Genomic DNA, 56,894 nt, shown 5'->3' with positions numbered 1-56,894 from the left:
GCGTTTCAGATTGAAAAACAGCAGCTGAGGAATGCTGCAGTTTGGAGTGACATCCAGTCACTCCAAACTGTGGGACAGCAGTGCCTTACGGCGCCTTGTTTACTGATCGCTATCAGGCCAGCATGGCTTCTACATCGATGCCATCCTCGCGCAGTTTCGCCATTTTATAGCGTAGAGTGCGGGGGCTGATTCCAAGCCGGTCTGCTGCCTCTTTACGGCTGGGTTCTTCCTTCAGAGCTTTGACAATCAACTCCACCTCACGGTGGCGCAGGTCATTACCCAGTTCACCTTCCGGCTGAACCGCAACAACAGGTTGTGCACTTTCAGGCAACTGACGGTTTTTGGGCACAGGAGTCAGAATAAAATCAGCAGCAAACAACTGTGGTCCTGTCTGAATAATCAGCGCACGCTGCATGGTGTTATCCAGCTCACGTACGTTACCCGGCCAGGAATGTGACAGCAGTTTCTGCTCAGCATCCGCCATTAATGCCGGTACCGGACGCTTCATTTTAGCGGCATGATGAGCCAGTAAACGACGTGCCAGCGGCAGAATATCGTCGCGACGTTCACGCAACGGCAGCCATTGCAGCGGGAAAACACTCAGACGGTAATACAGGTCTTCACGGAATTTTCCTTCGGCAACATAATCCGCCAACTCGCGGTTAGTGGTAGCAACGATACGGACATCAAGATCCAGAACTTTTTTACCCCCAAGGCGCTCAACCTGACGCTCCTGCAGCACCCGTAATAATTTTGCCTGCAGACCAAGATCCATTTCGGTAATTTCATCCAGCAGCAGAGTTCCCCCTTCTGCCTGTTCAAATTTACCCGGCATCGCATTATATGCACCGGTAAATGCGCCCTTCTCATAACCAAACAGCATGGCTTCCAGCATATTTTCCGGAATTGCTGCGCAGTTAATGGCGATAAATGGGCCATGACGGCGGTCAGAGTGCTGATGAACATAGCGTGCCAGTACTTCTTTACCCGTACCGCTTTCGCCACTGATCAGCACCGTAGAATCGGTTTGCGCGACACGCTGAGCAAGCTGAAAAAGCTGCTGCGTCGCCAGCGCTTCACACACAGGCTCTGAGTCATCCTCTACCGGCTGAACGCCACTGAACGACGCCAGAATGGCATCCAGTTCACGCAACTCAAACGGTTTCATCAGATAGTCATTAGCGCCGCGCTGCATGGCTTTAACGGCCTGCCCGACATCACCATAGGCAGTCATCAGCACCACCGGCAACCAGGGGTGTTCCGATTTAATGGTCTGCAGTAATTCGAGGCCATCCATACCCGGCATATTAATGTCAGACAGCACCAGATCGAGAGACTGAGCGCGCACAATCTCCATCCCGTCGATACCATTGGCGGCTTCACAGACCTCATGGCCTTTCAGCATCAGAGTGTCGACCATCGCCTCACGCAGTTTTGGATCGTCTTCAACTACCAGCAATTTCATATCATTCTCCCCGCTTACGGCAGAATTAATTCCGCCGATACACCACCAGTCGGACTGTCAGTTAATTGGAATTCAGCGCGATGTGCGCGTGCTACCGCTTGTACAACCGCAAGTCCAAGACCGGTGCCATTGGCCTTGGTGGTGTAAAACGGCTGCATAATTTTTTCTTTCTGCTGATCTGTCATGCCCGGCCCATCATCCATAATACGAATGACAATGCGGCCGTCACGATCAATAGCCTGCAGGTCAATATGCACCGGTGGCTCACCGGCCTCGAGCGCGTTATTCACCAGATTCATAATGGCGCTGATTAATGCATCGCGATTGCAGATAATGCGCCGCTCAGCCACGTCATTGCGCACACGACAGGTCGCACGTACATTTTGCAGGGGCACTTCCATGGCGGCACAGATACCAGCCACCAGTTCACTGATGCTGATATCGTCATTCAGCGGAGCTTCCCCACGAGCAAAAATCAGCATATCGCGCACTTGATTTTCCAGATGACGCAAGCGTTCCTGCAATTTTCCGGCAAAGCGAACGCGGTGATCATCAGTCAGAACATCACTGGCGAGATGCCCGGCATACAGGGTAGCGGCCGCCAGCGGTGTACGAATCTGATGTGCCAGAGAGGCGACCATTTTACCCATGGCTGACAAGCGCTCATGGCGGCTCAGCTGCGATTGCAGGGCGCGGGTTTCCGTCATATCGGTAAGCAGAATCAGCTGCCCAGGCTCATTAGCCATCGGTGCTGTGCGTAAATGCACACGGCGCCCATCCACCAGAGAAATCTCGTGACCATCGTCACGTCGAGGTTTAAAACAGCGACTGATCAGCGTGCGCCAGCGCTGGCCAACCAGCGTCTCAAGACCTGCATTACTGAGCAGCAGGTCATCCGCTGCCGGATTACTCTGACGTACATAGCCGTTCTGATCGATCAGCAATACGCCAGCTGGTAATAGCTGTAACAGGCTTTCAAGGCGGTCAGCCAGGCGCTCTTTCTCGGCCAGCTCGCGCATACGCTGAGCTGACACACTGGCTAACTCGCCACTGAGTTGTTCAACTTTGTTTTCCAGAAAGGTGTATGAGTCGGTCAGCTGTTGTGACATTTCGTTAAACATCACGAACGCCTGACGTAACTCCGCCTGGTCCATATGCATATGGGCCGGAGTGGAATTCTCTGCGGTATGACTCAACGCTGCATTTGCCATGCGCACCCCTTACGTTGCCGGATTTTCGGCAAAAATGACTATTCATCAGGGGTTGAGCAATTAGCGTGCCGACTTTTTAGCGGGAAAATTCGGAAAAAGCGTCAATAAAACTGACAATTTAATGGTGGGGTAAATAAAAACGGGGCCAGAAGCCCCGTTTTATATGCACTATGCGAAATCCTTTTCCTTGCGGCCAAGGTTGTACTTACGCATTTTCTCGACCAGTGTGGTACGGCGGATATTCAGCTTCTCGGCCGCCCTCGCGACCACACCATTGGCATCGTCCAGCGCCTGCTGAATCAGAGAGCACTCAAGGTCAGACAGGTATTCCCGCAGGTCCAGACCATTCACAGGCAACAACGCCGGCGAGTCGATACCTGCCAGACGTCCATCCTGCTGCTGGGTGACGTCAGCGATTACCGGTGGCACATTAGCTTCATCGGTATCGTCAATATGACGGAACTTCTTCGGTAATTCATTCACACCAATTACACCGTATGGGTGCAGAATCGCCAGGCGTTCAACCAGGTTAGCCAGTTCACGTACGTTGCCATGCCAGTCGTGACGACAAAGCGACATAATGGCTGCCGAGTTAAAACGAATCGAACCACGCTTCTCATTTTCCATCCGCGAGATCAGTTCGTTAAGCAATAACGGCAGGTCTTCTACGCGTTCGCGCAGTGAAGACATATCGATAGGGAATACATTCAGACGATAGTAAAGGTCTTCGCGGAACGTGCCTTCCTCAATCATCTTTTCGAGATTCTTATGGGTTGCAGAAATAATGCGAACGTTAGCGTTCAGCGTCTTATTGCTCCCCACTCGTTCAAAGGTGTGCTCCTGCAGAACACGCAGAATTTTAACCTGCATGTTCAATGGCATATCACCGATTTCATCGAGAAACAGGGTTCCACCCTCTGCCATTTCAAAGCGTCCCGGACGGCTGTTAATTGCACCGGTAAATGCGCCTTTTTCGTGGCCGAACAGTTCACTTTCCAGCAACTCAGCAGGAATAGCGCCGCAGTTAACCGGGACAAAAGGTTTATTACGACGATGGGAGTGGTAATGCAGGTTACGAGCAACCACTTCTTTACCAGTGCCGGACTCACCCTGAATCATCACACTGACGTCTTTATCGGCGACCTGCATGATCAGTTCGCGCACATGCTGAATATGGCGACTGGTACCGACCAGACTACGGAATAACTGTAATTCCCTGCGCTCACCACGACTGCGGTTATGCGTGTACTGTTCACGATAAACCTGACAGCGGTGCAGGCTATCCAGCATTTTGTTGTAGCTAGGCGGAATTTCCAGATTGGCGAGCACAGCCCGGCGTGCATGCTCAGAGATATCTTCCGGCAGCGATGAATCACCCATCATCAGGATCGGAATACCCTTATCCCAGCTGAGCAATGCCTCAACGACATCATCCAGCGACAGAGAGTGACTTTCACCCAGCAGCACAGCACTGACTTCAGTGCTGTCCTCTACCTTGCTTTCAATTTCCCGACGCCAATCCGTGGTACGGGCTACGATGGCTTCTTCACCAAGGAAGTCGAGAATGACCGTCATGTCATGGCAGCGCTGCTCATTGTCGTCGATCAGCAGGACTTTGATTTCTCTCCACATGGTCTTAGGCCTTTTCTTCCCGATATCGTGTCATTCTTATTTATTTGTGTCAGTTCATTGACTGAAGCCTACACAGTTAAGTATCTATTTTAACATCTGTCAAACTTCTGACGTTATTAATAAAATTCTTGTGAAGCGCAATAGCTCGCTGCCTTTATAGCCGAAGCTGTCGCGAAATGACAAGACACTCAATGCCGTAATATGCGCATGAGTGCCTTAAAAATATCGGGACCTGTCTGAAATTCAGACAGAAATATGACTTTCCAGGCGAGACTCCGGAGATGGTGCTACCGTGCTGCGTGAGATGCCAGAGGAAGCAAGAAACTCCTGGCGAATACCATCCCAGCCTTCTTTAACTTTCAGCAGAAGTCCCATCACTTCATCAATCATGTCCTGATCGTTCTGCGCAGTTGCTTCCAGCAAGCGCCGGTTCATGTAGTCATACAGACGATCAAGGTTGGCTGACACATCCCCACCTTTTTCATGATCGAGACTGCCCTGCAACGTGTGGATAATTTCCATAACACGCCCAAGTAAGTGCGCCTTGGATTCCATGTCTTTGCGCTCTATTGCGCCTTTGGCCTGAGACATACGCGTCAGAGCCGCTTCCATCAGAAGCTGAATCAACCGGTGAGGGTCTGCATCCAGAACTTCTGAGGTAACGTTTACCTGCTGATATTGCTTGGCACCCGTGTTGTACATACTCGTCTCCTGCAGAGTGTTTACCTGTTACTTCTTTGACGGCAAGCGGCAGACTTTCTTTAGCAGGAATCTGTGTAAATACGGCAATAATTTACCCGGGCGGCAATCAGCAAAGCGCAGACATTGCCGCCACAAATACCACATATTCCTTATAAAACAACAACTTATATAATGGCACGCTCTGTGCTAACTACCCCTCACATGTTCTAACTTGCCGGGGCTCAATATGGCCAGCGCACAACTCAGACCACTGTCTCATGCCGATTTGCAGGAAGACCATAAGCCGCTCTATGAGCAGGCCAGTACACTTTATAGTGTCGCTGTTGCCGAGCATGCGCCAGCGCTTCTTGATGATGCACTGGAAAAAGCGGAAGCCGCTTATGCCATTCGTCCCAGTTATCTCCCTGGCATCAACCTGCTTGCCCGTATTGAAATGCAGCGAGGGCGCTATACCAGTGCCGAACGCTGGGTAAATACCGGTTTACAGCTGAAGCCAGACAGCGCCAGCCTGCTCTACAGCGCAGGCCATATTGCTCTGGCGGAAAACAATCTGAAGAAAGCGGATGATTATTTCACCCGCTCCGCACGCATTTCTCGCGTGGCAACACGAGCGGTTAATTCCCTTGCCCATGTAAAGCTGTTGCAGGGCGACTACGTCGAAGCCTTTCGTCACTACCGGGAATTAATTAAAACCCAGTCACGTGATAAGCAAATCCGTAGCAAGTTATTTGAAGCTGCAAATTTCGTTTCTGCCGATTTCTATTCACGTGAACTCGAAGAAGATTTACTGCGCTATTTCGAATTCAATGACGTTGATTTTTCGCAGCTGCGCTCACTGGCAACCAGCTTACTGAAACACAAACTGCGCTTGTCAGAACAGGGCTGTCCTCTGGAAATGGAGCAAATCGTTTCCGACCCACTGCTATTGGCATGCCTGCAGAAATTCTATTTTTCCGATCCGTTAATGGAGCGCTTACTGATTACCGTGCGCCAGGCAGTACTTTTCTCCAGTAGCCGTAATTTGTCAGTCAGACAGGACGAATTGGCTCTGGTGGTGGCTCTGGCGCGTCAAACCCAATTGAACGAAGGCGTCTGGTATATCACTCCACAAGAGCGGGCACTCACTGATCAGCTCGGTGAAGTAGTCAGTAAAATGCTGCAGATGGAACCCCTATCCGGTACCGACCTGTTCCCGGCACTGATGCTGGTGCTGATGTATACCCCACTGCAGGAGTGTAGCTTCGCCAGTGAATTGGAAAGCCGAAAACTGAAGTGGCCTGCCAGCGGCGAAACGTTTCTTCGCCAGCTGCTTAGTGAAAGCCGGCAGCTCAAACAGGCCGCAAGCCGAATGCGTTGCCTCGACGATCATTCAGCAAACGACCAGGTGTCTGACCTGGTGCGTCAGCAATATGATCGCAACCCCTATCCGCGCTGGACCGACATTGGCTATAACCAGCCCAGCGCCTACCGTGCTGCACTGCAGCAGGCGTTTCCACAGGCAGACCTCAGTGCAATACCAGAAAGGGATACCGACGTCCTGGTGGCCGGCTGCGGTACCGGACGTCACGCCATTCGCCTGGCACACTACTTCCGCCCCTTAACCATTACAGCGATTGACCTGAGCATCAGCGCTCTGGCCTATGCCAGCATCCAGGCACGTAAACGCCAGACGGAGATTGATTTCGTACAGGGCAACCTGCTGAACTGTGCTGCGCTGCAGAAAAGCTTTGATGTGATTGAGTGTTCCGGTGTACTCCACCATATGCAGAACCCTCAGGCAGGTTTGCAGGCGCTCGCTGCCATATTGCGTCCTGGTGGGGTAATCAAGGTGGCACTGTACAGCGCCACGGCACGCCAGCAGATTACCCGGTTACGGGCAATGTGGCAGGGCAACCTGCCACGCGAACCACAGGACATTCGTCTTGTGCGGGAAGCTATTCTGCAGAAAACGCTTACCGGGCACTGGGAAGAAATATACAACTCACCGGACTTCTACAGCCTGAGTGCCTGCCGTGATCTTTTGTTCCATGAGCAGGAACATGTATTTGATGTTCTCGATCTTCCGGCCTTCGCCAGCGAAGCCGGGCTGAACTGGCTGGGAATGGTAAACCCGGGGAACCATGCAGAAATCGCTGCGACGGGTAAACCCGCGGGCTTACTGACACCCTCAGAATGGCATCAACTGGAACAGCAGAAACCCGGGTTGTTTAACGGAATGTATCAGTTTTATCTGCAGAAACCTGCGCAGTAGGCAGACTACAACTGCCAGTTAATCGGTGCCTGACCACGACTGGTCAGATACTGATTAATCTGTGAGAACTGGTGATTTCCAAAGAAACCCCGATGCGCTGACAATGGCGATGGATGCACAGATTTCAGCACCAGATGACGGCTGGTATCAATTACTGCCCCTTTCTTCTGGGCGTAACTACCCCATAAAACAAACACCAGCCCTTCACGCTGAGCATTCAGTTCGCGGATCGCTGCATCGGTAAATTGCTCCCAGCCCTTGCCCTGATGGGAGCCAGCATTGGCTTGCTCAACAGTCAGCGTGGCATTCAGCAACAATACGCCCTGATCTGCCCAGGGTGTTAAATCGCCACTACCACTCATCACCACGCCCAGATCGGATTCTATTTCCTTAAAAATATTAACCAGCGATGGTGGATTTTTTACTCCGGGCTGCACGGAAAAACTAAGACCATGAGCCTGACCCGGGCCGTGATACGGGTCCTGGCCGATAATCACCACCCGTACCTGATCAAATGGCGTGTGGTTGAAAGCGTTAAAAATCTGCGCTCCGGGCGGAAAAATCACCTTACCTGCAGCCTTTTCTGCCTGCAGAAAAGTTTTCAGGTTAGTCATATAAGGCTGCTCAAATTCCTGACCAATAACCGCCTGCCAGGATGGATGTAATTCACCGGATTTTGCCAAAATAATTTCTCCCCAGAGCAGAAGCTCACACTGCATCGGAAATTTATACATAAAAAAACGGGTAAGCGCAGTTTATAAAAATAAATGTGCATTACCCGTTTTCAGAAACTGCCTGCTAAAACGGCAGTATCACATTCAGTCAGCCAGAGGCTTCATGTGAGGGAACAGAATCACGTCTTTAATGGTGTGACTGTTGGTAAACAGCATAACCAGACGGTCGATACCAATACCTTCACCCGCCGTTGGCGGCAGACCGTATTCCAGAGCACGAACGTAATCATCATCGTAGTGCATCGCTTCGTCGTCACCAGCGTCTTTTTCTTCCACCTGCTTACGGAAGCGTGCAGCCTGATCTTCAGCGTCATTAAGCTCGGAGAAGCCATTAGCGAGTTCACGGCCACCAACGAAGAATTCGAAGCGGTCAGTGACGAATGGATTTTCATCATTACGACGTGCCAGTGGCGATACTTCCCACGGGTATTCTGTAATAAAAGTTGGCTGATCCAGTTTGCTTTCTGCGGTTTCTTCAAAGATTTCACAGATAAGCTTACCAGCGCCCCAGCCAGCTTCTTTCGGCCCCAGGTGAATACCAACGCTCTTCGCATATTCTTTCAGGGTTTCCAGATTGTTTTCTGCATCACGCAGAACCGCTTCATCCATACCAGTATTGTATTTCAGAATGGCTTCTACCATGGTCATACGCTGGAAGGTCGAACCGAAATCATAGGTAGATTCACCGTATTCGATGGTGGTTGCACCCAGAACCGTTTCAGCGATGAATTTCAGCATAGCTTCAGTGGTGTCCATCAGGTCGTGGTACGTAGCGTACGCCTGATAGAACTCGATCATGGTGAATTCCGGATTATGACGGGTACTGGTACCTTCGTTACGGAAGTTACGGTTAATTTCGAATACTTTATCGAAACCACCCACCACCAGACGCTTCAGGTACAGTTCCGGCGCAATACGCAGGAACATATCAATGCCCATGGCGTTGTGGTGCGTTTCAAACGGCTTAGCCGAAGCACCGCCCGGAATGGTCTGCAGCATCGGCGTTTCAACTTCAACGAAGCCACGCTGTGACAGGAAGAAGCGAATACCTTCAATGATTTTTGAACGCATCAGGAAGGTCTTGCGAGTTTCATCATTGATGATGAGATCCACGTAACGCTGACGGTATTTCATTTCCTGATCAGCCAGACCGTGATGCTTATCTGGCAGAGGACGCAGCGACTTGGTCAGAATAGTCAGGTTATCCAGCTGGTCGATATCAACATACAGCTCGCCTTTACCGGACTTGTGCAGCACACCTGAAACACCAACGATGTCACCAATATCCAGCAGCTGCCACGCGTCAGATTCTTTCTGCAGCGGCTTAGCCATGTAGAACTGGATAGAATCGCTTGAATCCTGAATACCCACAAACGGTCCACCGCGACGCATAACACGACCAGCAACCGATACACGGATACCTTCTGCCGCCAGTGCGTCTTTGTCTTTTTCACCGTGTTCTGCTTTCAGTTCGCCAGCCAGGTGCTCGCGGCGAAAATCATTCGGGTGACCATTGGCCGAGCAGTTTTCGCGCAGCTTCTCTAACTTGGCGCGACGCTCAGCAATCAGCTTGTTCTCTTCCTGAACTGTGTTTTCGTTCGTTGTATCAGTCATGTTAAAACCTTAAAAGTCTGTTCGTTCAGGTTAATCAGAGGCCTTTTTTCAGGCTGGCCTCGATAAACTGGTCAAGATCACCATCCAGCACGGCCTGCGTATTGCGGGTTTCAACGCTGGTACGCAAATCCTTAATGCGGGAGTCATCCAGTACATAGGAGCGAATCTGGCTGCCCCAGCCGATGTCGGACTTGGTATCTTCCAGCGCCTGCGCTTCGGCGCTGCGCTTCTGCATTTCCAGCTCATACAGCTTGGCTTTCAGCTGCTTCATCGCCTGGTCTTTGTTCTTGTGCTGCGAGCGGTCATTCTGACACTGGGTCACAATACCCGATGGCATGTGCGTAATACGCACCGCAGACTCTGTCCGGTTAACGTGCTGACCACCGGCACCCGAGGCGCGGTACACGTCGATACGCAGATCAGCAGGGTTGATTTCGATATCGATGTTGTCGTCCACCTCCGGAGAGATAAACACAGAAGAGAACGAGGTATGACGACGGTTACCGGAGTCAAACGGGCTCTTACGCACCAGACGGTGTACACCGGTTTCAGTACGCAGCCAGCCGTAGGCGTATTCACCTTCAACGCGAATCGTCGCACCTTTGATACCGGCTACCTCGCCTTCCGACACTTCCATCAGTTCGCCTTTGAAGCCTTTGGCTTCAATCCAGCGCAGATACATACGCAGCAGAATGTTGGCCCAATCCTGAGCTTCGGTACCACCAGAGCCAGCCTGAATTTCAACGTAGCAGTTGTTCGGGTCCAGTTCTCCGGAGAACATACGACGGAATTCCAGCGTTTCCAGCTCTGCCTGCAGGCCTGCCAGCTCTGAACGGATATCCTCTACCGCATTTTCATCATCTTCCTCGACTGCCATATCCAGCAGGTCCTGAGAATCAGCCAGGCCCGTATCAAGGGTGTCGATGGTTTTAACCACAGCTTCCAGAGAGGAACGCTCACGGCCAAGCTCCTGAGCACGTTCCGGGTTATCCCAGACATCGCCCTGCGACAGCTCGTGTTCTACTTCTTCTAAACGCTCAACTTTGTTGGCGTAGTCAAAGATACCCCCTAAGCACGTCAGTACGCGCTTTGAGGTCTTTGATGGTTTCGATAATAGGATTAATTTCCAAAACAATACCCTGCAGAAACGTCAGTTTGTCTCAAATAGCGAACAATAGGCCAGTAAGACGAACATAAACAAAAAAGACGCGACATTTTACAGAAAGCGGACTGAGGATGCGAGGGAGGCCGCGATTTATGCTGCGCGGCAGTGATATCAGAAGAATCTATCGGTGCGATAACTTTTTCCTTCAAAAGGTATTGCAAATCCTTCTCATTAATACTAAATTGCAAATCACACTGATTCTCATCCGGATTCGCGCCATGTACGTATGTCTCTGTAAAGCCGTTACTTCTCAGCAGATTGAAGATGCTGTGGTTCAGGGTGATAGCTACGCGCAGATTCGCCAGAAGTATGGCGTTGGAACCGACTGCGGCTGCTGCGGCCAGAGCGCCAAACAGCTGATCCGCCAGACAGTGGCAAACCTGCCAGCCTGTGAGTTCTCTGAAGCAAGTTGATCGCTCACCGGATAAGCGCCATAAAAAAAGAGCCGTAAGGCTCTTTTTTATTGTCTGTCAGCCAACCTTCCTTTGTGCCGGCACCATCAGCTGACGTTGTAACTCAGCAATATCCACCAGTGTATTCTGGCTCTTCACCTTCCCTCTGCGAACTTCCCAGGTTGAAATGCCAGTGAAACTCACGATCTTGCCATTTGGCTGCATACCGAACACCGGCTTTTCAAAACTACCAGAGAAGGTAGAAACGGAAATGACTTTATCGCCTTCCGCCATCAACTCTTCAATACTGACATCAATATCAGGAATCGCATGACGAATGTCTTTCAGATAATCACAGAAACCATCAAATTCCTTGAAGCCTTCTGCAAAGCTGGTGTGATACACGAAGTCATGAGTGACAAGGTGCTGAAGCAGATTATACCGGCCCGTATTCCAGGACAGCTGGATGAAGTGTTCTACGAGACGTTTGTTGTAATCAGACATAGCGATTCCCTGCCACAATGATTAAGACTCTCCTGAGCCTGTCTGGAATCATTGTGGTACAGATTGTCGCCGAAAGCCATTCTAAATTCTTGTAGGAAATATCCTACAAAATCACTAATTAATGACAGTTTTAATCATTAGACTTATTCAACGCTTCAAATTGCGCCTTAACAAAATCAAGCGTGCTGTTCAGAGTCTGAATAATGGCATCGTTGTACAGGAATGTGGATTTCAGCCGAGCTTCCTGAGCCTCCATACGTGCTTCCAGTTTGGCGCGCTCATCTTCAATTTCGTACAGATCGTCATCCAGCTTGGCCTGCTTAACCGATATCACACTGTCCTGACCATTCAGGAAGCTATCCATAATATCTTTCAGGCGGTCGCCGAAACCCGAAATATAGGTCACGCTACCCCGATCACCGATAGAACCACCCGTTACTTTCAGACGAATACCTGAAGCATCATCCATGGTACCTACCTGATCCTTACCAGCCTCACCATCACCCTTACCTTTAACAAAGCCGAATACCGATGCAGCTTCTGATGAGAAGTCGACAACCTCTACCGATGAATCACTGCCGGTAGATGCCGAGATGATGCCGAATTTGTTGTAGGCAAATGAGCTGGTGTCTGTGCTGAACTCAACTTTTACTGCGATATCTTCATCTTTAAATGCAGCGGTATTATTAATAGCCGTTTGCATCGCCGAAGCCAGCGCAGAACCGGTAATGTAAGTCGCCGGCTGAGCCAGCGTTACTTCAGCTTCAACGCCGTCAATTTTAACCGTGAAGGTATTATTGCTCGCATCAATCGACACCGGGGTGGAGAAATCTGCCGCTGTGGTCCCCAGATAATAACCATTGGTGGCTTTGGTATTGCCATCCTGAGCGCGCAGGAACTGGCCACTGCCCGATGCCTCTACACCATTGATTAACCCCGCCACATCTTTACCTGTAGCAGGTTCTGGTGAATAAACACTGACGTCCTGCAAACCGAGGAAGGCAATCGCTTCGCTGTCCAGCTGAGTGAACCCAACATTGGTTCCCTGGCCACCGATCGTGACGTTAAATGAACCAAGATCAGCGTCAGCATCATATACATAATCGACAACTGTATTCAGATCATAGCCGTAGTCACGCTCGCCGCTGGTCAGACCCAGACCGTCATAGCCCGATGTATGAACCCCTGCTGACAGACCCAGAGAGGACGCTGCGGTACCTCCCAGATTTTTAATTTCAAGGCTGGCTGATGCTCCGAAGGTCGCTGCGGTCTTCACGCCGTTTTTACTGACGGTTTCGAAATACAACTGACCACTACCGTCAACTGCCGCCACGACATCACCAGCAGAAAACTCGCCACTGGCGACCAGCGCTTCATTCAGGGCACTCTGAATAACGGTCAGATTTGACCCGGAATTATTGCCACCGGCGGTACCATCACCGTCGACATCAACCAGAATATCGGTGCCATCAAGGGTCAGAGTGAAGGTCGCGTTCTGGCCACCGGAGAAATCAATACCACTGGATAAATCTGCGAATGAAGACGTGTAAGTACCGCGGCCATCACTCACTACTTCGATATATTCTTCGTGACCAGTGGCCGTCGTTGTCAGCTTCAGACCGTTACCATCCAGCGAGGCTGTAACTGCACCACCATATACTGCATCGAGGGCCGTCTGAATATCAGCAAGGCTGTCGCCGGAATTGCCGCTGACAATAACTTCCTGTTCGTCGCCGGAAACATTCAGGCGGAAACCGGAAGCAGCCGCCGAGAAATCTATCGGCGCAGATATATCACGGCTACCAGTGCTGGTTTCGCCACCAACGACAACCCCAGCAAAATTAGCATCGCTATCCAGTGTCGCCTGCAGCTGAGTCTGAATTTCTGCCGCGAGATCGGCACCGGTCAGGTAAGTGCCGGCCGGTACCGATACTTTGGTCGCTGATTCAATGCCATCGACCTGAATATTAAATTCAACCGCACCACCGAAGGTAAGGCCCGGATCCTTACCATTGGTCTGCGCCCCCTGGGTAGCATCCAGCCCCAGCAGCACATCGCTTGTAGCCGAGCCAACAGCGGTGATTTCAATGGAAGAAGCCGTCGATTTCGACGCTGTTTCAAATATCAGATAACCATCATCATTAAATGATGCCGTCACCAGGCCGGCCAGCGCAGTAGCATCCACCGCGCTCTGAATAGCCTGCAGCGTATCCTTACGATCGCCAAATGAGCCATCACCGTTGAGATCCTGGCCCTGCGCATTCTGCGTTACCGTAACAGCAACCGGACCACTGCCATCAACATCCAGGGTAAACGTGGCATTACTGCTGGCGAAATTAATACCGGTCGATTCACTGACACTGGTCGAGCCAATTTGCGTGGTCGCACCCTTACCGGAAAATGCAGAAGCATTCAGCGTGGTCAGTGGTACACCATTGTAAGTGCCGTCTCCCAGCTTGCTGAAGCCCAGCGTGTTAGACACATTCGGATCGCCACTGACAATGTATACCTTGGATTCTGCACCGTACTTATTCGAAGTGATGGAAAAGTTTTTATTGTCGGCACTGTAGTCCACCGAAACACTGTAACCTGCACCATTAATGGTGTCGTTACTATTGATCTGCAAAGCAATCTGCTTGGCCAGATCATCACCGCTAAGATAACTGCCTTTGCTCAGTTCAATACTGGCCGACTTACCATTAACGTTAATCTGAAAGTTATTATTGCTGTCGTCGATAACAACCGGCGCAGAGAAATCCAGCAGCGCCAGTGATCCGCCCTGATAAATGGCCTGCGTCGCCAGCTGTGTAATTTCAATATCGTAGCTGCCAGGCTGGGTATTCAGCGAGTCGTTAACATAGGTAATCTGGCTGTCTGACGTCACACCGGATTTTGCCAGCAAGCCGACAATAGCCTGACGGTCAGCGCTGAGTGCCTTACTGAAGGTCGAGGTATCGAAATCCAGCATATATTCGTTATCGCGGTTGGTGTTTACTCCCAACTCGGTCAGGGAGCGATATTTCCCTGTCAGTCCGACAATGGGTTCACTGATCAGTGAACGAATCTGACTCATCATAGAGCGAATAGTTGAATCGCCCAGTAACAGGCCTGCCTGCTGGCTTTCAGCATTGTATGACGACAGATCATCAACAAAGGTTTTCAGATTGTTGTAGGAATCAACAAAGCTCTGAATGCTTTCGGTCAGCTTTTCGGTATCGGCCGCGACGGTAACAGTAACATTACTGCCGACGTCTGCATTTTTCAGATTCAGCGTCACACCTTTGATCACTTCATCCACACTGTTGGATGAGCGGGTGATGGTCAGACCGTTAACCTGTAGCTGGGCATCCTCACCCTTTGCCGTCTGCGTAATGGCCGTATCTGCCAGCTGATTCTCGTTATAAGCCAGAGTTGCCAGCCCTGTGGTCAGCAGGTTACCGGAGTCATCCAGCGCTTCGATGCGCATGGCATTTTCTTCCCCGGTTTCTTCCGACGTCATCAGCAATCGATAACCACTGCCATCGTTAATGATGCTGGCGGTTACGCCCATGTCGGCCTTATTAATGGCATCACGGATACCGCTTAAGGTACGGTTGGATTCATCAATGGTAATAGTCTTGGCGGCACGATCGGGATTGATATCCTGACCACTGATGTCGCCGGAGCCGTCGTAGCTTAGCTCACCAAAGGTAAATATCAGTTTTCCGCTACCAACAATCTCATCGAAACTGGTGTAGGTGGCGCTGGCCAGCGCATGTGCCTTGGCCGTATTCAGCACTTCAATATTGTAAGTGCCTGGCTCAGAGGTGGTGGAGGTGGTGGCGGTCAGAAGGTCTTCGTTGGATGAGGTTGCCGATGTTGAACTCATCAGGCTGGGACTGGAAAGACTGGACGCAGCCGACTGCACCTCAGACATCAGCGACTGAATCTCACCGTATGCGGTAATGCGGGCCTCAACCAGCTCCTGCTTGCTATCAATCCGCAGCTCGGAGGCTTCTTTTTCAGCGGAAATGATCTGTTCAACCAGATCACTTGTGAGTACACCCGATCCAAGACCCAGAGATTCTACAGAAGCCATGACCCATCACCCTCGCTGTCGCTGGTATCAACCAGTCTGACAGACAATAAAAAAACCCGATACTGGCTTTATCGGCCAGTAGCGGGTTTTCTGAAGGGTTGTTTACACAACCGGGCTGTCAGTCAGACCTGAGCGCTGAACAATAAAGTCGGTTCTTCATCATTCAATTTCTGCGCCAGCTCCAGTGCTAACTCGCTAGGAATCTGGCGAATCAGCTCTGACGATGCCTTGTCGTATACCCGGATAATGGTCTTGCCACTGTCTTCATCCAGTTGAAAGTCCAGAGTACGCTCAGATTTCTGCACATACTCGTTGATGCGGGAAACTGCTTCCTGAACCTGTTCCTTGCTCAGTTCTGCCGCTTTCTCTACACCCTGTGGCAATGTCTTGCCGCTTTCAACATTCGCTGTTGTGGTTACCTGAGGCTTGTTGCCATAAGCAGCCTTTACAACAGAAGGTGATACCTGTGGCTTGTCCACAACATTCAATTTCAGATCACTCATAAATCACCTCTCTGGTCATCAGTTAAGCAGCCTGGGGGAGGCTACCCTCCCCCGTCAGCCAGCTGTTATCCCAGGAGAGACAGGACCTGCTGACCAGCAGCATTCGCCTGAGCCAGTACCGAGATACCTGCCTGTTGCAGCACCTGAGTACGTGACATCTCAGCGGTTTCGGCTGCGAAGTCAGTGTCCCGAATACGGGAGTTTGCAGAGTTAAGGTTTTCTGAAGTGATCTTCAGGTTACTTACAGTGGATTCCATACGGTTCTGGATCGCACCGAGGTCAGCACGCTGACTGGCAACCTGTTCAATCGCATTATCCACAGCAGTAATCGCTGCCTGAGCACCTTCGAAGGTAGAGATGTCGATGTCCTTCAGGTAAGTACCATCTTCACCACCGCCGTAGGTGCCGGCTTGCAGACCCATTGCATCCAACTCATCAGCACCGTTCTCACCTGCACCGATCTCAATTGCCTTGGACGAGTTCAGAGTCACAGTTGAGTATGTAGTACCGGCAGTGTTGGCGTACTCTGCCGCAGTACCCGAGAGATCCGCTTCACCGATACCTGTGCCAGCAGCGCTCAGACCAATGGCATTACCGAAGTTGCTGGAATCACGGCCTGCTGCAGCGTTTTCAGCCAGATTGTTATCAATCGCCACAGAGATGTTACGACCGTCAGCCGCCGTCAGTGTGATCGACTCACCATTATCAGATGCAACCACACCAGTCTGACCAGAGATAGCGTTGATGACATCGATTGCAGCCTGGCGGTCACGACCTTCGTCACCAGTCAGAGTGATACCGTTAGTCGGAACGTTATTGATCATCAGGCTACCGGTGGAGTATGCATCCGCTTTGGCCGCCACATTACCATCACCACCGTTCAGTGTTGTTGCGTTCACAGTCGCTGTCACACCAGTCTCAGCAGATGACTTATTAATCGCTGCCGCAACGGCGATACCGGAACCGGCTGCATCACTGGACAGAGCAACAGTATCAGATGCAGTGTCATCTTTCGCATCAGCACCCTTGATGGAAGTACCGTTAATGGTCAGATCACCGGTTTCCAGTACGTTAGGCTCAACAACTGCCGTTACCAGAGCGCCATCAACAGCGCCGCCAGTAACCGCAAATGCACCTTCGGTTCCTGCTGTGCCGCCGTTTTTGATTTCCACAGTACCGGTAGAGTCATTTGTATCCGAGCTAAAAGTCAGTCGAGTCGGATCATCCGCCGCTACGGCCACAGAAGCACCAGCCATGCCAGTTGCGGCGTTAATCGCAGTTGCCAAATCTTCCAGAGTGGAGTAGCTGCCTGCAGCGATGGTGACGTTGGTATCTGCACCGCCATCCACAGCGATAGTGAAGGTATCGTTCACACCAGCCTCAATCACCATTGGTGAAGCCTGTGCACTGAATTCGGTACCGGCACCATCCGGATCTGCAGTCAGGAATGTTCCTGCGGCAAAACCATCAGTACCATCAGAAACACTGAATGCTCCAGTAGTTACAGAACCAGCAACACCTGTAGTTGTCAGATCAGCTGCTGCCGAAACAGCCGCATCACGACTAGCAGGATCACCGCCAACCGTTTCGTTTGCAGTATTTGCTGAGCCCAGAGCAATTGTGCCCCCGGCCGAATTTGATGAAATCACGACCTGATCACCAACAACAGAGGCTGTCAAACCGGAACCAGCCAAAGAGTTCGTGGCAACTACATTGATAGCTGCAGCCAGGGTAGTCGCATCGGTAATACCAGCCAAACCGCCAGTTGCAGTACTCAGGTCAAGATCCTGAAGACCAGCACCATCAACGTTTATCCCCACAGTATCAGCAGTGGCAGTAAAACCATTGATGAAACTGTTTACATCACTGATAACAACATCACCGTTTGCCAGAGTCTCTGTTGTTTCATTCAGCAGGCTGGTCTGAACAGTCGATGCCGCATCAAGAGAAATACCAGTAGTACCATTTACGCCGTCGGTTTTATCTGCTGTCGCAGTAAATACAACCTTCTTTCCATCATCAGATACGCCAGCGGTCAACTTACCTGCAAGCCCAGCACTAGCCGCCAGCTTTGTGTTGATATCGTCGGCCAAAGTCTGAGCACTGGTGAAAGGACCTGCGCCAAGAGTAATTGTTGAACCTGCACCAGCAGCTACAGCACCGGTACCGTTACCTGCCAGCGCAAAAACCAGGTTACCACCACCTGCCAGAGAATTAGTACCGTCAAATACGAAGTTCAATTCTGACTGAACGAAAGTACCTGCATCCACACCAGCCTCAGTAACTGTATCTGCAGGGATACTGAAGCTGCCTTCACCAGTACGAACAACTACAGCAGAATCTGCACCTTTTTCCGCTGTTGTAAATGTAATGGAACCATCAGCATTACCGTTAGCTGTAACCAGAACATTACCATCCGCATCCTGGAAGTTAGCGTCGTTCTCGATAGCATTGTTAATTTGTGCTGCCAGAGTATCTGCATCGTTGTACTGACCAGCAGTCAACGCTCCTGCACCATCGGCGTCAAAAGTTGCATCAAGAGTCAATGTCTGGAAGTCACCACCATTCAGTGAGATTTCGAACGTGTTATTGGTCGCATTGATCTGACGGGTACCCGTGATGGCCATATCACCGGTAGTGAAGGTCGACGCAGTCTCCGTATTGGCAATGCCAGCGCTGGTTGTCTTGCTGGCAACCGCTGCTTCACGACCGGAGTAGGTGCCTACTGACATACCCGCGTGGGAGATATCACCGGTACCAGTACCCTGACCACCTTCCACTTTAATATCAGAACCATCTTTCGAAATCAGGGTGTAACCAGCGTAGCTGGTGCCTTCACTCAGACCAGTAGACGCTTCAGTCAGAGTGTTAGCGCCGCCAGTCTGCAGATCAACAGTAATGTTACGACCGTCTTTGGCCTCAAGAATAACACCACTGCCGTCGCCACCATCACGGGCAACCACACCAGTCTGACCGGATTTGGCGTTAATGGCAGAGATTACAGAGTCACGGTCAGTTGCAGCATCCAGACCACCGGTAGAGATATCGATCTCAACATCGTTCAGCTTGATGGTACCGGTTGTTGCTGCTGCGGTCATTTCTGCACCAACAGAAACGTTGGTGTTCACCACGGCAGAGACGCCGGTTTCATCTGATTTGGCATTAATGGCTGCCACTTTGGAAATAGCAGATGCTTCGTTACCCGCTACAGAGAAGGTATCGGAAGACGCTTTGGAAGGATCAATCGCAGTGCCATTGATTACCAGGTCACCGTTCTGCAGGCCATTTTCGTTACCCAGAGCGCTGATACCATTCGCTTTACCCACACCCAGTTTGTCGGATGTCAGCTGAGCAATGGATACGTCCACAGTCTGACCAGCGTTAGCACCGATCTGGAAAGTGGCAGAGAAAGAACCGTCCAGCAGTTTACGGCCGTTGAAGTCGGTTTCTTCAGAGGTACGGGTGATTTCCGATACCAGCTGATCAACCTCAGCCTGCAGTGCTTCACGGTCAACGTCAGAGTTGGTGGCGTTAGCAGACTGAACTGCCAGCTCACGAATACGCTGTAAGTTTTCGTTAATGGAACCCAGAGCACCTTCAGCGGTTTGCGCCAGAGCGATACCGTCACCGGCGTTACGCACGGCTACGTTCAGACCTTTGATCTGAGAGGTGAAACGGGTGGAAATTGCCAGACCAGCTGCGTCGTCCTTCGCGCTGTTAATACGCAGACCAGAAGACAGACGCTGTAATGCGGTTTGGTTTGCGGACTGGGATTTGTCCAGGTTCCGCTGTGCGTTAATCGACGCAATGTTGGTATTAATAATTTGAGGCATGGTGTTTCTCCTGTACCTGCTTAAGGAACCGGCATCGCGATGATGCTCATCGGCTCCGCCTGACTTTGTCATACCTGTTAACGGCGACTTATCAGGGTTCTTTAGGGCTTAAACAGAAGTTTTTTAAATTTTTTCCAACGGCCACCGCCATGATTTCGACGGGTGCTAATTAGCAGTCGCAGCTTGCTGATTTATAAGGATTTTTATTTTTGACGCGTGAAAAGTCGGAGGTCGGAGGTCGGAGGTCGGAGGTCGGAGGTCGGAGGTCGGAGGTCGGAGGTCGGAGGTCGGAGGTCGGAGGTCGGAGGTCGAAAGCCGAAAGCCGGAAGTCGAAAGCCGGAAGTCGGACCCCACATATCCGACAAACATATGCATCCCTCGCTCTGCGTGGTAGCCGGTAGCGCAGCCTGTTATGATGCGGACATCAGGCTTGCAGAGGTATGAACCGTGATAAGGGCTTCCGTTGTTGTCCAGTTTTTGCAGCAGAATCTGCCAGGCTTGCTGGCCGTGTACGGTTTTGGCAGCAGGGTTCAGGGCGTTGCAGACGCACAAAGTGATCTGGATGTCGCAGTGCTGGTTGAGGGTTATGCCGATCCTTTGCAGCTATGGCAGCTGAGCAGCGATCTGGCCGATATTGCAGGATGCCCGGTCGATCTGCTGGATTTACGGGCTGCCAGCACGGTGATGCAGCATCAGATTGTCAGCACTGGCGAGCGTTGGTGGGCAAGTGACGTTCAGGCCGGGTTATTTGAGGCATTTATTCTCAGCGAGAAAATGGCGCTGGACGAACGCCGCGCATTGCAACTGCAGGATATCAGGCAAGCAGGAAGAGTTTATGGTGAATGATGTTATTGTTAACAAGGCAGCAACGATTGAACGCTGCGTAAAGCGCGCCCGTGAAGAATATGACAAAGGGCACGACACTTTTGCCAGCGACTTTACTCGTCAGGACGCGGCCATTCTGAATATTCAACGCGCTTGTGAAGCCGCCCTGGACGCCGGCCAACATCTGGTTCGCAGCCATAAACTGGGAGTTCCACAAAGCGCCCGCGATGTATTTTCACTGCTGACTGAGGCCGGTTTTATCCCTTCTGAGCTAGCTGATAATCTGAAAAAAATGATCGGCTTTCGCAATATTGCCGTGCATGAATATCAAACCCTGCAACTGCCGATTACCATCGCGGTTATCGAGCGCCACCTGCCGGATTTTCTGCACTTTACCCGCCTGTTGCTACAGCGGGATGAAGCTTGAAGCATCCGGCATCTGACGTCTGACGTCTGCCAAGCATCACATCTGATCAAACAGCGACATGCGGGAGATCGTCGTGTAACTCTGCTGCGCGGCTTCCAGCAGATAGCTCTGCAGCGACAAGCGACTGACAGCTTCGGCAAAATCCACATCCGACAGCTTAGACAACACATCCTGGTTCACAATCTTCACATCGGCAGCCAGATTGCCGGTATTTTCAATCACATTAAGACGTGCGCCCACTCGGCTGACCACTTCTGACACCGATGCCTGAGCATTGGCCAGGTTGGTCAGGGTATCCTCAATAAGAATATCCAGGGTGGCAGAATCAACTGGATTATCTTCCAGGGTATTCAGGCCATAAGTTAAGCGAAATACAGTGTCCGTGATGCTTTGCTTAGGCGATGATTTAACCAGCACCTCATCCCCCGGCTCCGGCTCACCGCTCATACCCAGCGAAATACCAGCGACCTCAATCTTGGCACCACTGGTATACCCCATATTAAACAAGCCATCGATCACGCGGTTATCCGATGCCCGGCGTACGGTGTAGTTTGTTGCGGGGGGGGAGACTGCTGATTCCGGATTGAAAGTAATAATAATATCGTCGGGATAAAACTCAGCGTAAGCCTCTTCATCAACAACAAAGCCCGGATTAACCTGCATATCACCGGTATTATTGGGATTGATTCCGGCAGTGAAGGTATTTTTTGCTGCTTCGACATCTACAAACAACTCTTTGCCGTTATCGCCGGTCGCCACTGTCGTACTGGCACCAATCGACAGGTAACGCTGGCCTTCGTCACCTTCATAGTCATAGCGACCGGTGGAATTCTGCACGAAAGGCATATCCGCGCCTTTAAAGCCGGCGAAAATATATTCTCCATTGGCATCACGGGTGTTGAATAAATCCACCAGTGCTTCCTGAATCTGATAAGCCTCGGCAGCAATAGCCTGGCGGTCGGTAATCGTCAGCGTACCGCCACCCGCCTGTACCGTCAGCTCCTTCAGACGCGTCAGGTTTTCGGTTACCGATGCAAGGGTCGCTTCTTCCAGGTTCAGCCGGTTTTCGGCAAAGGTCATGTTCTTCTGAAACTGATCGTTCAGTGCCAGATCCTGTTGTAGCTGCAGGATTTTCGTTGATGCAATCGGGTCATCCGCCGGCGTCAGTACGCGGCGACCGGTGGATACCTGCTGTTGGGTTTTATTCACTTCGGTCTGGTTATCCATAATGGAATTCAGACCCTTGGTGTACTGCTGAAGAGTGGATATACGCATCACCCAGCTCCTATCGGAAAGTTGAGATCAGAGTGTCAAAGATACTGCGTGCTACCTGAATTACCTGAGCACTGGCGTTATAGGCCAGTTCAAACTGAATCAGTGCAGCGGCTTCCTCATCCAGGTTTACCCCGGACAAACTGGAAACAGCATCTTCGGAATTGCGCAACAGCACTTCGCTGGAGTCGCGGTTAATCTGGGCTTTACTGGTGGTTGAACCGACTTCTTCAACCAAACGTGAGTAGGCTTCGGAAAAGCTGGTATTTCCCGCTACCGTGTCTTCGGTCTGTAATGCCGCCAGTGACACACCATTACGACTGTCGGAGGTGCCATCGCTATTAAAGTCGATCGTAAATTCGTCACCACTTTGTACCAGGCCGGATACTTCCACATCAAAGCCAAAATACACAGGCTCACCAACCGGATCCTGCTCGAACAGGTTGTTGCCTGGCGGCTCAACATTCAGGCTGTAGCCCGCGTCGGTAATGACTTTAATCTGGCCGCCCATGGTCATTTTTGATGATCCGTGAATACCTGTGGCATTCATTTCCACCCGCGGCTGGAAGCTGATGACACCGCGTTCATTGATGGCTACATCGAGGTTGCCATTAAACGCAAAGCCCGCATCTTCCAGTTGCGTGCGAATAGCATCGACCACTTCATCTCCGGTGGCGTAGCTGCCAGTCATTTCGATACTGAATGTTCCCTGCCCCGGAACATCAAATTCATAGCGATACGGACCACCTTCATCGAAGTTGTAGCCGTCATATTCTGTTAACGGAACAAATGGCGATTCTCCGGTTTCGCGCAGAACAATATCCTGACCATTACTGACCGAGAAGCCATCACCGTTATCACCACTGACCTCAAGATTAATGTCGTCACCGTTCAGGGCAATGATGGTTACTTTGGTACCATCACTGGTGGCGGTAATACCCAGCTCCTGCAAATCGCGACAGGCATTAATACGGTCGGCAACAAATTCCGGCGTAACAGGATCCGGCACTTCCTGCGGATAACCATCGTCATATTTGGCCTGATTCGGACCCAGGGTATCGGTCAGAACAATGCCGTTTACGCTCAGTGTCATTTCCTGAAACGGATTAGCATCGGCGGTAAAATCTGTCAGTTCCACCGTGGTGCGCGCCATAGCTTCCACACCCTCACGCTTACTCAGCTCTTCGGCAATCTCACGAGCCGATGCATTCGCTTTGGTAATTAACGTCGGCTGACTGGTAACCTGACCAGTACGCGGATCGGTATAGCTGATAACAATGCGTTCCGGGAAAAAGCCGTTCGTCGATTCCACCGTTGCCGCCGGAGCGGGGGCCTGATAGGTCGCGCGCACGGGTAATACACCACCAAAACTGGTGAACGAGGTTTTTCCCTCGTCGGCCGGCAACATGGAATTACTGATACCCGGCACATAGGTCTGATTCATCAACGGCGGGAACAACGGAATCGGATTACCCGGGTCTGAATTATCGAGCACGTCGTAGGTGGTCGGTGAAGTAAAACGAATCAGCAACGGTGGAGACAGCTCACCTTCAACATCGAAATAGGATGTGTCGGTATCATAAACACTACCCTGTGAAATCACACCGCTACCACGGTTACCAATAGCGGCATCGGTGGATATCGGGCTGGCAATCGCCACCTGTTCCGGCCGGGTTACATTCATCGCCAGTTTCTGCGATTCATTACGCGTAGGCATAATCAGGAAATCATCGCCGGCCTGAAACGAACCGGCCTCGAATACCAGTTCAAAACCGTCGACCTCGACAGAATCCGGAAAGCTACCACTTAACGCACCGGTTTCTACAATCTCACCGTCATCCAGGCGCTTAATACGGTAAACATAGTCGTCAGGCCCTGGAAACTCTAACTGATATTCACTGGTTGAAAGTGCCCCGGCATCGAGAATATTAACCGCAATAAGACGGTCATTCGGGCTGGCGTTATTACGGTCGCCGAGAATACGGTTATAGATTTTTTCCGGGGCATTAATGTCGGTGAAGTAGTTTTCACCCATCAGGCCATCGTAATCAATACCCAGCTTATGCTGTTCGTTGAAACTCTGGTTAATCACCAGCGCCAGACGTCCCAGACCATTCATCACCGGATCGAGCACTTCGTCGCGGAACTCCAGTGTGCCGCCCAACTGGCCACCGGTAATTTCGCGGGTTACGTTCTGAATTGAATCGCCCTTACGGAAGTAAATATCCAGTCGTGAAGGGTCCGAAGCGCCGGCATCGGTGAATAATTCGTTGGAGTCATTACCAACCACCAGCGCCTGGCCATTACCGATAAATACGTTCCAGACGGAACCGTCCTGCTCAACAATATTGACCTTTACCAGCTCGGACAGTTCTTTCACCAACTGGTCACGTTCGTCCAGCAGGTCATTTGGCTGAACGCCGTTAGCAGACGCCGTAGCGAACTGAATCTGCTCGTTCAATTCCGCAATGGCCGCACCAATAGTGGAAATCTGGCCAGCCATCACTTCCATCTGACCATTGATAATATCGTTCTGCGCAGTCAGACGATCGCTGATCGCGGTAAAACGATCAATCAGACCTTCCGACTCGCTGATCAGAACCGCACGCGCAGGCAGTGACGATGGATCATCAACCACCGCCTGCAGCGCACCGAACATATTTTCCAGACCTGGCTGAATACCGGTACCACTGTCGGCCAGCAGACTGTCAATTTGTTCTGCGTTATTCGACAGTGTGTCAAAGCCGTTAAAGGTTGCCGTATCGCGCCATAACTGTTCTGTCAGGAACTGATCATAGACACGGGTAACCGAATCGATACTGACGCCTGAGCCGATCCAGACACCGCCTTTATTTTGGGGCGATGTGGCACTCTGTGACAGAACCTGACGGGTATAACCTTCGGTGCCGGCATTGGTGATGTTATGGCCGGTAACGGTCAGTGCGGTCTGACTGGCTTTCAGACCAGATATACCAATTTCCAGAATATCAGCCATCGATACCCGCTCCCTGCAGAGCACTCTGCATAGTTTGCAGCGCGTCGTTCAGCGTGCTGCTTTCTGAAATACGGTGAATTTTTACGCCATACTGCGGATCGGTTGCATAGCCTGCTTTCTGCAATGCATGACCATAATGTTCGGCCGACAGGTCCTGACCTATCGCTTGCTGATAACGACTACCGGATTGCAGGAAGGCAGCGTAATCGCGCATACCCTCTTCAGCGGATGCGTAAGAACGGAATGCCGCCTGTTCTTTCAGCGCCACACCGCCACGGTATTCATGAGTCGTCACGGTCACGGCCTCGCCACTCCAGCGCTGATCGGCCTTAATACCGAAGAAATTGAAACTGCTGCGGCCCTGCTCATCGCTGATAACATATTTACCCCAGCCGGTTTCCAGCGCCGCCTGAGCAACAATGGCTTTCGGGTCAACGCCAATTTCGGCACCCACTTTTTCTGCCAACGGGTAAAGAGCGGCAACGAAGCTTTCCGCAGTGGCAAACTGTTGCCCTTTATCCCCATCGCCATTTGCCACACCCTGCTCACCTACGCTGACCGCATCCTCGCTATTGCCGGAGTCTGCTGCAGACGCCTGCAGCACAGAATCGACTTCATCAACAGCGTCCTGCAGTACTTTCGCTGACGGCAGCGACCAGGACATACGGCGGTCATTCATTGAACTCTGATCCAGTGCTTTTGGCTGCTGGGCCTGGTCACCGTAGTTAGACATCAGCTGGCGGTAGATAACGTCCGCCAGGCCCATGCCCTTCTGGCCTGCAAGCGACAGCGCCATCTGGTCGTCGTACATTTTTTCGTAAAAATCCATCTCCGGAGAGCTGAATAATGAGTCCTCTTCAAACACCTTATTCGCGTCCCGCATTGAGCCCAGCATCATGTTCAGAAACATGGACTCGAACTGGTTAGCGACTTCACGCAGCGCAGCATTTTTATCGGCTTTGCCAAGGTTACGAATACCCTGCAAACCGTTAATGTCGGTGAAGACCTGAGCGCTGTTAGCTTGTGTCTGAATCATAGAAATCTCCTCTGAAGAGGAAATTGCAAAATGTTTGCCAAGTTTTGGTCGGAGGTCGGAGGTCGGAGGTCGGAGGTCGGAGGTCGGAGGTCGGAGGTCGGAGGTCGGAGGTCGGAGGTCGGAGGTCGGAGGTCAGAGGTCGGAGGTCGGAGGTCGTGCGTCAGGCTTCAAGCTTCAAGCTTCAAGCTTCAAGCTTCAAGCTTCAAGCTTCAGGCTTCAGGCTTCAGGCTTCAGGCTTCAAGCTTCAGGCGTCTGGCGTCTGACGTCAGCACCGCAGGGGGCCACTCCCAACTCAATGAGGTGAGAGGCGAACCCTGCTGAATATGGGCATTCCGAATATTCAGCATTGCGGGAAATAATTGCCTAGTGCTGTTGGTACATACTGGCTTTTTTCTTATTGCGGGCAACCTGTGCCAGCCCGGACTGCTCCTGCTGCAGCTCAGCCACCAGTGCCTGCTCTTCACGCAGCAGATCTTCGAGGAATGTCTGCTGTTCGTTGGTCAGCTGAATCAGTTGCGTTATTCCCTGAAACCACTGCTCCAGTAGCGCGTTGCGGTGCTCAATGCGTTCTTCAACACCCTCCTTTACGCCTTGCTTAACCAGCGAACGGATTTCCAGCGATAACAGACGGATCTGCTCAAATAAATCTTCAGTCATAATACTTCCGCATTTCAGGTGATATCAGATCACGATTAATTCTGCTTTCAATGCTCCGGCCTGCTTCATCGCTTCGAGAATGGCCATCAGGTCACCCGGAGCAACGCCGACATCATTCACGGCCTTTACAATACTATCCAGCGATACGCCTGGTCCGAACTTGAACATACGATTATCACCGCCATCATCAATATTGATATTGGTTTGCGGCACCACCACGGTATCGCCTTCCGCCAGAGCATTCGGCTGAGATACCTGAAAATCTTCGGTAATGGTGACCACCAGATTACCGTGTGTAACAGCAACCGGCTCGATCAGCACATTCTGTCCCATCACGATGGTACCGGTACGCGAGTTAATAATGACTTTAGCCCGTTCAGTACCAGTTTCAATTTCCATATTTTCGATAATAGAAAGATAACTGACACGCTGACTGGTATCGCGCGGCGCACTGACACGAATGGAAGTGGCATCCAGCGCTTCCGCCGTTCCCGGCCCCATCAGATCGTTAATTTTCTTAACCATGGCGTGTGCGGTGGTGAAGTCCGGCTGATCAAGGTTGAACACCAGACTGTCACCGCGGGCAAAGTTGGTTGGTACCGTCTGTTCAACGGATGCGCCATTGGGAATACGACCGACACTGGGAACGTTCACTTTAATACTGGAGCCATCGTTGCCTTCGGCACCGAAACCACCCACGACCAGATTACCCTGAGCCACGGCATAGATGTTGCCATCGGCACCTTTCAGCGGCGTAAATAACAACTGGCCACCACGCAGGCTTTTGGCGTTACCCAGAGAAGCCACTGTCACATCAACACGCTGACCTGGCTTCGAAAATGGTGGTAGCTCCGCAGTTACAGATACCGCTGCGACATTTTTCAGTTTCGGGTCGGTGCCCGCCGGAACACTGATGCCGAACTGGCTCATCATGTTGCGGAAAGTCTGGGTGGTGAATGGTGCTTTGTCACCGGAACCATCCAGGCCAACCACCAGGCCATAGCCCACCAGCTGGTTGCTGCGCACACCGGCAATGCTGGTAATGTCTTTAATCCGTTCGGCCTGAACCTGAACGGATACCAGCAGCAACAAACAACTCACAGCCGTGAAAAATGTTTTCATAAAAAACGTCCTCAGAACGGCATCCAGGGTGAATTCATGATTCGGTCGAACCAACCCTGTTTAGTGGAGTTATTCAGACTGCCACGACCACCGAATGAAATACGCGCATCAGCCACTTTATTCGACGACACGGTATTGTCCGGTGAAATATCTGCCGGGCGAATCAGGCCACTGATACGGATATATTCATCACCTTCGCTCAGCGTCAGCCACTTTTCACCTCGAATTCGCAGAATACCGTTGGGCATAATTTCCGCGACCGATACTGAAATCTGACCGCTCAGGCTGTTCGAACGATCCGCCTCACCTTTGCCACTGAACTGACGATCGGCACTGGTATCAACTCCGAGGTTAAGGTTCTTCCAGCCCGGTACAGTGCCGAACATACTGCCGACAGAAGCTGAATTAGCCGACGATTTATCCGCTGATGTTTCTGCTGATTTCGACGATTGATACTGCTCTTCAAAAATCACGGTAATAATGTCACCGACACGGCGTGCCTGCTGGTCGGTATACAGGCCCATACCATAGCGCGCCTGAAACAGTGAGCCATTGACCACTGGCGGTGGCTGTAGTCCCTGAGCGGAAACCGGGGCAAAATCAGGGTCGTCCGGATAAACGTCTTTTTCCAGTGGCACTGAAGAGCATGCCACCATAAAAACCGTTGGAATAAGTGCTGTAAGGCGCCACATAACATAACCCTCCCTACAATTACGTATTCTGTGTCAGGAACTGCAGCATCTGATCTGCGGCTGACACCACTTTGGAATTCATTTCGTATGAACGCTGAACGGTGATCATTTTCACCAGCTCTTCCACCACTTCAACGTTGGAATTTTCCAGAGCACCCTGCTCGACTGAACCAAATCCATCCTCACCTGGCACACCACCCTGCGGAGCACCACTGGCAGCGGTTTCGAAGAAAATATTCCCCCCCATCGCCTGCAGACCTGCCGGGTTAATAAAATCCATAGTTTCAATCTGACCCAGTTCCTGCGGCGTCGGGTCACCAAACATGGTGGCCTGTACAATACCGTCCTTACTGATGGTCAGCTGGTTGGTCTGTTCGGGAATAGTAATCTGCGGCTCAAGTGGATAACCGTTAACGTTAACCACCACACCTTCACTGTTAATGTGAAAGGTACCATCGCGGGTATAACCAATGGTGCCGTCCGGCATCTGAATCTGGAAAAAACCACGACCATTAATCGCCAGATCGAGTGGCTGATCGGTTAATTGCAGAGACCCCGTGGTAAATACCTTTTGCGTACCCGCGGTACGAACACCGGTACCCAACTGCAAGCCCGATGGCAGACGCGTATCGGCGGATGAGTTAGCCCCCGGCTGACGCTGTACCTGATAGAGTAAATCTTCAAATACCGCGCGGTCTTTTTTAAAGCCGGTGGTCGATACGTTAGCCAGGTTATTGGAAACCGTGGTCAGCGCCAGATCCTGTGCTTCCAGTCCGGTTTTACTTACCCAGAGTGCTGATAACATAATTTATCTCCTTACTGACTGGACAGCAGTTGTGTGGTGGCCGATGCATTTTCGTCCACACGCTTCATCAGTTTTACCTGCATTTCATACTGACGATTCAGTGAAATCAGGCTGGTTAATTCGGTCACCGCATTCACGTTAGAGCCTTCGACAAAACCGTTCACCAGACTGATGGTCGGGTCGGCGACCGCCGGTGGTGTTGCCGGATCACGAAAACGGAACAGGCCGTCTTCGCCTTTTTCCAGCGCCTGCACATCCGGTTTCACCAGTTTCAGCTGTACCGGCTCAGCCACGGCAGCCGGGTTCTCTCCCAGCGGCTGAATGGTGACAATTCCGGCACGGCTGACTTCAATACTCTGATATTCAGGCAGAACCACAGGGCCACCATCGCCTATCAGTTGCAGACCAGACCCGTTCAGCAAACGGCCGGCCGGATCGACACTAAGATCACCGGCACGGGTGTAGGCTTCCTCGCCATCCGGACCGACCACCGCAAACCAGCCATCACCTTCAATGGTGACATCCAGGCTGCGACCGGTTTCGATCAGCGGTCCCTGACGGAAGTCACTGGCCGGACGCTCGGTCATAGCGTAAGCACGCGTTGGGAAGTGGTCACCGAATACGCCCATGGCGCGGCTCTGGGTATAGTCAGAGCGAAAGCCGGTGGTATTGGCGTTAGCCAGATTGTTGGCGTGCGCAGTCTGTCCCAGCGTGTTCTGCTTGGCCCCGGACATAGCGATAAAAAGTGCACGATCCATAGTCTTAACCCTGATTGATGCAGTCCCAAAGGCTGCGAAAATTCATCATCTGTAAGGGATTAAGCAGAGGCCGTGCCAAAGATGTAAATTCTATGTAATTCAAAGAGTTACATAAAAATGGCGTCACTTTTGTGACACCAGAGGGAGAATGGCGGCCGCCGCTTCAGCCAGAGGCGGAAGCGGCTTGCCGCTGCGGCAACCAGTCCTCAGATGTTGAGAATGGTCTGAGTTACCTGGTCGGTGGTTTCAATGGTTTTGGCGCTGGCCTGGAAGTTCCGCTGGGCAATAATCAGCCCCACCAGCTCCTCCGACAGGTCAACGTTAGAGTCTTCAAGTGCCGATGAGCGAATCTGACCAAAGGAAGCCGTTTGCGGAGAACCAATGGTTGGTACGCCGGATTCAAACGATTCACCCCAGGAGGTATCACCCAGTGGCGTCAGGCCTTCCGGATTGCGGAAGGTCGCCAGTGCCACCTGTCCCAGTGTCTGCGCCTGACCGTTGGTGAAGCGGGCAAAGATAATACCCTCATCATCCACTTCCAGGCCGGTCAGACGGCCGGTGGTGTAACCATTCTGGCTCACTTCGTTCACCGAGAATTCGCTGCCGAACTGAGTAGAGCCGGCCAGGTCAATCTGGAAGTTGGAGTTTACCGGTGGCTCGCTCAACGGTAGGCCGCCTTCCAGAACGTTCACCGAGCTCAGTGCACCGGTTGGATTGCCGTCAGCATCGACCGGGTCCCAGTTGGTGATGTAGATATCACCGGTTGCCACTGGGTCGAAACTGCCGTCCTGATTAAAGAACAACTCGTAACGGGCTCGGCTTGGCTCAAGGTTTTCCGGGAATGGCAAGGTGGCATCCGGGTCACCCACGTCATTGCCATCAATCAGCACGTACATAGCCCAGACGTTTTCCTCATTCGGACGGTTCGGGTCCAGAGGCTCCTTCACGAAGTACTGAGTCATCACATGGGAGTTACCCAGGCTGTCGTAAATCGTCATCGAGGTTGCGTGGTTGTAGGTATCCTGATCGGTCGGATCAAAGGCGTTCAGGGTGTAAGGCGTAAACTCATCTTCTGTCAGCGCGCCGAAAATGCCGGAAATCGCCGGAGATGGTTCGCTCAGCATGTAATCTTCATTCAGAATGAAGGTCACCACACCACCGACAGCAGCCGCTTCAGCCGCACTGGAGGAGCCGCCCAGAACCACAGGGCCAGTGTTCTCTGCCCCGACCACCACCAGCGAGTCACTGACTACCGGACTATCGATGGCGAGCTTAATGTCGCGACCGATTTCGTTGGTGATAATCAGGTCGCCACTTTCATTAATGCTGGCTTCGAAGCCAGGTAAAGTGGTGCTGCGGTACGAGTTAATCTCGTCAGCAATATCTTCCAGCGATGTCGACTCCAGCTCCTGACCATTCAGAGTCAGAACCATGTTATTTCCCGGGCTGTTATAGCTGGACAGTGGAATCGTCATGGTGGTCAGCGCCGAAGCAGTCACCCCCGGATACTGGTTAAACAACGCCACAATTTCGTTGGCTTCTGCCTGCTCAGGAATGGTGATTGTGCTCTCTTCACCATCCGGATCTGTCAGTACCACGGTGGTCTCAGGGTACTGGTTATTTACCCCTTCAATACCTGTGGTCAGCAGCGTGTTGTCATCCGGATTCACCTGTAGCAGAGCATAAAGATCCGATTCGCTGATATCCGGGCCGGAAGCCGTGATATTGGTAACGGTGATAATAGACGCTTCACCATCCTCGGTTGCACGCAGCTGTAACTGGTACTGTGGTGGTGTTGTTTTCGGCTCTACTTCCACTGCAGTCGCCTGCACACCGATATAGGCATCGGCATCCTGGCTGTTCAGCTGACGGTTAATGGCTGCGGCCAGCTGCTGCACCGAGCGGAATTCTTCATCCAGCGAGATCATTACCGAACCACTGCGGTTGTCTGAATCCGGTGCCGGAACAGTCAGGTTGATACGGAAACTGTTGGTACGATCAACTTCGTCTTCACCGGTTACCGTAAACAGGCTGTCAAAGCCCAGCGCTGCGACCGCCTGTGGCTCAGCAACGGTTGGCGTAATCGAGATACCCTCGCCAGAACCCACGTTGGTGTTGGTAAATACCAGCTGACCGCCCACTGCATCGACCGTTACTTTGCCCGACAGACCAGTAGCACCGATGTAGACATCAATCTGCTGCTGAATGGCCACCGCCAGATCGTCCAGAGAGGCGTAGTTCGCTGGCGGAATGGTCAGTGTGAACGGACCACCACCCAGACCTGTAGTACTGGTCACTTCCAGCTGGAATTCGTTGTTGGCCTGCACCGGCTCAACACCGTTGTCGAAACGGTTACCGGAATAGAAACCAAGGTTATCAAGGCTGTAGTTAACAGAGCTGACACTGTTGTTGGCGATTTGCAGGTAATCACCACGGTTGCCTGGCGCTTGCACCTGGAACTCAATAAAGCCAGCGTTATTCACCGCCAGTACTTCTTCGTTACCAGCACCCGCTGTTGCCGTAATCTGCGCATTAATCTGCGCAACCGCATCGGCCACGCTCAGCATTGCATAACCGGAGCCCGGAGACGCACCCAACCAGGCGGCTTCGCTCAGGTTAATCGGATAGGTGGCACCGGATTCGGTGGCAACAGTAAAGGCCAGCACATTACCGCCAACAGTGCTGACATCCAGTGCGCCATACAGGTTAGAGGCTGTCAGTGCAGCAAATTCACCCGGATCACTGGCAACGATGTTCAATGAAGGCGTAGCCGTGGTACGGGTTGTGGTAGAAGTACCCGGTACGCTGGTCATATCTGCCGTCAGGGCGTTAGAGCCAACAAACAACAGCGAGCCTGCGGTACCTGCGGTCACTGCACCCGCCGCCCCGAATAATGCATCCCAGGTCGCACTGTTCGTTAATGCGAAGCTGGAACCGTCGGTGGCGGAGTAGCCAGCACGTTCAATCACCAGTTCACCGGCGCCACCGACTGAAGCCGTAAGTTGCTGAGAACCCAGCTGGGCGTCGATAGACTGCTGAATAATGGTCAGCGCTTCGGCTTCGGTAGAGCCAGCAGGAATAGCCGTCAGAGTAATCGTCTGCACGCCGTTGCCATCACCAAGGTCAACATCAATGGTTTTTGTACCGACCGTACCAGCAGTACCTACATCCGCGACAGTTAAACCAGCACCGCCAGCAAAGGCCATTTGTGCAGGAATACCGGCGGTTGTCGGCTGACCGGCAGAAGCCAGAATGGTGGTGGTGGACTCCAGAATACCTGAGTCAGCGGTACCAATAGCCAGACCATTAGCCACCAGTTGCAGACCCTGCTCCTGCAATACCGATTCACTGGCATCCAGATTCAGAATCGCCGTCGCCAGATTGGTCAGACGCGGCGGCTGGTTAGCCACCTGAATACGGATATCATCAAGGACACCGTTAACCACGCCGTTAGCATTGGCCGCATAACCCTGCAGGCGAGAGCCATTATTGGCAACGACATAACCGTCTTTATCCAGAGAGAAAATACCGGAACGGGTGTAGCTGATGGAGCCACTGCCTTCGAGTACGAAAAAGCCGTTACCGTCGATGGCAAGATCGAGCGCGTTTTCGGTACCGCTGATATTACCCTGACTGAATTCCTGACGGACGTTATCGACCATCACACCGCTACCGACCGGTTTTACTCCGGTGCCCAGCAGTGTGGTGGTGTACACATCAGAAAACTCGGCGCGCGACTCTTTAAAGCCGGTGGTACTGGCGTTTGCGATGTTATTACCAGTAACCTCGAGATCGGTCGAGGCAGCGCGAATTCCACTTAAACCAATGTTAAAAGCCATAATCTTATCTCCGATGCCCGTCCGAACTACTCATCCAGAATCTGTTTAATCTGATCCATTGAAGCGGACTGTCCGCCTGCCAGGTTCAGAGTGACCGAACCGCCAGCGCTCATAGTGACGCTGTCGACGCGGGAGCTCATCTGCATACCGAAGTCTTCTGACTGACCGGCGACATTACCGCTGAGCTTGAATACATATTCACCTGCTGGGTATGGCACGCGGATTGGCTCGCCATAATCGTCCAGCACTACCTCACCCTCATCGTCGGTGTAAAACTCCTGACGATTGAGAGAATCGAGATCAATGTCCTGAATCTCACCATCGATCATCAGATTCTGACCATCCCAGCGAACAGACATAGGACCTTCGCTGCGAGTACCCAGTGAGAACTGCTCCAGCAGCTGACCGTTCTCATCTTCGATGGTCAGCATCATGTTGCTGGTTGAATCCGGAATATCGGCAAAGCCACTGACGATACCGCCGTTCAGCAGCAAACCGGTGTCATTACCTTCCACAATCACCGACTGGCCAACCAGGCTGGAAGCCTGCAATGCCGAAGTTGATGTGAAATTAGAGCTCATGGTCTCGGCTGTGGTATTCAGCTGGCCGATACCTTCAACTGTTGAAAACTGGGCCAGCTGAGCAACAAACGCCTGGTTGTCAGTAGGCTCCAGCGGATTCTGGTTATTCAGCTGTGCAACCATCAGCTCGAGGAATGCATCACGGCCGAGTTCATTGTCTTTGGTCTCGCTGGCACTGGAGTTGGTCTGATACTGACTCAGAACTTCAGAGTTTGAGGAAATACCGTCAATTGCCATGGCTAAGCTCCCCTTATTGTCCCAGTGTCAGCGTACGCTGAAGCATTTGTTTGGCCGTTTTCAGCACCTCGACGTTCATCTGGTAGCTGCGGGATGACGACATCATGTCGGTCATTTCTTCTACGATGTTCACGTTCGGGTAGTAAACGTAGCCGTCTTCGTTGGCCATAGGATGATCCGGTTGAAAGCGCTGCTGCAGTGGCGCGTCTTTTTCTACAATACCCATCACCTGTACACCGGAACCGATGCCACCTTCGATGGCCTCAAACTGATTCTCGGCGTTCACTTCGGTGAAAGTTTTCTGCATCACCGCAAACCACGGCTTGCGCGCACGGTAGGTTTCATCAACAGAGCTGGAAGCACTTTCCGCATTGGCGATGTTACTGGCGGTGGTGTTAATCCGGATGGATTGGGCATTCATGCCCGAGCCGGCGATATCAAATACGTTACTCAGTGACATAATTATTCTCCCCGGATCGCGCCTTTCATACCTTTGAACTTACTGCTCAGAAATTCAAAGCTGGCGTTGTAATTGAGAGCATTGCGGCTGTAGATCGCCTGCTCCATCTGCGAGTCCACGGTATTGCCATCAATGGATGGCTGAATCGGGTTACGGTACAGCAGATCTTCATCCGCACTGCCCTGAGCAGCGAGGTGACCAGAGTGCGTGCGATTCATGCCCAGGCTACGCTGACTGGCCACTTCACCGGCCAATACCGCCTGAAAGTTAATGTCACGCGCCTTGAATCCTGGGGTATCTGCGTTGGCCAGGTTGTTAGCCAGAATTTCCGCACGGGTGGCACGCAACTGCATCGCTGCAGGATGGACACCTAAGGCATTGCTGAAATTGATTGCACCCATAATCCGATACTCGCTTCATGACTATGGATTTGTATTAGCAACCCCTGTGCCAAAACTATTTTCCTATACATTTCAACAGGTTATGGATTTTCAGGGCGGTAATCAGCAGCGGCAACGGCAAGGCATTTCCTGCCGGCGGCAATCAGGGAAAGAAAAGGGAAAACGGGCGGTAATGGCTTACCGCGCGCGATAGACAATGCCAGGGTGGCATTGAATCATTTCGTAGTAATCACTCAGGTTATTCATCGCCTCGGAAGCACCCAGCATCAGGTAACCGCCCGGATTAAGGCAACTATGCATACGCTTCAGAATGTCGTACTTCAGATCCGCAGAAAAATAGATGAGTACATTACGACAGAAGATAATGTCGAATTTACCCAGCAAGCCAAAGCTCTGCTGCAGATTCTGCGAACGAAAGTCCACTCGCGCCCGAATCGGATCCTTTACGCGCCAGCGCTCGTTATCCAGCACATCAAAGTAAGTTTTCAGATGCTGATCATTCATACCGCGACGAATAGCCAGCTGCTGATACACCCCTTCCTTCGCTGCCGCTAAAGCACTTGGTGAAATATCAGTCGCCAGAATGCGCTCGCCCGTGACCAGCTGCCCCGGATTCTTACGCCGGAACTCTTCAATTTCGATACTCAGAGAGTACGGCTCCTGTCCGGTAGAACAGGCAGAGGACCAGATTTTCAGCGGCCGGCGATTTGCCGCCACTTCCGGCAACAGGCGGTCGCGGAAAATACGATACGGATGATCGTCACGGAACCACAGGGTTTCGTTGGTGGTCATGGCATCGACAACCTGCTCCAGCAGGCTGCGATTGCGCTCCATCGCACTGAGCAATGACGTCACTGAATCCAGCGCCTCGCGCTCCATCATCCGACGGAGGCGACTGGTAACGAGATACTCCTTACCTTCTCCCAGCATAATGCCGCTGTTTTTCTCCAGCACTGCCCGGAAACGGTTGTATTCGTCGACCGACATGTCTTTCATCATAGTAAGACCTGGTACCTCTATTGTGCACTGATCCGGCTGGCGACCCGTTCAGCCAGAATGTCCGGATCAAACTTGGCAATAAAGTCGTTGGCGCCGACCTTTTCCACCATCGCTTTGTTGAACACACCACTGAGCGATGAGTGCAATACGATAAAGAAATCAGACATTCGCGAATCGCTGCGTACCCTTGTAGTCAGGGTGTAGCCATCCATTTCCGGCATTTCAATATCTGAAATCATCATCATGTAATGATCGGTAACGCTTTCACCAGCATCGGCAATGCCCGCCAGATGCTCCCAGGCCTGCAGCCCGTCATTCAGCGCCACGACTTCAACACCGACATTCTGCAGACAGCGACTGACCTGCTTACGGGCAATTTTGGAGTCGTCCACAATAAGCACTTTTTTCTCACGTGCTTTGTTATGAACTTCCTCGGTCACCACACCTTCACTGATTTCTTCATTGATTGGCGATACCTCGGCGAGGATTTTTTCCACATCAATGATTTCCACCAGCTGCTTTTCAACTTCAGTGACTGCCGTCAGATAGTGCTCACGACCAGTGCCCTTTGGTGGTGGATGGATATCCCCCCAGTTCATATTAATGATGCGCTCGACACCCGCCACCAGAAATCCCTGGGTTTTCAGGTTGTACTCGGTAATGATCACGAAGGCATTTTCCAGATCCTTCAGTGGTGCATTACCAGTAGCCATGCTCATATCCATAATCGGGATGGTGCCGGAACGGATATGCGCGACACCACGTACCACCGGATTACTGCCCGGCAGGATCGTCAGACGCGGGCACTGCAGCACTTCTTTAACCTTAAAGACGTTAATGCCGTAGACCTGACGACCGTTCACCCTGAACAGCAATAGCTCCAGACGGTTCTGGCCAACCAACTGCGTGCGCTGGTTAACCGTGTCCAATACACCTGCCATAACAAGCTCCCAAAGTAATCCGGCACGACCTTTGCTGAACCCAGAGGAACAGAGGTAAGAGCGCCGGATTAATGACATTCTCAGTTACCTGCTTATGAGCATAGTAGACAACCAGAAAAAACGTCGGATATTTGCAGTTATTTTCCTGAGCGTGGCGGCCCGGCTGGCCTGCGCTGAAACGACACCTGACTGGCGTACGCTGGTAAGCGGGCATTTACTGGACCGCTGGCAACAGGTTGCCGGAACAGACAGCCAGGCGAGCGTCAGTTTTCCGGGCCTGCCAGGCACCTATCAGCTGGCACATTGTAATAGTGACCTGAACATCAACCCGGTAAAGGCATTGCAACCGGGACGGAATGGCATTGAAGTCAGCTGTGCTTCGCCCTACTGGAAGCAACACCTGGCAATACAGCTGCACGTTTATCGCGAGGTCGCAATTCTGACTCAGGCCGTCTCCTCTGATGCTGTAATCAGCGCTGACGATATCCGTTACGTCAGCCGCGATACCGGCGAGCTGCATCAGGGCTTTTTCACCGTGGATGATGGGCTCAACGGCATGATCATGCGTCGCAGCCAGCGTGCCGGCACCGTAGTCTCAGCTAACATGGTGGAAGCCCCACTGGTGATAGAGCGTGGCGATGAAGTGCTGATTCAGGTAATGCGTCCCGGCATCCGGGTCGAGATGAAAGGAACTGCACTGGAGTCAGCTCGTGCCGGGGAAAGGCTGCGGGTTCGTAACAATCAGTCAGATAAGACCGTCACCGCCAGAGCGGTCCGCGCGGGATTAGTACAGGTTAGATAAAAAGCCAAAAAAAAAGTTAAAGTTCGGTTTCAGGCGGCCGATAACAACTATGCAGGAGTGTATGATGCCAAATTGGCTGGGAGATTTATCTATGAATATCAATAAGTTAACCGGTGGATTGAACTCAGGTTCACAGACCCGGAACGAGCCTGTCAGTAAAGAACCGAACAGTGCTGCCAAAGCTCAGAGCAGTGCCACCTTTACTGATCAGGTAAAGCTGAGTGCCAGCACAAAGAGCATTCAACAGATTGAAGCTGAGATCAGGGACATGCCGGACGTGGATGACGCGACCGTAGAACGGATTCGTGGCGCGATAGAGCGCGGAGAGTACAAAATCGATTACGAGAAACTGGCAGGAAAAATGCTTGATTTTGAGGACGACCTCAACTGAAAGTGACATGCCATGAGCATCGATACTGAAAGCCTCGCCAGTCTGATGGCTGAGGAACTGACTCTTGCACAAACTATCTTTGACCTGCTGACCCGGGAAAAGACCGCCCTGAAGGACAACGATCTCCCTGCCCTTCAGGCACTGCGTCAGCAGAACGCCAGTCATCTGACTGAACTGAAGCGGGTTGCCGCTCAGCGCCTGCAATGGCTCAGACAACACGACCTCCCCCACTCTGCTGCCAGCCTGGAACATCCTCTACTCGCACAGGCGGCAAATGTTCACCGCCTGTGGCAGGCACTGGAAGCTCAGTACCGCAGCAATCAGACACTGTCACAGCAGCTGTCTGAAATCGTCCTCACTGCCCGCCAGAGAACACTGCAGAAGCTCAGAATCTTGCGTGGCCAGCAGAATGATCCACACTTATATGACGGAAACGGTAAAGCCAGCAGCCTGGGCAAAGGGCAAGGCTACATTCAGGCATAAAAGTAAGCATTGGACAGAGACACAATGACAACGGACAGTAATCAGGAATTCCTGCTTGATGCCCCGGAAGACATTTACGGCGCATTACGCAAAATCGTTCTGATGAGCACACCGGTTAAAGTGCGCGTGGATGGCAGTGACGAGGAATATACATCGGCGCTGACCAGCACCGACCTGAAAAGCCGCAGCTTCTTTCTTGATAAGGTTATTCCGCAGCAAGGGAATGACCTGATCCGCAGCGGCAAACGCTTTAACGTTGAGTGTGACAGCCAGGGCGTGCGCATCGAGTTTCGCATGTCAGGCCGCCTCAAGTATCAACCGCAAAACGAACAGTACCGCGCCGAGTTCCCGGAAAAAGTGCTGTACCTGCAGCGCCGCACCGCCTACCGCGTGATGGTGCCACCGGCGCATCAGATTCTGCTGAAGATCAAAATGAACGACGGAGAAGGCGATCTTGCCGGACAGCTTAAAGACCTGTCATCCAACGGTTTTAAAGCAGCATTCAGTGGCAACGTGAAAAAGCGCCTGGAAGAGCAGCGCACCTTCGATGTTGCACGCATTCGTTTTAACCGCGAGAACACGCTGGATTTAAGTCTGGAAGCGCATCATATCTTTATTGATGATAACGGCCATACCGTCTGCGGCTTCTCCATCTCCATGATCTCGCCGATGGGACAACGCTACATAGACAAGCTGATCACCGAGTTTCAGTGGGAAGAGCGTCAGAACCGCGAGCAACAGGAAGAATCGTTGGGCGATGCCTGAGCATCATCAGCCCCTCGGGGCTGACAATCCTGTCTGCAGCCGCTAGAATCCCCGCACCTCCTGACTCCCTATAGCTCAACAGGATAGAGCAGGCGCCTCCTAAGCGTCAGATCGGGGTTCGAGTCCCTGTGGGGAGGCCATGTCTTATTTGAAATAATTGCTAAATCGAATGGATTCGTTATATGGCATTTAAAACTTCGCACACGCTAACTAGCGATACTGAGCACCGTAGAAACGCACAACAGCGTTACGACGAATATCGAAAGTCCGCGCTGGTAGCAACCAATAGCAGTCTTTGTCCGCCTGGGGTAACCGCACCGAGATAACCTATGCTGCACTTGAGTATATGGATCTTTGGGATGGATATGATCATCGCGAAGCCTATTGGAACTGGCGAAAACTAAAGCGCGACCATAGCAGACTGTACCCGAAGCGATTCGAAATTGTCCTTTGGGAAAATGATCGTCCAATTGGAGCGGCTATTGGCCGCACTACCTATAGCGGCGCTAAAACGCGTCTGGATGTCGTTGAAGGCATACCGAAAGATATGGGAGATCGTTCCAACATAGTAGAAACAATCCTCGGAACCTTCGAAATTTATTCAATTCTGATCGGTGCGACTGAAGTACGGGTCAAGCATCCAGTAAATCCCAAAGTGCGTGAGTCTATGCCAGGCACGAGTATCGTTATTGTGAGGCAGGCGGCTACATGGTAAGCGAGGCAATGTAATGGCAAAAACCACAAACATCACCAAAGAAAAAGCTAAACGCGGGATGACTCAGGAAGATACTAATGCACTGGCTCGGATTATTCGTGCTCGTTTATCCAAGGCTGGGGAAGGATTTAAAGAGCCTGCGGAGATTAGTTCAGGTGATCCAGACAAGCGGCGAGAAAAAAATAGACCCAAAACAGACAACAAGGACAGTTCATGAACAATAAAGGCTTATCAAGTGCGAAGGTCAGCGCACTTTCAGAGACTCAGAAACAGTACTCTGAGCTTAAGGAAGAAACTCCGCCGGAACAAGTCAGAACGCAAGCATCACTCGCCGCTGCCAGAATCAAGTCAAAATTGGAAAATCGAAAACGATAAGTAAGTCAGTGCTCTACTCTATTCACAACGACCGCAAGCACTACGCAGCCCTGGCTTTCGACTGGAAACAAATAGTCGCACTCTTCGGCGACTCTATGGAAACCCGTATCGACGTTAATCCAGCGCCGAACCGCTACGCCGCCATCTGGAATCCGGAAATCACCGTTAGTTTTGACCACTGCGGAGGTCTGACAGGCTCACAAATACCAGACATCGCTGAATATCAGGGCCGGTTATTTCTGAATGCAAAAGCCTATGGCATTCTGCATCCCCTGCTCGAAAGCGATGGAGAATGGCTGCCAGTAACCACAGAACAAGGACAAGGCTACCTGTTCAACCCGTTACGACTTGCCGAAGACAGCAATGCATTGGATGAATCCCTGTGCGTACGCAACGAATGGGACGATGTAGAGAATGTAGCCTTCCACGAACAGCAACTGGCCGGCATTCAGGCTTTCCGCACCGCCTTTGATGATTACGCAACGCTCTACTGTAAAGAGGCGATCAAAAACGCTATTGAGGCAAATCAGCTAAGCGGAATCCACACAACAGCAAGCCTGGGGCAACCCGCCGGCCTTGCCAGCAATGGCCCCCACTGACCAGCAACAGCCAAAGACTTCCCCGTTCGGTGCTCATTCAGTACACTGCTGTTAACTGATTTCTCATTTGCCAGCACCGGAACCTGCATGGATAAGCGCAGCCTGACCGAAACGGATATCCGCACCAAGTACATCACACCAGCCATTATCAGTGCTGGCTGGGATATCCAGACCCAGGTCTATGAAGAATTCTCTGTCAGCGATGGCCGTATCGTCGTACGTGGACGCATGCACAGCCGCCAGGCCCCACGTCGCGCCGACTACGTTCTCTGCTACCAGAAAGCCAAGCCCATTGCCGTTATCGAAGCCAAAGACAACAAGCACCGCGTTGGTGACGGTATGCAGCAAGCGATGGATTATGCCGAAAAGCTGGATGTGCCCTTCGCCATCAGCAGTAATGGCGATAGCTTCCTGTTCCGTGACCCACACGGACTGATCTACCCGCAAGTAGAAACCGAAATTGCTCTGAGCGAGTTACCAGGCCCGGATACCCTGTGGGCAGCCTATTGCCGCTGGAAAGACATCCCGGATGGCCAGGCAGCCATGAAGCAGCCTTATCAAGAAGAAGCCAATTCGCGCATGCCGCGCTACTACCAGATGGTGGCCGTCAATCGCACTATTGAGGCCATCGCCCGCGGACAGAACCGTATTCTATTAGTGATGGCGACCGGTACTGGCAAAACCCTAACCGCCTTTCAGATTATCTGGCGCTTGTGGAAATCGAAGCAGAAGAAACGCATCCTGTTTCTGGCCGACCGCAACATTCTGGTCGACCAGACCATGAACAACGACTTCAAACCCTTCGCTGGCGCCATGGCCAAGCTATCGCCACGGGGTGGTGGTATGGAACGCAACGGCAAAAAGCTGGATATCGAACTCGCCGTCAAAAAAGACAAAGACCGGGTCAATAAGGTCGATACCTCCTACGAGATCTACCTCGGCCTGTATCAGGCACTCAGTGGCACCGACGAAGAACGCAACGTCTACAAACAATTCACGCCTGACTTCTTCGACCTGATCGTGATCGACGAATGCCACCGCGGCAGCGCCGCAGAAGACTCTGCATGGCGGGCAATTCTCGAATACTTCGACAGCGCCACCCACGTTGGTTTAACCGCCACACCAAAAGAAACCAAAGAAGTATCCAACATCCACTACTTCGGTGAGCCCATTTACACCTACTCACTGAAACAGGGTATCGACGACGGCTATCTGGCCCCCTACAAAGTTATTCGTGTCGATTTCGATAAAGACCTGCAGGGCTGGCGTCCGAACAAAGGCCAGAAAGACAAAAGCGGCCAGCTGATCGACGACCGCATTTACAACCAGCGCGATTTCGACAAAAGCATCGTTATGGACCAGCGTACCCTGCTGGTTGCCCAGACCATTACCGAGTATCTGCGTAAAACCGACCCCATGCAGAAAACCATCGTCTTCTGCGAAAACATCGACCACGCAGAGCGTATGCGCCAGCTACTGGTTAACCTCAACCCGGAGCAGGTCGCCAAAAACCGTAAGTACGTTATGCGCATCACCGGCGACGACAAAGAAGGTAAAGCCGAACTTGACCACTTTATCGATCCGGAAGAACCCTATCCGGTTATAGCCTGTACCAGTAAGTTGATGACCACCGGCGTCGATGCCAAAACCTGTAAACTGGTGGTGCTCGACCAGCGCATACAGTCGATGACCGAGTTTAAACAGATTATTGGCCGCGGCACCCGTATCGACGAAGCCTACGGCAAGCAGTGGTTTACCATTCTCGATTTTAAGAAAGCGACGGAACTGTTCGCCGATGAAAAATTCGACGGCGACCCAGAACAGATATACATCCCCGGTAATAACGACGACATTCTGCCGCCCGACCCGACTAACGAAGGCGGCATAGAACAACCAACCGGCACCAATGAGCCGGAAGGTGAATACGACACCTCATCAGGTAATGGTGGTGCAGATACCGGAACCGGCCCCTGGGAACCCGGTGACGAGCCACGCGAGCCGAAGAAAAAATTCCGCATAGGCGACGTCGAATTCAGCATCATCGACCAGCGCATTCAGCATCTCGACAGCGATGGAAAGCTGATTACCGAAAACCTCACCGACTTCACCCGCAAGTCGGTGCAGGGCCATTACGCCACCCTCAGCGATTTCCTCAAACGCTGGAACGAAGCCGAACGCAAACAAGCGGTTATCGACGAACTGACCGCCCAGGGCGTTTCCTGGGACGACCTGATCGACGACCTTAAAGGCAAACTCGGCGACGAACCCGACCCCTTCGATGTGATTACCCACATCGTATACGGCCAGCCAGCCCTCACCCGCAAGCAGCGCGCCGTACAAGCCAAACGCCGGCGTAACATCTTCGACCGCTACAGTGAGCAGGCGCAAACCGTACTCGACACCCTGATCGACAAATACGCCGACACCGGCGTACAAAGCATCGAAGACATCAAGATTCTGCAGCTTCCCCCATTCGACAAACTGGGAACCGGCATGGAGCTGATCAACGCCTTCGGCGACAAAAGTGGCTACGAACAGGCGCTGCGAGAGCTGGAAAATACCCTCTACAACGACGAAGCCGGTTAAAATAGCTGCCATTCGCGCCAGAACCAGCGCACAGAAAATCCGTAGGAGCGGGCCATGCCCGCGACTAAAAGAATAGTGAAGAAGCGGGCCATACCCGCGAACAAAAACACAACAGATAACACGTAGGAGCGGGCCATGCCCGCGACCACAGAAGGTAAAACATCCCCATGAGCATCAGCACCGTAATCAAATCCATTCAGGACATCATGCGCAAAGACGTCGGCGTCGACGGCGACGCCCAGCGCATCGGCCAGTTAGTCTGGATGCTGTTCCTCAAAATCTACGACGACCGCGAACAAGAGTGGGAACTCTTTGACGACAACTACAAAAGCCCAATACCGACCGCTATGCGCTGGCGTAACTGGGCAGCTAACCCGGAAGGCATTACCGGCGACGAACTGAAAAATTTTATCGACGCCACGCTCTTCCCTGGCCTGCAGAACCTCGAAATTGCCGGCGACGAACGCGCCGCCGTGATTCGCAGCGTCTTCGAAGACGCTTACAACTACATGAAGTCTGGTCAGCTGATCCGTCAGGTCATCAACAAAATTCAGGAAGGCATCGACTTCAACAAGTCGCAACAGCGCCATGCCTTCGGTGATATGTACGAACAAATTCTGAAAGACCTGCAAAGCGCCGGTAACGCCGGAGAGTTCTATACCCCGCGTGCCGTGACCGAATTTATGGTCGACCGCGTCGATCCAAAACTCGAAGACAGCGTGATGGACCCAGCCTGCGGCACCGGCGGCTTTTTAACCTGCACCATCGAGCACAAGCGCAAACGCTATGTGCAGTCACCGGCAGACGAAAAAGTCCTGCAGCAGACCATACACGGCGTTGAGAAAAAGCCACTGCCGCACCTGCTGGCCACCACCAACATGATTCTGCACGGCATCGAAACGCCTGATCAGATTCGCCACGACAACACCCTCAACCGCCCTTACCGCGACTGGGGCCCGAAAGAGCGTGTCGACGTCATCGTGGCTAACCCGCCGTTTGGTGGTACCGAAGAAGACGGCATCGAAAACAACTTTCCGGCGGAGTTCCGCACCCGCGAAACCGCCGACCTGTTTATGGCCCTGTTTATCCGCCTGCTGAAAGACGGTGGCCGCGCCGCCGTGGTACTGCCCGATGGATTTCTGTTTGGCGAAGGCATGAAAACCCGCTTAAAAGAACGCCTGCTCAACGACTGTAACCTGCACACCATCGTGCGCCTGCCCAACGGCGTGTTTAACCCCTACACCGGCATCAAAACCAACCTGCTGTTCTTCACCAAAGGCCGCCCGACCGAACACATCTGGTACTACGAACACCCCTACCCGGCGGGTGTAAAAAGCTACAGCAAAACCAAACCGATGAAATTCAGTGAGTTTGAAACTGAAATTAACTGGTGGGGCAAAGAAGCCGACGGCTTTGCCACCCGTGTAGAAAACGAACAAGCCTGGAAAGTCAGCATCGACGACATCAAAGCCCGCAACTACAACCTGGATATCAAAAACCCACACGTCGGCGAGCAAATCAGCCACGACCCGGACGAACTGTTAGCGCAATACGCCGACCAGCAAAACGATATCCAGAAACTTAGAGACCAGCTGAAAGGCATTCTGGCGGCCGCACTGGGTGGAGGTAAGTGACCATGCACTACCAACACGCCTTTTTTTATAGCGTCGGAAAACCCTCCGCCATCGGTTCAGACTACGTTGCCGGGGGTAAGCCATGAGCACCACCCTGCTGAACAACCTCGAACTCTGGACCAGCACCGTCACCCCAAAATCCACCAGTGGGCGCGGCAGCAACAGTAAAATCGAACTGACCGGCATTAAAAAACTGCGTGAACTGATTTTAGAGCTGGCCGTACGTGGCAAATTGGTTGCGCAAAACCCAGAGGATGAGCCAGCCTCCGAACTGCTCAAACGCATCGAAGAAGAAAAGGCTCTGCTAGTAAAAGAAGGCAGAATCAAAAAGCCGAAAAAACTACCGCCGATAAGTGATAAGGAAAAACCGTTTGAACTGCCGCCGGGCTGGGAGTGGGTAAAACTGGGAAATATCTCTAGCTACGGTAGTCTCAACAAAGCTGAGGCGGAATCTACCGAATCCGACACATGGGTGCTCGAGCTTGAAGACATTGAAAAACAAACTTCTCGGTTAATTCAAAAAATTAGATTTTCAAACCGTGAATTCAAAAGCACTAAGAACGCTTTTGAGGCAAATGATGTTTTATATGGAAAACTACGGCCGTATTTAGACAAAGTCATCATTGCTGATGAAAGCGGCGTATGCACCACTGAAATTGTACCAATAACCTGTTTTTCAGGATTACAACCTCAGTATTTGCGATGGTTCTTAAAATCACCAAGATTTATCGAGTACGCTAATAGCTCCACACACGGTATGAATTTGCCTCGCTTAGGCACAGATAAGGCGGTATTGAGCAATATTGCCCTCCCCCCGCTCGCCGAACAACAACGTATCGTCGCCAAAGTCGATGAACTGATGGCCCTCTGCGACCAGCTGGAGCAACAGAGCGAACACCAACTCACCGCCCACCAGCAACTGACCGACACCCTGCTGGCAACGCTGACGGAATCGGCGAACGCACAAGAGCTGAATGACAACTGGCAACGCCTCGCCAACCACTTCGACCTGCTGTTCTCCGGCCCCATGGGCGCCTGGGCCATCGACCGCCTGAAAGACACCATCCTCCAGCTCGCCGTCATGGGCAAACTGGTCCCGCAGAATGCAGACGACGAACCGGCATCCAAACTGCTCGAACACATCGAAGAAGAAAAGGCCCGACTGGTAAAAGAAGGCAGAATCAAAAAGCCGAAAAAACTGCCGGCGGTAAGTGACGATGAAAAACCGTTTGAACTGCCGGTTGGATGGAAGTGGATTCAGCTAGGATTCCTTGGGCTTACCTCTACAGGAAAAACCCCATCAACATCTCAATCGCAATTCTTTGATGGAGAAATACCTTTTATAGGACCAGGACAAATTAGTCCATCGGGCTCAATTTTACCGCCAGAAAAGTATCTAACCGAAGCCGGAGTGCTTGAAAGTACGGAAGCACTACCCGACGACATACTGACTGTTTGTATTGGTGGGACAATTGGTAAATTAGCAATTGCGAAGCAACGTATGGCGTTTAATCAACAAATTAATGCAATTCGTCCGTTAGTTGTAGACCATTCATATATTTACCAAGCTGCCTCGACAGATGAGTTCAGAAATAGATTGCTAGATGCATCTTCTGGTTCAGCAACTCCAATCATTAATCGTTCAAAGTGGGAAGGTTTACTTTTACCCATTCCCCCACTCGCCGAACAACGACGCATCGTCGCCAAAGTCGACGAGCTATTCGCCCTCTGCGACCAGCTAAAAGACCGTCTGCAGCAAGCCAGCGAAACCCAGCTGAACCTCACCGACGCTATCGTTGAGCAGGCGCTGGCCTAACCAATAAAAAGGAGTTTCTGACATGCTGGGAGGACTGTTGATTGGCGTTGTGGGAATTATTATTCCGGCTTTTTTAGGCTTTCTTTTTACGGCCGTGCGTAAGGCACTAAAAGAACACAAGCCTGCGCAGCCCTCAGAGGCGCACCGTCAGTCCGCGCACAACCCGTTTATGCAGTCCATGACGGCAGAAGACTGGTCCGCGTTTGAACTGATTGTAAAAACAGTACGCGACACCCACCCCGAAGAACCCGACAAAGGCATATTTCTGCGCAACGCCTTTAAAGCATCGCTAGCCAACAGACCAACACCGCAAGGTGAGCTGTACCCTTGTGTATTTGGAAATTTTGGTAAGGATTACGCCGAACTTTTCCGGCGTTTTGAACAAGCCGTTAATCTGCGTCTGAACGACTTAAAGCGCGAAGCAAACAGCAATCGTTAAGTACGCTCAAGACTGGCGCTTACAGCTCCTCAAGCATGCTATTAGCTACATCCCAAGGTAAGCGGCTGCCTGCACCGCGCATTGCAGCGTAAGCCTCCAGCGCTTCCGCCTTGGTCAAAATGCCGTTAATCACCAGCTGATTAACAAGCCAGATAGTGCCTTTAACCAATACACCTTCTTTTGCAGCCGCTGTACGCAGGGCCTTATCGCCCGTCAGCAATGGACAGGACTTTTGTTTAGCCAGCGCCAGAGAAAAACAGTCGTACCGACTGGGGTCCGCGTAGCGGTTGATTAGATCGAACGCCAGCGTGATATGGGGCCCGTCTAATTCTGCGAGCTTTAACCCAAGCGACAGTAGCTCAGGATGATGTTCTGCCAACTCGTCGGTAAACAACATATCTGCTACCTGAAATTCAAATGGCAAATGGAACATCAGCTCCAGCAGCCCACCAGCGTCCATATCAATCAGTACATTGGCGTCACTGATAAGCACCTGCATTACGACACCATCATTCTGGCTTTTCGAAATTCGAACGACGACATTTTTAATAATTCAGCCGCCTTGGCATCGGACAAAATACCTTCTCCGGCAGCACGGTACACCAGCTGTTCAAACAGCATGGTGTGCTCATGTGGATAGGATTCCCCCGGTTCCTGGGTGCGCCAGCCCCGCCTTGAGAAGTCGATGCTCAGCTTTTTGTATAAACCCTCAGAGACGATATTAAGGTCTTTGCAGCGATACATTACGGCTTGCATGCTCAGGCCATATTCGTGCTTCAGCAGGTGCAATTCCTTCCAGTTCAGACTATGCCGTTCTTTGCCTATGCTGCTGACCACACTATCTGCCGGAAACAGAAAAGCACCAGCAAAGCGGTTACAGGCACGTTCTTCATCCATACCTTGGGGCAAACGGTCGTGCAGCATCAGGTGCCCGAGCTCATGGGCCAGAGTAAAACGCTGCCGGCATCCGGGCCAGCTGGTAGATACCACGATGACAGGCACACCTTCGATACTGGCCTGTAATCCGTCAATTTTATCGGCATGCTCCGAATCGGTGGTAATCACCAGAATGCCGTGGCTTTCCAGCAGGCCAATCAGGTCTCCGATGGCATCAATTCCCAGTCGCCAGGCTTGTCTTACCGCCAGCGCCACCGATTCGATATCGTCTATGGTCTGAATTGGCGGCATATGATCAGGCGCCACAAACGATTCCATAGGAAAATCTGGCCATAAATTGCGCAACTCGAACCAGCGCTCCGCCTGATCCAGTACATCAGCGGATACCCGATTCAGGATTTTCTGCGGGGTACTAGACTTCTTACGGTATTCCACTCCGCCCAATTGAATCATGTTAGGCCGGAAAAAATACTCAGTGCGCACCCCCAATGCCTTGCTGAGCGCAATCAACACGCCCGATGAGGGCATGCTTTCGTCATGCTCGTACTTTTTGATCATGGTGGCGCTGACACCAGATGCCTCACCGAGGTGCGCCATAGACAGACCAGAAGCGGCTCGGGCGCGCTTTAATCTCTCACCAATCATGGAACCTCCGGTTTATGAATTATATAAATTTTACAAAATTATAAACCAATCGAAACTCGACACATATAACATATTTACATATAGAACCACCTTAATATTCATCAAACACACAGAACGGAGTTCTACCGATAAACTGATCCCCTCCATACGTGCAGAGTTATAGTCACACCGAACGTCATCAATGGATTGCTCTATTAAGCAGTGCGCGAAACTTACGATCAAAGGCGGCGTAATTTGCAGGCCGCCAGAGGGCATTGGTATTAAAGCTACTCAGCCTGACGAATCGCTCTACGCTGCAGATCGAGCAAACCCTTTACTTTTTTTGGGGAAAGCCTGCACTCAGGCCCAATTTGCACAACAGCGCATCACGGTTGGTGGCGGTGTTTCCGCCTGATAAAAAGCCTCTGACTGCAGCTTGAAAAAGAGTTGGTGCAGCTCATCATGGCCAGTCGATTTATGTCCAGTGACTAAGCCAAATCAGTGCGCTATATGAATCCTTCAGAGCGGAATCAAGATTAAGTGTAGGAAGGCACCCTACCTTGCCCCCAGCCGGGCAATCCGTTTGCTGAACCCGGTAAACTGCTGACTGGCAACCAGGCCACGAACCTTCGGGACTATGCTCATCATTATACTGTTTAAATCACTCAGGTGGGCAACCCGTCTTTACCGCTAGTTTAATAAAGCGCTAATTCGTTCATCCTAAGCCGGAAGTCTACTGTAGAAAGACTGAAAGGTGTCTGGCAACTGAGCTAGCTTAAACAAGGAGTACCGTTTTTCTAACGTTGAAAATACCTTGCCTAAACCTTGCCTGTTTTCTGCCCAGAAAGTTTTTCATACCCCCACCCGTCTGAATTTGGGGGTATTTCTGGGGGTATTGAATAAGAAAAGATTACAAAAAAAGCCGGAAGAACTGAGATTCAGAAAGTAGTTCGGCCTCCTGTGGGGAGGCCATAGCTTATTTCAAAGCCATACAGAAACATCCAAAATCAAGCCACGACCCGCATAAATACTGAATCAAACATTCATAGCCGTCCACTAACCACCATAGACATCAACACATAACTGGGGGTATTTCAGGGGGGTATAAAAGTTCGGCCATGGCACTAACGGACGCAGCCTCCAGAGAGGCAAAGCCCAAACAAAAGCACTAGCGTAAGTTGCAAGCAACCAAGAGGCCTGAGGCGTGTTAAAACTACCCCGTCTGGCGATTCGCTCGCCGCTGTAGATCGAGCAAACCTTTTACTTTTTTGGGGTGAAAGCCTGCACTCAAACCCCATTTACGCGACAAAGCATCGCGGTTAGTTAGTGGTGGGGTTTCCGCCTGATAAAAAGGCTCTGACTGTAAAGGCATAGCCATAAGCTGCGATTGCAGGTTGGATAAGCTCTGGCGCAAGCGCTTACTGCGTTCTACGGGCATGGCGGCATTCATAGCAAAGAAATCGACCAGGTAAGCTGCTTTGCGACGCTCTTCCAGATCAAAGCCCTCCAGATCAAAGCCCTCCAGGTCAGGTTCCCAACCTTTGTTCCAGGCAGCGTCGGCCAGCAGGCACAGGCCATCCGCAGCGCTATCTAAAGAGGCGCTGCTCACAACCTGCAATAATACTTGCCGATAATCTTGATCTGTCATTTCAACTCTCCAGCTCCAGCAGCTGGTTTACCATAAACTCGATATTACCTTTAAGGCGCCGCTCATTGCCGACTGCGCCAATCAAGGCTTCTTCTGCGTGCTCTCGCAACTCTTCTGCGGTGAACTTACCTGCCTGATGAAGCGATATTATGTCAGTCTGGTCGTCAACTGCCAATCGATCCAGTTTGCTGACCGCCAGGTCAAGTGCTGTTACCACATACGCAATCAGAGGGTCTGAATCAGTGCCAAAAAGCGGTATGGCGTCATCCTGATAGTACTCCGATAGTAAACCAGAGATGGTCGGGGTGAAGGTATCATCCACAACCAGGGTTTTCTCAAGCCCATCATCATCCACATAAATAATGGTGATATCACCCAGCTCAAGTGCCTGTGCAGCCTCAAACTCAACGTCAATATCGCTTGAACCACGTGCATTCGTATGAATATGCAGGGCGGCACCGCCAAAGATATAAGCCCTATAGGTTCCAGGCTCTGCATCCGCTACTTGCTCGGATATGTCATCATTGATCTCCGCCATGGCCTGTATGATGGCTTGCCCCATCGGAGTGTCTGTATACAGTTTTTCGTTACCCATAGCCCTGATCATTCCGGCGATTTGTAACTCACTATAGCAACCTTGAAAGTTGCCCCCAACTTGTTATATCCCGGGTCTATTCGATATTTTTATATAAAAGTACAGGAGACCTCCTAGTTAGCAACGGGGAGGCCATATGTGAAAGCCATGTTCCTTTTAAAGCTACACAATCGGATAGAACGGATAGTGCTGCTGGAATTCCTGCAGCGAAAACTGCTCGCGAATCTGCTCGGAGAACTCAGCGCGGCGTAAACGCCGACTATCAATGCCCTGATATTGCAGCACCGCCAGGCATTCCAGACAAGCGCCGTGATCCTTGTGGGCACTCATAGCACCGGTGCCCGCATTCAGGTCATCGGTTTTATGGCGCAACGCCTGCACACGCTGACAATAGGCCAGATGATAGTCATCGCCATCACGCAGCCAGATGCGGGTATTTTTAAACGCCAGGGTTTTGTCTTTCAGTACGCGCAGACTGGCGCTGTGAATATCCAGCCCGGTTTCTTCCAGTGCTTCACGTTCGGCGTAGGTCAGCTGTTTTTCCGGGTCGAATAATTCGAACTCGCCATACTGATCCGTGCCCATACTCCGGCGTAAACGATTGAGGCCGGTATCCTGCAGGAAATCCGGCAGTTTCACAGAATCTTCTCCAGAATAGTGGCAATACGCCCCTCGGCATCGGTACGTACACGAAATTCTACGCGCCGCGAGCGATCACCATCCTCGACGCCATCAGTACTGCGAATAACTTTGGCGGAAGATAAACCATTCGCAGTGAGGTGTGATTTCAGCCAGTTTTTATTACCCGACATCTCCGGCAATTCCAGCAGAAAAGCCAGCGTCGAGCGGGTACGTTTCTGCGACAGATCCATATTGCGGATATAGGCATCATCGTCGCTGCTGGCACCAAACCAGGCGCTGGAGGTATGGCCTTCTATGCGCACTTCGAGAATATCGTCGCGGTATTTTTCACGGGTAATAATGCCGATATAACGCGGAAAGAAATCTGCCAGAATCGACTGAAATTCTGGTTTGATATCCGCCGCGCCTTTATCAAACAGCACTTCGCTGTTGTTAAAACGGAAGGTGAGGTCTTTATCCAGCTCTGCCCCCCAGCGCGCCATATCCGGCTCAAATTCGGCTTTTAAATCCTGATAAATCTGTACGCGCAGGTGGTCATAGAGAATGGCAACATCGCGGATTTTATTGCGTTCGGTTTCAACGTTTACCATGAACACAATGGAGATCAGCATGAACACCATCATCAGACCTGCCATCAGGTCGGATACCGCAACCCAATGGCCTTCCTGTTCTTTCAGCTGTTCGAGTTCATTTTCATTCATCGACGCGTTCTGCCATGTGCACCAGTCGCTGCAGTTTTTCGGTCAGAGGTGAGTAATCACTGACAAACTTCTCTGATAACGCGGTTAGCTGCATACCGAAGGATTTAAGCGCCTTATTCAGTTCTTCTTCCATGCTTTCATCAAGCACCGAAACCTGACGCTCTACCCGCTCACCAATACGCTGCAGCTGCTGCAAACTCTGGGTCTGCTGTTCCTGCAAACGTTCAGTACTGCCGGTTAAGGTATTGTGCAGCTGTACTTCAATTTTCTGCTGCATTTTGCCCAACTCATCCACCGCCCAGCGTTGCTGCGCCTGTACTGCATCGGCCATGCCTTTGGTCAGTGCGACTACCCGGTCTTCCAGTTTCGGCAGACCATCAGCGGCGTGATTGACCAGATCCGCCAGCGAACCAAGCTGCGCCTGCAGATTACTGCGCTGCGCTTCCAGGCCATTAAGCAGATCCTGCAACGACTCGGAAATGCCATTGAACGCGTTGGCATGCTTAACCATATATTCAAAGGCAGTACTGGCTTCTTTCATCGCGCCCGAGGTGCGCTCCTGTTCGCCAATCAGAGTACTCAGCTGCTCTTTGTAATTCTGCTGCCATTCCAGCATGGCTATCACGGACTGATTCAGACGTTTGAAGTTGTCACCGTACTGTTCGTTGATCTTGGTGTTGAACTCACGCATCACCATTTCAATCGCATGCACCAGTGCTTTGGCGTTGGCTTCCGCCTGCCGTTCCTGATAACTCTCAAGGGTGTTAATGACTTCGTTAAGGCGATCCAGACTCTGCAGATGCTGCTTACTCAGCTGTTTTGGCAGGCTGTCTTCGTTGCTGCTGCTGAACTGATCAGCCAGATGCTTAAGTGACGCATCCAGATCATCAATGGTGGCTACCCGGGTTTGTGCGGTTTCGCGGCGGCCGGTTTGCGCCATGGCAGCACGAATCTTCAGGGTCAGCGCCCCCAGCAAACCAACAATCGACGACCAGAAGGCGGTTTTCAGACCGTCCATCAGCTTCGGCACACTACCCTGAATATCGGCAGTGTCGAAGTGCCACAGACCAATAGCCACACCCAGGAAGGTACCAAAGATACCGATACTGGTAAGGATGTTCGGGGCGATTTCCGCTGTCCGGTTTGAGTAGCGGAAGGCATGGAAGTAGATGGTCAAGGCCAGAATGACGACCATCAGACCCAGCGTCCATCCGGAAAACTGCTCCATCATGTCAGTGGGCTCTCTGCGAATTATGTATATTACGATTAAGTCTAGTTCAGATTGGATGATTTGCTCTGGCGCTATAAAGGAGGTTCACATTGCCGCCATATCCGGGCTAAATAGCAGCATCAATCAGGAGAATGAGCATGCTGATCAGCAATATGGAAGTCGTGCCGGGCAAGAAGGTGGTTAAGCACCTGGGTCTGGTACAGGGCAGCACCGTACGCGCCAAACACGCCGGCCGGGACATCATGGCAGGTCTGAAAAACATCTTTGGTGGTGAACTGAAAGGCTATACCGAGCTGCTGTCCGAATCCCGTGATGAAGCCCTCAGCCGTCTGCAGCAACAGGCCGAGCTGCTGGGTGCCAACGCCATCCTGAATGTGCGCTTCTCAACCTCATCCATAGCCGCCGGTGCCTCAGAAATCTTCGTATACGGTTCGGCTGTGGTGGTGGAGGAACGCTGATGGGGCAGTTTGGTGTATTCCTGCTGCTACTGACCCTCGGCTACGTTTTCGGGCGCATGGCTGAAAGTCGCCATTATCGCAGCATTCATAAACGCGAAGCCCTGCTGCGACGGGTGCTGGTGTTGCCGGATAAAATGCCCCCGATTGAGTTCCAGCAGCACAACTCGACGCTGGTAACAGGCTCAGTGGTGATCTCTGTGGATTACTTCAAGACTATTGCCGCCGCCCTGCGTGGACTGGTTGGTGGTCGGGTAAACGCCTATGAAAGCCTGCTCGACCGCGCCCGTCGCGAAGCCATTCTGCGTATGCAGGAACAGGCCCGGCTGAAAGGGGCAAGTGCCGTGTTTAATCTGAAATTTGAAACCAGTCGTATTGGCGATAATGCCGGAAAAGCACTGGGTTCCGTTGAAGTGCTGGCCTACGGCACTGCTCTGATTCCACAGCGCCATGCCACTGCCTGAGCACAATCCCGATCTGCCTGATCACATCAACAACAGCAACCAGTCACCACTGGCAGATGTCGCCATTCTGCTGATTGGGGTAACCCTGCTGGTCGTGCTGTTCACCTTCCTGCTTATGAGCAGCGCCCGCTGGCTGGCACCTTTTGTGCCGTACCAGTGGGAAAGACAACTACTGGCCAGCAGCGGAAGCGGTTCGCAGGCCAGTGCCGAAGCCAGAGCTATGCAGGACCTGCTTGAGCGCATAGTAAGCCAGCAACCTGAACCACTGGAGATCACCCTGCACTGGCTGGCTGATGAGCCAACCCCGAATGCTTTCGCGACCGCTGGCGGCCATATTTTTGTCAGCCGTGGCCTACTGCAGCAGGTGCAGTCTGAAAACGGGCTGGCTATGGTTCTGGCGCACGAATACGCCCATATTGAGGCACGTCATCCAATGTCACTGATGCTGGAACAGATGAGCCTTGGAGCAGTACTGGCCTTGCTGGCTGGCGATGCCTCGGCAGCGGTTACCGGCCATGCCAGTCTGCTGACACTGTTATCCTTCAGTCGGGATATGGAGCGCGAGGCCGATATGCGGGCGCTGGCACTGCTGCGCAGCCACTACGGCCACAGCCGTGGCGCCGATGAGTTCTTCCGGTCCATGCACAAAACCGACGAAACGCCCACCCGCTGGCAGGCATTTCTGCAGACCCATCCGCTGACCGAAGAACACATAGAGACGATCAGACAACAAAGCACCGCCCAGCCACTGCCCGTAAAGCCGTTACCTGCTGTGCTGAAGGCTGTCCGCGAGCAATAAAAAGCCCCGCATTGGCGGCACTAGTGTCCCACAAATTTTCATTTGAACTTTTGTGGGATATTCCGGGCCCCTTGTCCTCATAGAGGGGCCTTCCGAAACGTC

51 protein-coding genes and 1 tRNA gene are annotated in these 56,894 nt (G+C 51.9%); 19 read left to right on the top strand and 33 right to left on the bottom strand.

The features are described 5' to 3' along the window. Window positions 1-112: 112 nt before the first annotated feature. The 4 genes from I9W95_RS02935 to fliS all read right to left on the bottom strand — a co-directional run bounded on the left by I9W95_RS02935 (window position 113) and on the right by fliS (window position 5,010). On the bottom strand, window positions 113-1,465 hold the full coding sequence (locus tag I9W95_RS02935) for a sigma-54-dependent transcriptional regulator (protein ID WP_225671674.1): 1,353 nt from the start codon (window positions 1,463-1,465) through the stop codon (window positions 113-115). Window positions 1,466-1,479: 14 nt separating this feature from the next. Further along, window positions 1,480-2,676 carry a sensor histidine kinase gene (locus tag I9W95_RS02930; protein ID WP_225671672.1) on the bottom strand — a complete coding sequence of 399 codons (1,197 nt, stop codon included), beginning with the start codon at window positions 2,674-2,676 and terminating at the stop codon, window positions 1,480-1,482. A gap of 168 nt (window positions 2,677-2,844) precedes the next feature. Further along, window positions 2,845-4,308 (bottom strand): sigma-54 dependent transcriptional regulator, encoded by a 1,464-nt coding sequence (locus tag I9W95_RS02925; protein ID WP_225671670.1) that lies wholly within the window; start codon window positions 4,306-4,308, stop codon window positions 2,845-2,847. Window positions 4,309-4,551: 243 nt separating this feature from the next. Next, window positions 4,552-5,010, bottom strand: coding sequence for a flagellar export chaperone FliS (gene fliS / locus I9W95_RS02920; protein ID WP_225671668.1), 459 nt, complete (start codon window positions 5,008-5,010; stop codon window positions 4,552-4,554). A 226-nt stretch (window positions 5,011-5,236) separates the two neighbouring features. Between fliS and I9W95_RS02915 the strand changes: the two genes are divergently transcribed. After that, the gene (locus I9W95_RS02915; protein ID WP_225671666.1) at window positions 5,237-7,261 is read left to right on the top strand and encodes a methyltransferase domain-containing protein; all 2,025 of its coding nucleotides are present in this window, start codon (window positions 5,237-5,239) and stop codon (window positions 7,259-7,261) included. Between the two features lie 5 nt (window positions 7,262-7,266). Here I9W95_RS02915 and ung read toward each other — a convergent pair whose 3' ends face one another. The 3 genes from ung to prfB form a co-directional block, all read right to left on the bottom strand. Beyond that, window positions 7,267-7,944 (bottom strand): uracil-DNA glycosylase, encoded by a 678-nt coding sequence (gene ung / locus I9W95_RS02910; protein WP_225671664.1) that lies wholly within the window; start codon window positions 7,942-7,944, stop codon window positions 7,267-7,269. A 135-nt stretch (window positions 7,945-8,079) separates the two neighbouring features. Continuing rightward, window positions 8,080-9,609, bottom strand: coding sequence for a lysine--tRNA ligase (gene lysS, locus I9W95_RS02905; protein WP_225671662.1), 1,530 nt, complete (start codon window positions 9,607-9,609; stop codon window positions 8,080-8,082). Between the two features lie 34 nt (window positions 9,610-9,643). Then, a protein-coding gene (prfB, locus tag I9W95_RS02900; RefSeq protein ID WP_225671660.1) for a peptide chain release factor 2 occupies window positions 9,644-10,739 on the bottom strand; the annotation gives its coding sequence in 2 pieces (ribosomal slippage) (window positions 9,644-10,666 and window positions 10,668-10,739; 1,095 coding nt in all). A 253-nt stretch (window positions 10,740-10,992) separates the two neighbouring features. Here prfB and I9W95_RS02895 point away from each other — a divergent pair. Further along, window positions 10,993-11,187: a (2Fe-2S)-binding protein gene (locus tag I9W95_RS02895; protein ID WP_225671658.1), complete on the top strand. Its 195-nt coding sequence runs from the start codon at window positions 10,993-10,995 to the stop codon at window positions 11,185-11,187. Between the two features lie 57 nt (window positions 11,188-11,244). On the opposite strand, the gene I9W95_RS02890 is transcribed toward I9W95_RS02895, so the two are convergent. From I9W95_RS02890 to I9W95_RS18460, 4 genes are all read right to left on the bottom strand, one after another. Continuing rightward, a complete protein-coding gene (locus I9W95_RS02890; protein ID WP_225671656.1) occupies window positions 11,245-11,670 on the bottom strand; it encodes an ester cyclase in 426 nt (141 codons plus the stop codon). A gap of 130 nt (window positions 11,671-11,800) precedes the next feature. Further along, window positions 11,801-15,748, bottom strand: a complete 3,948-nt coding sequence (fliD, locus tag I9W95_RS02885) for a flagellar filament capping protein FliD (RefSeq protein ID WP_225671654.1) — start codon at window positions 15,746-15,748, stop codon at window positions 11,801-11,803. 122 nt (window positions 15,749-15,870) lie between these two features. After that, window positions 15,871-16,251: a flagellar protein FlaG gene (locus tag I9W95_RS02880; RefSeq protein WP_225671652.1), complete on the bottom strand. Its 381-nt coding sequence runs from the start codon at window positions 16,249-16,251 to the stop codon at window positions 15,871-15,873. A 65-nt stretch (window positions 16,252-16,316) separates the two neighbouring features. Then, window positions 16,317-20,084, bottom strand: coding sequence for a flagellin N-terminal helical domain-containing protein (locus I9W95_RS18460; RefSeq protein ID WP_318653586.1), 3,768 nt, complete (start codon window positions 20,082-20,084; stop codon window positions 16,317-16,319). 447 nt (window positions 20,085-20,531) lie between these two features. Between I9W95_RS18460 and mntA the strand changes: the two genes are divergently transcribed. Further along, a complete protein-coding gene (gene mntA, locus I9W95_RS02865) occupies window positions 20,532-20,930 on the top strand; it encodes a type VII toxin-antitoxin system MntA family adenylyltransferase antitoxin (RefSeq protein ID WP_225671650.1) in 399 nt (132 codons plus the stop codon). Beyond that, window positions 20,920-21,336 (top strand): type VII toxin-antitoxin system HepT family RNase toxin, encoded by a 417-nt coding sequence (gene hepT, locus I9W95_RS02860; RefSeq protein ID WP_225671648.1) that lies wholly within the window; start codon window positions 20,920-20,922, stop codon window positions 21,334-21,336. Before mntA ends, hepT begins: the two co-directional genes overlap by 11 nt. 36 nt (window positions 21,337-21,372) lie before the next feature. Here hepT and flgL read toward each other — a convergent pair whose 3' ends face one another. From flgL to I9W95_RS02790, 14 genes are all read right to left on the bottom strand, one after another. Then, complete coding sequence (flgL, locus tag I9W95_RS02855; protein WP_225671646.1) at window positions 21,373-22,611, bottom strand: flagellar hook-associated protein FlgL; 1,239 nt, start codon at window positions 22,609-22,611, stop codon at window positions 21,373-21,375. 10 nt (window positions 22,612-22,621) lie between these two features. Then, the gene (gene flgK / locus I9W95_RS02850) at window positions 22,622-25,603 is read right to left on the bottom strand and encodes a flagellar hook-associated protein FlgK (RefSeq protein ID WP_225671644.1); all 2,982 of its coding nucleotides are present in this window, start codon (window positions 25,601-25,603) and stop codon (window positions 22,622-22,624) included. Further along, the gene (gene flgJ, locus I9W95_RS02845) at window positions 25,596-26,639 is read right to left on the bottom strand and encodes a flagellar assembly peptidoglycan hydrolase FlgJ (protein WP_225671642.1); all 1,044 of its coding nucleotides are present in this window, start codon (window positions 26,637-26,639) and stop codon (window positions 25,596-25,598) included. The genes flgK and flgJ overlap by 8 nt, the downstream gene beginning before the upstream one ends. A gap of 363 nt (window positions 26,640-27,002) precedes the next feature. Continuing rightward, window positions 27,003-27,296: a hypothetical protein gene (locus I9W95_RS02840; RefSeq protein ID WP_225671640.1), complete on the bottom strand. Its 294-nt coding sequence runs from the start codon at window positions 27,294-27,296 to the stop codon at window positions 27,003-27,005. A gap of 24 nt (window positions 27,297-27,320) precedes the next feature. Next, entirely contained in the window at window positions 27,321-28,418 is a 1,098-nt protein-coding gene (locus I9W95_RS02835; protein ID WP_225671638.1) for a flagellar basal body P-ring protein FlgI, read from the bottom strand. Between the two features lie 11 nt (window positions 28,419-28,429). Then, window positions 28,430-29,110, bottom strand: a complete 681-nt coding sequence (flgH, locus tag I9W95_RS02830; RefSeq protein ID WP_225671636.1) for a flagellar basal body L-ring protein FlgH — start codon at window positions 29,108-29,110, stop codon at window positions 28,430-28,432. A gap of 19 nt (window positions 29,111-29,129) precedes the next feature. Further along, window positions 29,130-29,915, bottom strand: a complete 786-nt coding sequence (gene flgG / locus I9W95_RS02825) for a flagellar basal-body rod protein FlgG (protein WP_225671634.1) — start codon at window positions 29,913-29,915, stop codon at window positions 29,130-29,132. 11 nt (window positions 29,916-29,926) lie between these two features. Next, the gene (locus tag I9W95_RS02820; protein WP_225671632.1) at window positions 29,927-30,673 is read right to left on the bottom strand and encodes a flagellar basal body rod protein FlgF; all 747 of its coding nucleotides are present in this window, start codon (window positions 30,671-30,673) and stop codon (window positions 29,927-29,929) included. A 206-nt stretch (window positions 30,674-30,879) separates the two neighbouring features. Continuing rightward, entirely contained in the window at window positions 30,880-34,512 is a 3,633-nt protein-coding gene (locus I9W95_RS02815; protein WP_225671630.1) for a flagellar hook-basal body complex protein, read from the bottom strand. Window positions 34,513-34,538: 26 nt separating this feature from the next. Beyond that, entirely contained in the window at window positions 34,539-35,330 is a 792-nt protein-coding gene (locus tag I9W95_RS02810; protein ID WP_225671628.1) for a flagellar hook assembly protein FlgD, read from the bottom strand. 13 nt (window positions 35,331-35,343) lie between these two features. Next, complete coding sequence (gene flgC, locus I9W95_RS02805) at window positions 35,344-35,790, bottom strand: flagellar basal body rod protein FlgC (protein ID WP_225671626.1); 447 nt, start codon at window positions 35,788-35,790, stop codon at window positions 35,344-35,346. Window positions 35,791-35,792: 2 nt separating this feature from the next. After that, the gene (flgB, locus tag I9W95_RS02800) at window positions 35,793-36,191 is read right to left on the bottom strand and encodes a flagellar basal body rod protein FlgB (RefSeq protein ID WP_225671624.1); all 399 of its coding nucleotides are present in this window, start codon (window positions 36,189-36,191) and stop codon (window positions 35,793-35,795) included. 177 nt (window positions 36,192-36,368) lie between these two features. Beyond that, complete coding sequence (locus tag I9W95_RS02795) at window positions 36,369-37,190, bottom strand: CheR family methyltransferase (protein WP_318653585.1); 822 nt, start codon at window positions 37,188-37,190, stop codon at window positions 36,369-36,371. 17 nt (window positions 37,191-37,207) lie between these two features. Beyond that, window positions 37,208-38,131 carry a chemotaxis protein CheV gene (locus I9W95_RS02790; RefSeq protein ID WP_225671621.1) on the bottom strand — a complete coding sequence of 308 codons (924 nt, stop codon included), beginning with the start codon at window positions 38,129-38,131 and terminating at the stop codon, window positions 37,208-37,210. A 94-nt stretch (window positions 38,132-38,225) separates the two neighbouring features. Here I9W95_RS02790 and flgA point away from each other — a divergent pair, with 94 nt between their 5' ends. From flgA to hsdR, 9 genes are all read left to right on the top strand, one after another. Next, complete coding sequence (gene flgA, locus I9W95_RS02785; protein ID WP_225671619.1) at window positions 38,226-38,933, top strand: flagellar basal body P-ring formation chaperone FlgA; 708 nt, start codon at window positions 38,226-38,228, stop codon at window positions 38,931-38,933. 91 nt (window positions 38,934-39,024) lie between these two features. Next, a complete protein-coding gene (flgM, locus tag I9W95_RS02780) occupies window positions 39,025-39,324 on the top strand; it encodes a flagellar biosynthesis anti-sigma factor FlgM (RefSeq protein ID WP_225671617.1) in 300 nt (99 codons plus the stop codon). 12 nt (window positions 39,325-39,336) lie between these two features. After that, window positions 39,337-39,807, top strand: coding sequence for a flagellar export chaperone FlgN (flgN, locus tag I9W95_RS02775; RefSeq protein ID WP_225671615.1), 471 nt, complete (start codon window positions 39,337-39,339; stop codon window positions 39,805-39,807). Between the two features lie 24 nt (window positions 39,808-39,831). Beyond that, entirely contained in the window at window positions 39,832-40,572 is a 741-nt protein-coding gene (locus tag I9W95_RS02770) for a flagellar brake protein (protein WP_225671614.1), read from the top strand. Window positions 40,573-40,636: 64 nt separating this feature from the next. Further along, window positions 40,637-40,712: transfer RNA gene (locus I9W95_RS02765), tRNA-Arg, on the top strand. 155 nt (window positions 40,713-40,867) lie between these two features. Then, the gene (locus I9W95_RS02760) at window positions 40,868-41,287 is read left to right on the top strand and encodes a hypothetical protein (protein ID WP_225671612.1); all 420 of its coding nucleotides are present in this window, start codon (window positions 40,868-40,870) and stop codon (window positions 41,285-41,287) included. A gap of 13 nt (window positions 41,288-41,300) precedes the next feature. Beyond that, window positions 41,301-41,504 carry a hypothetical protein gene (locus I9W95_RS02755; RefSeq protein ID WP_225671610.1) on the top strand — a complete coding sequence of 68 codons (204 nt, stop codon included), beginning with the start codon at window positions 41,301-41,303 and terminating at the stop codon, window positions 41,502-41,504. Between the two features lie 166 nt (window positions 41,505-41,670). Further along, complete coding sequence (locus tag I9W95_RS02750; protein WP_225671608.1) at window positions 41,671-42,261, top strand: hypothetical protein; 591 nt, start codon at window positions 41,671-41,673, stop codon at window positions 42,259-42,261. An 87-nt stretch (window positions 42,262-42,348) separates the two neighbouring features. After that, a complete protein-coding gene (hsdR, locus tag I9W95_RS02745; protein ID WP_225671606.1) occupies window positions 42,349-44,847 on the top strand; it encodes an EcoAI/FtnUII family type I restriction enzme subunit R in 2,499 nt (832 codons plus the stop codon). Here the strand turns inward: hsdR and I9W95_RS02740 are convergent. Further along, complete coding sequence (locus tag I9W95_RS02740; protein WP_225671604.1) at window positions 44,844-44,984, bottom strand: hypothetical protein; 141 nt, start codon at window positions 44,982-44,984, stop codon at window positions 44,844-44,846. The two genes, hsdR and I9W95_RS02740, sit on opposite strands and share 4 nt — an antisense overlap. Before the next feature lie 30 nt (window positions 44,985-45,014). Here I9W95_RS02740 and I9W95_RS02735 point away from each other — a divergent pair, with 30 nt between their 5' ends. From I9W95_RS02735 to I9W95_RS02725, 3 genes are all read left to right on the top strand, one after another. Beyond that, entirely contained in the window at window positions 45,015-46,481 is a 1,467-nt protein-coding gene (locus I9W95_RS02735; protein WP_225671602.1) for a type I restriction-modification system subunit M, read from the top strand. Between the two features lie 82 nt (window positions 46,482-46,563). After that, the gene (locus I9W95_RS02730) at window positions 46,564-48,297 is read left to right on the top strand and encodes a restriction endonuclease subunit S (RefSeq protein WP_225671600.1); all 1,734 of its coding nucleotides are present in this window, start codon (window positions 46,564-46,566) and stop codon (window positions 48,295-48,297) included. A 22-nt stretch (window positions 48,298-48,319) separates the two neighbouring features. Next, on the top strand, window positions 48,320-48,736 hold the full coding sequence (locus tag I9W95_RS02725) for a hypothetical protein (RefSeq protein WP_225671598.1): 417 nt from the start codon (window positions 48,320-48,322) through the stop codon (window positions 48,734-48,736). A 19-nt stretch (window positions 48,737-48,755) separates the two neighbouring features. Here I9W95_RS02725 and I9W95_RS02720 read toward each other — a convergent pair whose 3' ends face one another. The 7 genes from I9W95_RS02720 to I9W95_RS02690 all read right to left on the bottom strand — a co-directional run bounded on the left by I9W95_RS02720 (window position 48,756) and on the right by I9W95_RS02690 (window position 55,074). Continuing rightward, on the bottom strand, window positions 48,756-49,235 hold the full coding sequence (locus I9W95_RS02720) for a PIN domain-containing protein (protein WP_225671596.1): 480 nt from the start codon (window positions 49,233-49,235) through the stop codon (window positions 48,756-48,758). Further along, window positions 49,235-50,278, bottom strand: a complete 1,044-nt coding sequence (locus tag I9W95_RS02715; protein WP_225671595.1) for a helix-turn-helix domain-containing protein — start codon at window positions 50,276-50,278, stop codon at window positions 49,235-49,237. The genes I9W95_RS02720 and I9W95_RS02715 overlap by 1 nt, the downstream gene beginning before the upstream one ends. A gap of 1,192 nt (window positions 50,279-51,470) precedes the next feature. Continuing rightward, window positions 51,471-51,905 (bottom strand): hypothetical protein, encoded by a 435-nt coding sequence (locus tag I9W95_RS02710; RefSeq protein WP_225671593.1) that lies wholly within the window; start codon window positions 51,903-51,905, stop codon window positions 51,471-51,473. 1 nt (window position 51,906) lies between these two features. After that, window positions 51,907-52,500 carry a DUF6036 family nucleotidyltransferase gene (locus I9W95_RS02705; RefSeq protein WP_225671591.1) on the bottom strand — a complete coding sequence of 198 codons (594 nt, stop codon included), beginning with the start codon at window positions 52,498-52,500 and terminating at the stop codon, window positions 51,907-51,909. Window positions 52,501-52,662: 162 nt separating this feature from the next. Beyond that, window positions 52,663-53,139, bottom strand: a complete 477-nt coding sequence (locus I9W95_RS02700) for a hypothetical protein (protein ID WP_225671589.1) — start codon at window positions 53,137-53,139, stop codon at window positions 52,663-52,665. Further along, a complete protein-coding gene (locus I9W95_RS02695; RefSeq protein WP_225671587.1) occupies window positions 53,136-53,843 on the bottom strand; it encodes an OmpA family protein in 708 nt (235 codons plus the stop codon). Before I9W95_RS02695 ends, I9W95_RS02700 begins: the two co-directional genes overlap by 4 nt. After that, window positions 53,836-55,074, bottom strand: a complete 1,239-nt coding sequence (locus tag I9W95_RS02690) for a hypothetical protein (protein WP_225671585.1) — start codon at window positions 55,072-55,074, stop codon at window positions 53,836-53,838. Before I9W95_RS02690 ends, I9W95_RS02695 begins: the two co-directional genes overlap by 8 nt. A 137-nt stretch (window positions 55,075-55,211) precedes the next feature. Between I9W95_RS02690 and I9W95_RS02685 the strand changes: the two genes are divergently transcribed. From I9W95_RS02685 to I9W95_RS02675, 3 genes are read left to right on the top strand one after another with little or no spacing between them, the layout of a single operon-like run. Next, window positions 55,212-55,532: a YbjQ family protein gene (locus I9W95_RS02685; protein ID WP_225671583.1), complete on the top strand. Its 321-nt coding sequence runs from the start codon at window positions 55,212-55,214 to the stop codon at window positions 55,530-55,532. Beyond that, window positions 55,532-55,993: a YbjQ family protein gene (locus I9W95_RS02680; RefSeq protein WP_225671582.1), complete on the top strand. Its 462-nt coding sequence runs from the start codon at window positions 55,532-55,534 to the stop codon at window positions 55,991-55,993. Before I9W95_RS02685 ends, I9W95_RS02680 begins: the two co-directional genes overlap by 1 nt. Further along, complete coding sequence (locus I9W95_RS02675; RefSeq protein ID WP_225671580.1) at window positions 55,980-56,792, top strand: M48 family metallopeptidase; 813 nt, start codon at window positions 55,980-55,982, stop codon at window positions 56,790-56,792. The genes I9W95_RS02680 and I9W95_RS02675 overlap by 14 nt, the downstream gene beginning before the upstream one ends. The last annotated feature ends 102 nt before the right edge of the window (window positions 56,793-56,894 follow it).

This window comes from Thalassolituus marinus, from assembly GCF_020320395.1.
GTDB classification, from domain to species: Bacteria; Pseudomonadota; Gammaproteobacteria; order Pseudomonadales; family Oceanobacteraceae; genus Venatoribacter; species Venatoribacter marinus.
This window is presented reverse-complemented; position numbering and strand designations above follow the sequence as displayed.

What these genes read in the sequence shown, in the direction of transcription:
- I9W95_RS02685 (WP_225671583.1), top strand. Translation starts at nt 55,212, where the DNA reads ATGCTGATCAGCAATATGGAAGTCGTGCCGGGCAAGAAGGTGGTTAAG.
- I9W95_RS02695 (WP_225671587.1), bottom strand. Translation starts at nt 53,843, where the DNA reads ATGAATGAAAATGAACTCGAACAGCTGAAAGAACAGGAAGGCCATTGG.
- I9W95_RS02690 (WP_225671585.1), bottom strand. Translation starts at nt 55,074, where the DNA reads ATGATGGAGCAGTTTTCCGGATGGACGCTGGGTCTGATGGTCGTCATT.
- flgJ (WP_225671642.1), bottom strand. Translation starts at nt 26,639, where the DNA reads ATGATTCAGACACAAGCTAACAGCGCTCAGGTCTTCACCGACATTAAC.
- flgB (WP_225671624.1), bottom strand. Translation starts at nt 36,191, where the DNA reads ATGGGTGCAATCAATTTCAGCAATGCCTTAGGTGTCCATCCTGCAGCG.
- flgH (WP_225671636.1), bottom strand. Translation starts at nt 29,110, where the DNA reads ATGTGGCGCCTTACAGCACTTATTCCAACGGTTTTTATGGTGGCATGC.
- lysS (WP_225671662.1), bottom strand. Translation starts at nt 9,609, where the DNA reads ATGACTGATACAACGAACGAAAACACAGTTCAGGAAGAGAACAAGCTG.
- flgN (WP_225671615.1), top strand. Translation starts at nt 39,337, where the DNA reads ATGAGCATCGATACTGAAAGCCTCGCCAGTCTGATGGCTGAGGAACTG.
- I9W95_RS02710 (WP_225671593.1), bottom strand. Translation starts at nt 51,905, where the DNA reads ATGACAGATCAAGATTATCGGCAAGTATTATTGCAGGTTGTGAGCAGC.
- hepT (WP_225671648.1), top strand. Translation starts at nt 20,920, where the DNA reads ATGGTGAATGATGTTATTGTTAACAAGGCAGCAACGATTGAACGCTGC.
- I9W95_RS02930 (WP_225671672.1), bottom strand. Translation starts at nt 2,676, where the DNA reads ATGGCAAATGCAGCGTTGAGTCATACCGCAGAGAATTCCACTCCGGCC.
- I9W95_RS02835 (WP_225671638.1), bottom strand. Translation starts at nt 28,418, where the DNA reads ATGAAAACATTTTTCACGGCTGTGAGTTGTTTGTTGCTGCTGGTATCC.
- I9W95_RS02770 (WP_225671614.1), top strand. Translation starts at nt 39,832, where the DNA reads ATGACAACGGACAGTAATCAGGAATTCCTGCTTGATGCCCCGGAAGAC.
- I9W95_RS02680 (WP_225671582.1), top strand. Translation starts at nt 55,532, where the DNA reads ATGGGGCAGTTTGGTGTATTCCTGCTGCTACTGACCCTCGGCTACGTT.
- fliS (WP_225671668.1), bottom strand. Translation starts at nt 5,010, where the DNA reads ATGTACAACACGGGTGCCAAGCAATATCAGCAGGTAAACGTTACCTCA.
- I9W95_RS02810 (WP_225671628.1), bottom strand. Translation starts at nt 35,330, where the DNA reads ATGGCAATTGACGGTATTTCCTCAAACTCTGAAGTTCTGAGTCAGTAT.
- flgK (WP_225671644.1), bottom strand. Translation starts at nt 25,603, where the DNA reads ATGGCTGATATTCTGGAAATTGGTATATCTGGTCTGAAAGCCAGTCAG.
- flgG (WP_225671634.1), bottom strand. Translation starts at nt 29,915, where the DNA reads ATGTTATCAGCACTCTGGGTAAGTAAAACCGGACTGGAAGCACAGGAT.
- I9W95_RS02790 (WP_225671621.1), bottom strand. Translation starts at nt 38,131, where the DNA reads ATGGCAGGTGTATTGGACACGGTTAACCAGCGCACGCAGTTGGTTGGC.
- I9W95_RS02840 (WP_225671640.1), bottom strand. Translation starts at nt 27,296, where the DNA reads ATGACTGAAGATTTATTTGAGCAGATCCGTCTGTTATCGCTGGAAATC.
- I9W95_RS02675 (WP_225671580.1), top strand. Translation starts at nt 55,980, where the DNA reads ATGCCACTGCCTGAGCACAATCCCGATCTGCCTGATCACATCAACAAC.
- I9W95_RS02725 (WP_225671598.1), top strand. Translation starts at nt 48,320, where the DNA reads ATGCTGGGAGGACTGTTGATTGGCGTTGTGGGAATTATTATTCCGGCT.
- I9W95_RS18460 (WP_318653586.1), bottom strand. Translation starts at nt 20,084, where the DNA reads ATGCCTCAAATTATTAATACCAACATTGCGTCGATTAACGCACAGCGG.
- I9W95_RS02890 (WP_225671656.1), bottom strand. Translation starts at nt 11,670, where the DNA reads ATGTCTGATTACAACAAACGTCTCGTAGAACACTTCATCCAGCTGTCC.
- fliD (WP_225671654.1), bottom strand. Translation starts at nt 15,748, where the DNA reads ATGGCTTCTGTAGAATCTCTGGGTCTTGGATCGGGTGTACTCACAAGT.
- I9W95_RS02880 (WP_225671652.1), bottom strand. Translation starts at nt 16,251, where the DNA reads ATGAGTGATCTGAAATTGAATGTTGTGGACAAGCCACAGGTATCACCT.
- hsdR (WP_225671606.1), top strand. Translation starts at nt 42,349, where the DNA reads ATGGATAAGCGCAGCCTGACCGAAACGGATATCCGCACCAAGTACATC.
- I9W95_RS02755 (WP_225671610.1), top strand. Translation starts at nt 41,301, where the DNA reads ATGGCAAAAACCACAAACATCACCAAAGAAAAAGCTAAACGCGGGATG.
- I9W95_RS02740 (WP_225671604.1), bottom strand. Translation starts at nt 44,984, where the DNA reads ATGGCCCGCTCCTACGTGTTATCTGTTGTGTTTTTGTTCGCGGGTATG.
- I9W95_RS02925 (WP_225671670.1), bottom strand. Translation starts at nt 4,308, where the DNA reads ATGTGGAGAGAAATCAAAGTCCTGCTGATCGACGACAATGAGCAGCGC.
- I9W95_RS02715 (WP_225671595.1), bottom strand. Translation starts at nt 50,278, where the DNA reads ATGATTGGTGAGAGATTAAAGCGCGCCCGAGCCGCTTCTGGTCTGTCT.
- I9W95_RS02815 (WP_225671630.1), bottom strand. Translation starts at nt 34,512, where the DNA reads ATGGCTTTTAACATTGGTTTAAGTGGAATTCGCGCTGCCTCGACCGAT.
- I9W95_RS02730 (WP_225671600.1), top strand. Translation starts at nt 46,564, where the DNA reads ATGAGCACCACCCTGCTGAACAACCTCGAACTCTGGACCAGCACCGTC.
- flgA (WP_225671619.1), top strand. Translation starts at nt 38,226, where the DNA reads ATGAGCATAGTAGACAACCAGAAAAAACGTCGGATATTTGCAGTTATT.
- I9W95_RS02935 (WP_225671674.1), bottom strand. Translation starts at nt 1,465, where the DNA reads ATGAAATTGCTGGTAGTTGAAGACGATCCAAAACTGCGTGAGGCGATG.
- I9W95_RS02820 (WP_225671632.1), bottom strand. Translation starts at nt 30,673, where the DNA reads ATGGATCGTGCACTTTTTATCGCTATGTCCGGGGCCAAGCAGAACACG.
- I9W95_RS02915 (WP_225671666.1), top strand. Translation starts at nt 5,237, where the DNA reads ATGGCCAGCGCACAACTCAGACCACTGTCTCATGCCGATTTGCAGGAA.
- flgM (WP_225671617.1), top strand. Translation starts at nt 39,025, where the DNA reads ATGAATATCAATAAGTTAACCGGTGGATTGAACTCAGGTTCACAGACC.
- I9W95_RS02895 (WP_225671658.1), top strand. Translation starts at nt 10,993, where the DNA reads ATGTACGTATGTCTCTGTAAAGCCGTTACTTCTCAGCAGATTGAAGAT.
- I9W95_RS02705 (WP_225671591.1), bottom strand. Translation starts at nt 52,500, where the DNA reads ATGGGTAACGAAAAACTGTATACAGACACTCCGATGGGGCAAGCCATC.
- flgC (WP_225671626.1), bottom strand. Translation starts at nt 35,790, where the DNA reads ATGTCACTGAGTAACGTATTTGATATCGCCGGCTCGGGCATGAATGCC.
- I9W95_RS02735 (WP_225671602.1), top strand. Translation starts at nt 45,015, where the DNA reads ATGAGCATCAGCACCGTAATCAAATCCATTCAGGACATCATGCGCAAA.
- I9W95_RS02795 (WP_318653585.1), bottom strand. Translation starts at nt 37,190, where the DNA reads ATGATGAAAGACATGTCGGTCGACGAATACAACCGTTTCCGGGCAGTG.
- flgL (WP_225671646.1), bottom strand. Translation starts at nt 22,611, where the DNA reads ATGCGTATATCCACTCTTCAGCAGTACACCAAGGGTCTGAATTCCATT.
- I9W95_RS02720 (WP_225671596.1), bottom strand. Translation starts at nt 49,235, where the DNA reads ATGCAGGTGCTTATCAGTGACGCCAATGTACTGATTGATATGGACGCT.